This window comes from Amaricoccus sp. (genome assembly GCF_017993425.1).
Taxonomy (GTDB): Bacteria; Pseudomonadota; Alphaproteobacteria; order Rhodobacterales; family Rhodobacteraceae; genus Amaricoccus.
Map to the genome: position 1 here is coordinate 1 of NZ_JAGOMQ010000016.1, position 56,783 is coordinate 56,783.

General features: G+C 72.5%; 49 protein-coding genes (1 of these 49 running past the window's edge). 14 read left to right on the top strand and 35 right to left on the bottom strand.

Features of this window, described 5'->3' with window-relative positions; all coding sequences use genetic code 11:
- Positions 1 to 276: 276 nt before the first annotated feature.
- Positions 277 to 588, bottom strand: coding sequence for a SelT/SelW/SelH family protein (locus tag KBB57_RS09360; protein ID WP_290749077.1), 312 nt, complete (start codon positions 586 to 588; stop codon positions 277 to 279).
- Positions 575 to 4,183 carry a hydantoinase B/oxoprolinase family protein gene (locus KBB57_RS09365; protein ID WP_290749080.1) on the bottom strand — a complete coding sequence of 1,203 codons (3,609 nt, stop codon included), beginning with the start codon at positions 4,181 to 4,183 and terminating at the stop codon, positions 575 to 577. The genes KBB57_RS09360 and KBB57_RS09365 overlap by 14 nt, the downstream gene beginning before the upstream one ends.
- 147 nt (positions 4,184 to 4,330) lie before the next feature.
- On the opposite strand from KBB57_RS09365, the gene KBB57_RS09370 reads away from it, so the two are divergent.
- Both KBB57_RS09370 and KBB57_RS09375 read left to right on the top strand, forming a co-directional pair.
- A complete protein-coding gene (locus KBB57_RS09370) occupies positions 4,331 to 4,822 on the top strand; it encodes a GNAT family N-acetyltransferase (RefSeq protein ID WP_290749082.1) in 492 nt (163 codons plus the stop codon).
- Between the two features lie 128 nt (positions 4,823 to 4,950).
- On the top strand, positions 4,951 to 5,658 hold the full coding sequence (locus KBB57_RS09375; protein WP_290749084.1) for a molecular chaperone DjiA: 708 nt from the start codon (positions 4,951 to 4,953) through the stop codon (positions 5,656 to 5,658).
- Positions 5,659 to 5,817: 159 nt separating this feature from the next.
- On the opposite strand, the gene KBB57_RS09380 is transcribed toward KBB57_RS09375, so the two are convergent.
- Together KBB57_RS09380 and KBB57_RS09385 are read right to left on the bottom strand one after the other, a co-directional pair.
- Complete coding sequence (locus KBB57_RS09380; protein ID WP_290749087.1) at positions 5,818 to 7,038, bottom strand: mandelate racemase/muconate lactonizing enzyme family protein; 1,221 nt, start codon at positions 7,036 to 7,038, stop codon at positions 5,818 to 5,820.
- 279 nt (positions 7,039 to 7,317) lie between these two features.
- Entirely contained in the window at positions 7,318 to 8,877 is a 1,560-nt protein-coding gene (locus tag KBB57_RS09385; protein WP_290749090.1) for a DEAD/DEAH box helicase, read from the bottom strand.
- Between the two features lie 165 nt (positions 8,878 to 9,042).
- On the opposite strand from KBB57_RS09385, the gene efp reads away from it, so the two are divergent.
- Positions 9,043 to 9,606: an elongation factor P gene (gene efp, locus KBB57_RS09390; RefSeq protein WP_290749093.1), complete on the top strand. Its 564-nt coding sequence runs from the start codon at positions 9,043 to 9,045 to the stop codon at positions 9,604 to 9,606.
- A gap of 61 nt (positions 9,607 to 9,667) precedes the next feature.
- Here the strand turns inward: efp and KBB57_RS09395 are convergent, their stop codons facing one another.
- The 5 genes from KBB57_RS09395 to KBB57_RS09415 form a co-directional block, all read right to left on the bottom strand.
- Positions 9,668 to 12,250 carry a hypothetical protein gene (locus tag KBB57_RS09395; protein WP_290749096.1) on the bottom strand — a complete coding sequence of 861 codons (2,583 nt, stop codon included), beginning with the start codon at positions 12,248 to 12,250 and terminating at the stop codon, positions 9,668 to 9,670.
- A 236-nt stretch (positions 12,251 to 12,486) separates the two neighbouring features.
- Complete coding sequence (gene thpR, locus KBB57_RS09400; protein WP_290749098.1) at positions 12,487 to 13,047, bottom strand: RNA 2',3'-cyclic phosphodiesterase; 561 nt, start codon at positions 13,045 to 13,047, stop codon at positions 12,487 to 12,489.
- Between the two features lie 19 nt (positions 13,048 to 13,066).
- Positions 13,067 to 13,987, bottom strand: a complete 921-nt coding sequence (gene rbsK / locus KBB57_RS09405) for a ribokinase (protein WP_290749100.1) — start codon at positions 13,985 to 13,987, stop codon at positions 13,067 to 13,069.
- Positions 13,988 to 13,990: 3 nt separating this feature from the next.
- A complete protein-coding gene (locus tag KBB57_RS09410) occupies positions 13,991 to 14,440 on the bottom strand; it encodes an RbsD/FucU domain-containing protein (protein ID WP_290749103.1) in 450 nt (149 codons plus the stop codon).
- A gap of 66 nt (positions 14,441 to 14,506) precedes the next feature.
- A complete protein-coding gene (locus KBB57_RS09415; RefSeq protein WP_290749106.1) occupies positions 14,507 to 15,187 on the bottom strand; it encodes an SGNH/GDSL hydrolase family protein in 681 nt (226 codons plus the stop codon).
- Positions 15,188 to 15,401: 214 nt separating this feature from the next.
- Here KBB57_RS09415 and KBB57_RS09420 point away from each other — a divergent pair, with 214 nt between their 5' ends.
- Positions 15,402 to 16,037, top strand: a complete 636-nt coding sequence (locus KBB57_RS09420; RefSeq protein WP_290749109.1) for a DUF805 domain-containing protein — start codon at positions 15,402 to 15,404, stop codon at positions 16,035 to 16,037.
- Between the two features lie 145 nt (positions 16,038 to 16,182).
- On the opposite strand, the gene KBB57_RS09425 is transcribed toward KBB57_RS09420, so the two are convergent.
- The 7 genes from KBB57_RS09425 to KBB57_RS09455 all read right to left on the bottom strand — a co-directional run bounded on the left by KBB57_RS09425 (position 16,183) and on the right by KBB57_RS09455 (position 24,323).
- Entirely contained in the window at positions 16,183 to 16,989 is an 807-nt protein-coding gene (locus KBB57_RS09425; RefSeq protein ID WP_290749248.1) for an amino acid ABC transporter permease, read from the bottom strand.
- Entirely contained in the window at positions 16,990 to 17,772 is a 783-nt protein-coding gene (locus KBB57_RS09430; protein ID WP_290749112.1) for a transporter substrate-binding domain-containing protein, read from the bottom strand.
- Positions 17,773 to 18,024: 252 nt separating this feature from the next.
- Entirely contained in the window at positions 18,025 to 18,966 is a 942-nt protein-coding gene (locus tag KBB57_RS09435) for a hypothetical protein (protein WP_290749113.1), read from the bottom strand.
- Positions 18,967 to 19,089: 123 nt separating this feature from the next.
- Positions 19,090 to 20,088: a hypothetical protein gene (locus tag KBB57_RS09440; RefSeq protein ID WP_290749116.1), complete on the bottom strand. Its 999-nt coding sequence runs from the start codon at positions 20,086 to 20,088 to the stop codon at positions 19,090 to 19,092.
- 144 nt (positions 20,089 to 20,232) lie between these two features.
- A complete protein-coding gene (locus KBB57_RS09445; RefSeq protein ID WP_290749118.1) occupies positions 20,233 to 21,771 on the bottom strand; it encodes a peptidoglycan -binding protein in 1,539 nt (512 codons plus the stop codon).
- Positions 21,772 to 21,775: 4 nt separating this feature from the next.
- A complete protein-coding gene (locus KBB57_RS09450) occupies positions 21,776 to 23,014 on the bottom strand; it encodes a biopolymer transporter ExbB (protein WP_290749120.1) in 1,239 nt (412 codons plus the stop codon).
- 97 nt (positions 23,015 to 23,111) lie between these two features.
- The gene (locus tag KBB57_RS09455) at positions 23,112 to 24,323 is read right to left on the bottom strand and encodes an AI-2E family transporter (RefSeq protein ID WP_290749122.1); all 1,212 of its coding nucleotides are present in this window, start codon (positions 24,321 to 24,323) and stop codon (positions 23,112 to 23,114) included.
- Positions 24,324 to 24,521: 198 nt separating this feature from the next.
- On the opposite strand from KBB57_RS09455, the gene KBB57_RS09460 reads away from it, so the two are divergent.
- A complete protein-coding gene (locus tag KBB57_RS09460) occupies positions 24,522 to 24,968 on the top strand; it encodes a hypothetical protein (RefSeq protein ID WP_290749125.1) in 447 nt (148 codons plus the stop codon).
- A gap of 60 nt (positions 24,969 to 25,028) precedes the next feature.
- On the opposite strand, the gene KBB57_RS09465 is transcribed toward KBB57_RS09460, so the two are convergent.
- The 5 genes from KBB57_RS09465 to fliF all read right to left on the bottom strand — a co-directional run bounded on the left by KBB57_RS09465 (position 25,029) and on the right by fliF (position 29,534).
- On the bottom strand, positions 25,029 to 26,105 hold the full coding sequence (locus tag KBB57_RS09465; protein ID WP_290749127.1) for a FliG C-terminal domain-containing protein: 1,077 nt from the start codon (positions 26,103 to 26,105) through the stop codon (positions 25,029 to 25,031).
- Positions 26,102 to 26,812 carry a flagellar type III secretion system pore protein FliP gene (gene fliP, locus KBB57_RS09470; protein WP_290749250.1) on the bottom strand — a complete coding sequence of 237 codons (711 nt, stop codon included), beginning with the start codon at positions 26,810 to 26,812 and terminating at the stop codon, positions 26,102 to 26,104. Before fliP ends, KBB57_RS09465 begins: the two co-directional genes overlap by 4 nt.
- Before the next feature lie 223 nt (positions 26,813 to 27,035).
- Positions 27,036 to 27,353, bottom strand: coding sequence for a FliM/FliN family flagellar motor switch protein (locus tag KBB57_RS09475; RefSeq protein WP_290749129.1), 318 nt, complete (start codon positions 27,351 to 27,353; stop codon positions 27,036 to 27,038).
- Positions 27,346 to 27,939 carry a hypothetical protein gene (locus KBB57_RS09480; RefSeq protein WP_290749131.1) on the bottom strand — a complete coding sequence of 198 codons (594 nt, stop codon included), beginning with the start codon at positions 27,937 to 27,939 and terminating at the stop codon, positions 27,346 to 27,348. Before KBB57_RS09480 ends, KBB57_RS09475 begins: the two co-directional genes overlap by 8 nt.
- On the bottom strand, positions 27,936 to 29,534 hold the full coding sequence (gene fliF, locus KBB57_RS09485) for a flagellar basal-body MS-ring/collar protein FliF (RefSeq protein ID WP_290749134.1): 1,599 nt from the start codon (positions 29,532 to 29,534) through the stop codon (positions 27,936 to 27,938). Before fliF ends, KBB57_RS09480 begins: the two co-directional genes overlap by 4 nt.
- A gap of 195 nt (positions 29,535 to 29,729) precedes the next feature.
- On the opposite strand from fliF, the gene fliL reads away from it, so the two are divergent.
- From fliL to KBB57_RS09515, 6 genes are all read left to right on the top strand, one after another.
- Positions 29,730 to 30,254, top strand: a complete 525-nt coding sequence (gene fliL, locus KBB57_RS09490; protein ID WP_290749137.1) for a flagellar basal body-associated protein FliL — start codon at positions 29,730 to 29,732, stop codon at positions 30,252 to 30,254.
- A gap of 13 nt (positions 30,255 to 30,267) precedes the next feature.
- Positions 30,268 to 30,879, top strand: coding sequence for a hypothetical protein (locus KBB57_RS09495; protein WP_290749140.1), 612 nt, complete (start codon positions 30,268 to 30,270; stop codon positions 30,877 to 30,879).
- A gap of 1 nt (position 30,880) precedes the next feature.
- Positions 30,881 to 31,429 carry a hypothetical protein gene (locus KBB57_RS09500; protein ID WP_290749143.1) on the top strand — a complete coding sequence of 183 codons (549 nt, stop codon included), beginning with the start codon at positions 30,881 to 30,883 and terminating at the stop codon, positions 31,427 to 31,429.
- A 416-nt stretch (positions 31,430 to 31,845) separates the two neighbouring features.
- Positions 31,846 to 32,718, top strand: coding sequence for a flagellar motor stator protein MotA (gene motA / locus KBB57_RS09505; protein WP_290749145.1), 873 nt, complete (start codon positions 31,846 to 31,848; stop codon positions 32,716 to 32,718).
- Positions 32,719 to 32,810: 92 nt separating this feature from the next.
- The gene (locus tag KBB57_RS09510; RefSeq protein WP_290749147.1) at positions 32,811 to 35,126 is read left to right on the top strand and encodes a hypothetical protein; all 2,316 of its coding nucleotides are present in this window, start codon (positions 32,811 to 32,813) and stop codon (positions 35,124 to 35,126) included.
- A 315-nt stretch (positions 35,127 to 35,441) separates the two neighbouring features.
- Entirely contained in the window at positions 35,442 to 35,720 is a 279-nt protein-coding gene (locus KBB57_RS09515) for a hypothetical protein (RefSeq protein ID WP_290749149.1), read from the top strand.
- Between the two features lie 34 nt (positions 35,721 to 35,754).
- Here KBB57_RS09515 and KBB57_RS09520 read toward each other — a convergent pair whose 3' ends face one another.
- From KBB57_RS09520 to KBB57_RS09555, 8 genes are all read right to left on the bottom strand, one after another.
- Positions 35,755 to 36,849: a transglutaminase-like domain-containing protein gene (locus tag KBB57_RS09520; RefSeq protein ID WP_290749151.1), complete on the bottom strand. Its 1,095-nt coding sequence runs from the start codon at positions 36,847 to 36,849 to the stop codon at positions 35,755 to 35,757.
- A gap of 139 nt (positions 36,850 to 36,988) precedes the next feature.
- Positions 36,989 to 38,923 (bottom strand): selenocysteine-specific translation elongation factor, encoded by a 1,935-nt coding sequence (gene selB / locus KBB57_RS09525; protein ID WP_290749154.1) that lies wholly within the window; start codon positions 38,921 to 38,923, stop codon positions 36,989 to 36,991.
- The gene (gene selA / locus KBB57_RS09530; protein WP_290749158.1) at positions 38,920 to 40,254 is read right to left on the bottom strand and encodes an L-seryl-tRNA(Sec) selenium transferase; all 1,335 of its coding nucleotides are present in this window, start codon (positions 40,252 to 40,254) and stop codon (positions 38,920 to 38,922) included. The genes selB and selA overlap by 4 nt, the downstream gene beginning before the upstream one ends.
- Positions 40,255 to 40,711: 457 nt before the next feature.
- Complete coding sequence (gene fdhE / locus KBB57_RS09535; protein WP_290749162.1) at positions 40,712 to 41,614, bottom strand: formate dehydrogenase accessory protein FdhE; 903 nt, start codon at positions 41,612 to 41,614, stop codon at positions 40,712 to 40,714.
- A gap of 434 nt (positions 41,615 to 42,048) precedes the next feature.
- On the bottom strand, positions 42,049 to 42,732 hold the full coding sequence (locus KBB57_RS09540; protein WP_290749165.1) for a formate dehydrogenase subunit gamma: 684 nt from the start codon (positions 42,730 to 42,732) through the stop codon (positions 42,049 to 42,051).
- Positions 42,732 to 43,703 (bottom strand): formate dehydrogenase subunit beta, encoded by a 972-nt coding sequence (gene fdxH, locus KBB57_RS09545; RefSeq protein WP_290749167.1) that lies wholly within the window; start codon positions 43,701 to 43,703, stop codon positions 42,732 to 42,734. Before fdxH ends, KBB57_RS09540 begins: the two co-directional genes overlap by 1 nt.
- On the bottom strand, positions 43,700 to 46,798 hold the full coding sequence (gene fdnG / locus KBB57_RS09550; RefSeq protein ID WP_290749170.1) for a formate dehydrogenase-N subunit alpha: 3,099 nt from the start codon (positions 46,796 to 46,798) through the stop codon (positions 43,700 to 43,702). The genes fdxH and fdnG overlap by 4 nt, the downstream gene beginning before the upstream one ends.
- A gap of 170 nt (positions 46,799 to 46,968) precedes the next feature.
- Positions 46,969 to 47,391: a Rid family hydrolase gene (locus tag KBB57_RS09555; protein ID WP_290749173.1), complete on the bottom strand. Its 423-nt coding sequence runs from the start codon at positions 47,389 to 47,391 to the stop codon at positions 46,969 to 46,971.
- Positions 47,392 to 47,666: 275 nt separating this feature from the next.
- On the opposite strand from KBB57_RS09555, the gene KBB57_RS09560 reads away from it, so the two are divergent.
- Together KBB57_RS09560 and KBB57_RS09565 are read left to right on the top strand one after the other, a co-directional pair.
- On the top strand, positions 47,667 to 48,890 hold the full coding sequence (locus tag KBB57_RS09560) for an efflux RND transporter periplasmic adaptor subunit (protein ID WP_290749176.1): 1,224 nt from the start codon (positions 47,667 to 47,669) through the stop codon (positions 48,888 to 48,890).
- On the top strand, positions 48,887 to 52,003 hold the full coding sequence (locus KBB57_RS09565) for an efflux RND transporter permease subunit (protein ID WP_290749179.1): 3,117 nt from the start codon (positions 48,887 to 48,889) through the stop codon (positions 52,001 to 52,003). Before KBB57_RS09560 ends, KBB57_RS09565 begins: the two co-directional genes overlap by 4 nt.
- A 326-nt stretch (positions 52,004 to 52,329) precedes the next feature.
- On the opposite strand, the gene KBB57_RS09570 is transcribed toward KBB57_RS09565, so the two are convergent.
- The 4 genes from KBB57_RS09570 to KBB57_RS09585 form a co-directional block, all read right to left on the bottom strand.
- A complete protein-coding gene (locus KBB57_RS09570) occupies positions 52,330 to 52,506 on the bottom strand; it encodes a hypothetical protein (RefSeq protein WP_290749180.1) in 177 nt (58 codons plus the stop codon).
- Positions 52,507 to 52,790: 284 nt separating this feature from the next.
- Entirely contained in the window at positions 52,791 to 53,543 is a 753-nt protein-coding gene (locus tag KBB57_RS09575; RefSeq protein WP_290749182.1) for a sulfotransferase family protein, read from the bottom strand.
- Positions 53,540 to 53,977, bottom strand: a complete 438-nt coding sequence (locus tag KBB57_RS09580) for a very short patch repair endonuclease (RefSeq protein ID WP_367272671.1) — start codon at positions 53,975 to 53,977, stop codon at positions 53,540 to 53,542. Before KBB57_RS09580 ends, KBB57_RS09575 begins: the two co-directional genes overlap by 4 nt.
- Positions 53,974 to 54,243 (bottom strand): DUF2312 domain-containing protein, encoded by a 270-nt coding sequence (locus tag KBB57_RS09585; protein ID WP_290749185.1) that lies wholly within the window; start codon positions 54,241 to 54,243, stop codon positions 53,974 to 53,976. Before KBB57_RS09585 ends, KBB57_RS09580 begins: the two co-directional genes overlap by 4 nt.
- Before the next feature lie 103 nt (positions 54,244 to 54,346).
- On the opposite strand from KBB57_RS09585, the gene KBB57_RS09590 reads away from it, so the two are divergent.
- Complete coding sequence (locus KBB57_RS09590; protein WP_290749187.1) at positions 54,347 to 54,562, top strand: hypothetical protein; 216 nt, start codon at positions 54,347 to 54,349, stop codon at positions 54,560 to 54,562.
- Between the two features lie 83 nt (positions 54,563 to 54,645).
- On the opposite strand, the gene KBB57_RS09595 is transcribed toward KBB57_RS09590, so the two are convergent.
- Both KBB57_RS09595 and KBB57_RS09600 read right to left on the bottom strand, forming a co-directional pair.
- Entirely contained in the window at positions 54,646 to 55,857 is a 1,212-nt protein-coding gene (locus tag KBB57_RS09595; RefSeq protein ID WP_290749189.1) for an FAD-binding oxidoreductase, read from the bottom strand.
- 84 nt (positions 55,858 to 55,941) lie between these two features.
- On the bottom strand, positions 55,942 to 56,783 hold the 3' portion of the coding sequence (locus tag KBB57_RS09600) for an alpha/beta hydrolase (protein ID WP_290749192.1). 34 nt of this gene lie beyond the right edge of the window; only the last 842 of its 876 coding nucleotides appear in the window; its start codon lies off the right edge, out of view — the gene reads right to left on this strand; its stop codon occupies positions 55,942 to 55,944.

A 56,783-nucleotide genomic window follows, 5' to 3' on the forward strand; every position in this document is an offset into this window, starting at 1 on the left:
GGAAAAGCGGAGACAACAGCGCCACCTCTTCGGCGGTCAGCCAAAAGCGATCACTCATGGGACTGCTCCTTTTCCCAGAATGAATCACAAATACCCTGATCAGGGAATCCCCTTAATGGGTCCTGACCCTATTTGCGCGCGAACAAGCATGGTCGAGATGTCGCCCGTTCGCATCTGCCCGGGCTCGTCCAACAGCCTCGCGAGAGAGCAAGAATCGTGTAGGCGCGGCCTCCCCCGCGAAGAAATCACCGCCGGAATCGCGTCGGCCGAGGCAGCTCAGGGCGCGGGGTCCTTGCGTTCCATGTGCCCCAGCTCGCGCTCCGGGAAGGCCGCGTCGCGGACGCGGCGCTTCAGCTCGGCCGCGCCGGGGAAGCCGGCGTCGCGCTTGCGCTCCCAGACGAGCCGGCCGGCGACCTCGATCTCGAAGACGCCGCCCGTGCCCGGCTCGAGGAGCACGCCGCCGAGCTCCTCGGAGAAGGTGGAGAGCAGCTCCTGCGCCAGCCAGGCGGCGCGCAGCAGCCAGCCGCAGAGGCGGCAGTAGCGGATCGTCACCACCGGCTTCCCGGGCGGATTCTCAGGGCTCGCCATAGCCGCCGCCTCCCGGGGTCTCCAGCACCCAGACGTCGCCCGGGCCGACCTCGCGGCGGTCGGCGGCGCCCAGCGCCTCCTCCCGCCCGTCGGCGCGCAGGATGCGGGCGCGGCCGACCTCGCCGGGACCGCCGCCGGCGAGGCCGGGGGGCGGCACGGTGCGGTGGCCGGCGAGGATGGCGAGCGTCATCGGCTCGAGGAACCGGATGCGCCGCGTCACCCCGTCGCCGCCGCGGAAGCGGCCGGCGCCGCCGGAGCCGGGGCGGATGCGGAATTCGTCGAGCACCACCGGGTAGCGCCATTCCAGCACCTCCGGGTCGGTCAGGCGCGAGTTGGTCATGTGGGAATGGACGCCGCTCGTGCCCGGGTGGCCGGCGCCGTCGGAGAGGACGCCGGCGCCGGTTCCGCCGCAGACGGTCTCGTAGTACTGGCGGTTCTCGTCGCCCCAGGTGGTGTTGTTCATGGTGGACTGCGCCGCCGCCTGCACGCCGAGGGCGAGGAAGAGCGCCGAGGTCACCGCCTGGCTGGTCTCGACGTTGCCGGCGATCACCGCGGCGGGGTAGTCCGGCGACAGCATGGTGCCGCGCGGCAGCACCACGTCGAGCGGCTTCATCACGCCCTCGTTCATCGGGATGTCGGCGTCCACGAGGCAGCGGAACACGTAGAGCACCGCCGCCCGCGTCACCGGCTCGGGGGCGTTGTAGTTGGTGGCGAGCTGCGCCGTCGTGCCGGTGAAGTCGATGCGGGCGGTGCGCGCCGCCGTGTCGACGGTGACGCGGACGCGGATCTCGCGCTTCGTGCCGTCTACCGCGTCGTCCATCGGATAGACGACCTCGGCGTCGTGCAGCGCCTCGATGGCGCGGCGGACGCTCTCCTCGGCATTGTCCTGGACATGGGCCATGTAGGCCTCGACCACGCCGAGGCCGAAATGGTCGACCATGCGCCGGAGCTCGGCCGCGCCCTTGGCGCAGGCGGCGACCTGGGCGCGCAGGTCGGCGAGGTTGGTCTCCGGGGCGCGGGCCGGCCAGTCGCCGGAGAGGAGGAGGTCGCGCGTCTCCTCCGCGCGGAAGCGGCCGGCCTCGACCAGCTTCCAGTTGTCGATATAGGCGCCCTCGTCGTGGATGGTGCGGCTGTCGGGCGGCATCGAGCCGGGGGTGAGGCCGCCGACGTCGGTGTGGTGGCCGCGGGCCGCGGTGAAGAAGAGGACGCGGGCGCCCGTGTCGTCCCAGACGGGCGCGACGACGGTGATGTCGGGCAGGTGGGTGCCGCCGTTGTAGGGGGCGTTCAGCGCGAAGGCGTCGCCGGGGCGCATGTCGGGGTTCTGCGCGACGATCGCCTTCACGCTCGCGCCCATCGAGCCGAGGTGGACCGGCATGTGCGGGGCGTTGGCGATCAGGTTGCCGGCGGCGTCGAAGACGGCGCAGGAGAAGTCGAGCCGTTCCTTGATGGTGACGGAGGCGGCGGTGTTCTCGAGCACCGCGCCCATCTGCTCGGCGATCGACATGTAGAGGTTGTTGAAGACCTCGAGCAGCGCCGGGTCGGCGTCGGCGCCGATGGCGCGTTCGGCGCGGGGGGCGACGCGCTCGACCAGCACGTGGTCGCGGCCGGTGACGCGCGCCCGCCAGCCGGGCTCGACGAGGATCGAGGTGTGGTCCTCGACGATCACGGCCGGGCCGCTGACCCGGTCGCCGGGGGCGAGGGCGCCGCGGCGGACGAAGCGAGCGTCGGTCCAGCCGCCGTGGAGCCAGACCGGGGCGGTGAGCGCGACCTCGTAGGCGTCCTCGGGGCGCTCGGTCTCCGCGCGTTCGGGCTCGCTGAGGTCGGCGGCCTCGCCGACGGCCTCGACCTCGACGGCGTGGATGACGAGCGCGGCGCCCGGCTCGAAGCCGAAGCGGGCGCGGTGGGCCTCGGCGAAGGCGGCGCGCATCGCCGCCTCGGTCCCGAAGGGGACGGCGAGGGCGGCGTCGGTTCCCTTCACCTTCAGGTGGACGCGCTGGGTCAGGCGGATGGCGCGTTCCGGCACGCCCTGGGCCTCGACCTCGCCGAGGACGACGACGCCGAGCCCGTCGAGCCGCGCCGCGGCGGCGAGGCGGGAGGCGTCGTCGAGTCCGGCCTCGACCGCCTCGACCCGGGCGGCGCGGATATCGGCGAGGCCCATGCCGTAGGCGGAGAGCAGCGAGGCCATCGGGTGGACGAGGCAGGTCCGCATCCCCAGCGTGTCGGCGATGGCGCAGGCGTGCTGGGCGCCGGCGCCGCCGAAGACGGTCAGGCAATGCTCGGTGACGTCGTGGCCGCGCTGGACGCTGATCTTCTTGATGGCGTTGGCCATGTTCTCGACGGCGATGCGCAGGAAGCCCTCGGCGACCTCCTCGACCGGCTTGCCGACGGCGGCGGCGAGCGTCTCGAACTTCTCGCGCGTGGTGCGGAGGTCGAGGGCCATGTCGCCGTCGGGGCCGAAGATGGCGGGGAAGAACTCCGGGCGGAGGCGGCCGGTGGCGACGTTGGCGTCGGTCACCGCGAGCGGGCCGCCGCGGCCGTAGCAGGCGGGGCCGGGGTCGGCGCCGGCGCTCTCGGGGCCGACGCGCATCCGGGCGCCGTCGAAGGTGAGCAGGCTGCCGCCGCCGGCCGCGACGGTGTGGATCATCATCATCGGCGCCGTGATGCGGACGCCGGCGATCTCGGTGGAGAGCACGCGCTCGAGCTCGCCGGCGAAGTGGCAGACGTCCGTGGAGGTGCCGCCCATGTCGAAGCCGACGATGGCGTGCTGGCCGGCGATCTGGCTGGTGCGGACCGCGCCGACGACGCCGCCCGCCGGGCCGGAGAGCACGGCGTCCTTGCCCTGGAAGCGGCGCGCGTCGGTAAGGCCGCCGGAGGACTGCATGAACAGGAGCTTGCCGGTCATGTCGCCGTCGAAGGCGGCGGCCACCCGGTCGACGTAGCGGCGCAGGATCGGGGTCAGGTAGGCGTCGACCACGGTGGTGTCGCCGCGGCTGACCATCTTCATCAGCGGCGAGACCTCGTGGCTGACGGAGACCTGGGCGAAGCCGGCGGCGCGGGCGAGCGCGGCGGCGCGGGCCTCGTGGGCGCGGTGGCGGTAGCCGTGGACGAGGACGACGGCGCAGGCATCGAAGCCGGCCGCGCGGGCGGCGGCGAGCTCGGCCGCGAGATGCGGCTCATCGAGGGGGGTCTCGACCGTGCCGTCGGCGCGGACGCGCTCGCGGGCCTCGATGGTGCGGGAATGCAGCATGTCCGGGAGCACGATGTGGCGGTCGAAGAGGCGGGGGCGGTTCTGGTAGGCGAGGCGCAGCTGCTCGCCGAGGCCCTGCGTGGTGACGAGGACGACCGGGTCGCCCTTGCGCTCGAGAAGGGCGTTGGTGGCGACGGTGGTGCCCATCTTGACGCTGGCGACGCGGTCGGCGGGGATGGGCGCCTCCGGGCCGAGACCGAGGAAGTCGCGGATGCCCTGAAGCGCCGCGTCGCGGTAGCGGCCGGGGTTCTCGGAGAGGAGCTTCGTCCGGTGCAGAGCGCCCTCGGGGTCGCGCGCGACGATGTCGGTGAAGGTGCCGCCCCGGTCGATCCAGAAGTCCCAGGCCACGCCGCGCCTCTCCGTCGGTCCCGCGTGCCCAGTGACCACGCCCCGCGGGCCCGCGCAAGCCGGCCGGTCGCCGCGGGATCCCGCTTGCCCGCCACCTTGCGCGCGATACCTTCGCCGGAGCCCCCCGGAGCCCGGAGCCCGCCGCCCGTGCCGACCATCCGCGACGCCCGCCCCAAGGACGCCGACGCCATCGCGGCGATCTGGAACCCGGTGATCCTGTCGAGCGTCGCCACCTTCAACGAGGTGCCGCGCGGCGCCGACGAGGTCCGCGCCATGATGGCGGGGCGCGCCGCGGACGGCCATCCCTGGCTCGTCGCGGAGGCGGAGGGGAGGCTCGCCGGCTTCGCCACCTACGCGCAGTTCCGCAGCGGCGTCGGCTACGCCCACACGATGGAGCACACGATCATCCTCGCCGAGGGCGCCACAGGAAAGGGCCTCGGGCCGCGGCTTCTCGGCCGGCTGGTCGGGATCGCCCGGGCGAGCGGCGTGCATTCGCTGGTCGCCGCGGTCTCCGGCGAGAATCCGGCCGCCGTCGCCTTCCACGAGCGCGAGGGCTTCCGCATCGTCGGCCGCATCCCCGAGGCCGGCCGCAAGTTCGAGCGCTGGTTCGACCTCGTCCTGCTCCAGCGCCTGCTCTGATCCCGGGCGATCGCCCCCGACGAGCGCGGGGAGACGGCGGGGGGCTCGGGACGAGGCGACCGGGCGGATGACGCGCCGACGTCGTTTTCGCCGTTCTCCGCCGCCGCGCCGGTTGCTAGGCTCGGCGCATGTCGATCTGGAAACGCCTCGCCGATCTCGCCAGCGCCGTCGTCGCCCGCGGCGAGGGGCTGATCGCGCTCTTCGACCGCCGCGACGTGCGCCCGGAGAAGAGCGTCGCCTTCACCATCGCCATCGTCTGCCTCGGGGCCAAGATGGCCAAGGCCGACGGGCAGGTGAACGTCGCCGAGGTGCGCGCCTTCCGCCAGGTCTTCCAGATCGCGCCGGAGGACGAGGCCGCCGCCGCGCGCGTCTTCAACCTCGCCCGCCAGGACGTCGCCGGCTTCGACGCCTATGCCGGGCGCATCGCCCGGATGTTCCGCCGCCAGCCGCGGATGCTCGAGGACATCCTCGAGGGGCTCTTCTACGTCGCCGTCGCCGACGGCGGCTACCACGACGAGGAGCGCGCCTTCCTCGCCCGCGTCGCCGAGATCTTCGGCATCTCCGAGGCGGTCTTCGCCTGCGTCGAGGCGCGGCGCACCGGCGACGCCTCGCGCGACCCCTGGCAGGTGCTCGGCATCCCCCGCGACGCCGACCTCGCCGAGGCGCGCGCCCGCTGGCGCCGGCTGGTGCGGGAGAATCATCCCGACCGGCTGGTCGCCCGCGGCCTGCCGCGCGAGAGCGTCACCCTCGCCAACGCCCGCCTCGCCGCCATCAACGCCGCCTGGGAGGAGCTCTCCGCGCGCCTCGCCCGCGGCGCGCCGAGCCCGGCGGAATAGGCGCGCGCGAGCGCACGGCAGACCTGCGGCCGGGCGCGGGAGATGGCGGGCAGAGCAGGCGCGGGCCCCCGATCGAGCGCCGGCCCCCCGGCCGTCAAGGGCGAGCGGATCGGACGGAGAGCGTATTTCCGCGCGGATCAAATATTTCCGCGGGAACGCTCACCCGCCGCCGAACCGGGAGCCCCGGGGGTCGGCCTCCTCCGCGCTCATTTCCAGATGCAGCCGCTCGCCCGTCCAGGGATGCGCCGCCGCCACCGCCTCGTCGACCTCCACCCCGATCCCCGGCCGGTCGGGCAGCCGCACGTAGCCGTCGTCCCAGTCCCAGGCCCCGCCGACCAGCGCCGCATGGAAGCCGCCGCCGGTCAGGATCGTCTCCAGCAGCAGGAAGTTCGGGATCGAGGCCGCGAGCTGCGCCCCGGCCGCCCAAGCGACCGGCCCGGCATAGAGATGCGGCGCCACCTGGGCGTTGAACCCCTCCGCCATCGCCGCGATCTTGCGCGCCTCCAGAAGGCCCCCGACCCGCCCGAGGCTCGGCTGCAGGATCCCGGCGCCGCCCGCGCGCAGCAGCGCCGCGAACTCCTGCTTCGTGGTCAGCCGCTCGCCTGCCGCCACCGGCATCCGCACCGCCGCCGCCACCCGCCCCATCTCCAGCGGGTTGTCCGGCGGGACCGGCTCCTCGAACCACAGGGGGTCGTAGGCCTCGATCCTCCGCGCCAGCCGGATCGCGCCCGAGGTGGTGAACTGGCCATGCGTGCCGAAGAGCAGGTCCGCCCGGTCGCCGACCGCCGCCCGCACCGCCCGGCAGAACGCCTCGGAGCGGTCGAGCTCGGCCAGCGCCGGCTGCCGCCCGCCATGGATGGTATAGGGGCCTGCCGGATCGAACTTCACCGCGGTGAAGCCGTCGCGCTCCACCAGCGCCGCCGCGGCCTCGGCCGAGGCGTCCGGGTCGTTGTAGAACCCAGCCGGATCCTGCCCCTCGCCCGGATAGAGATAGGTGTAGGCCCGAAGCCGGTCGCGCAGCCGCCCGCCCCAGAGCGCATGGACCGACCGCTCCCGCGCCTTGCCGACGATGTCCCAGCAGGCGATCTCCAGCCCGGAGAAGGCCCCCATCACCGTCGGATCGGGGCGCTGGCTGAACCCGGCGGAATAGACCCGGCGGAACATCAGCTCGACGTTCTCGGGGCTCTCGCCCGCCATGTGCCGCGCGAAGACGTCGGCGATCACCGCCCGCATCGCCGCCGGCCCCACCGTCGCGGCGTAGACCTCGCCCCAGCCGACGATCCCGCAGGCGGTGGTCAGCTTGACGAGGATGAAGTAGCGCCCGCCGAACCCCGGCGGCGGGTTGCCGACGACGAGCACGTCGAGATCCGCGAGCCGCATCCGCTCCCCCACCCGGCCCCGCGCCGGCGGCCCCGAGCATATCCGCGCCCGCGCCCCGGCGCGAGCCTGAACCCCGGAACGACGCACGGCGCGGCGGCCACGCGCCGGCGGCCCAGCAAAGGGCGCCACCTCCGCCGGGCGAGCCTGAACCCCGGAACGACGGACGGCGCGGGAGGCTCCGCCCCCGCGCCGCCAAACGCCTCGCCACTGACAGGAACCCCGACCGGGGGCCTCAAGGAGCCGCGCCAGCCAGGTCGCCGGCGCGCGCCCGTGGCGCCGCTACCCGCCTCCCGGGCCGGAGCGGCGGATCGCCACCGCCGCGCCGCGCGCCGCCCGGGCCGCCGCGGCGGCGAAGCGTTCGGCCGCGCCGGCGGCGATCTCGAAGGCGGTCTCGTGCTCGCGCACCCGGATGCGCCCGACCGCGGCCCGGTCGACGCCGCCCAGCCGGCAGATCAGCCGCACCAGCCCGCCCGCCTCCACGCCCGCCGCCCGCCCGCGGTCGATGGCGAACCACACGCGCTCCGCCCCCGCCCCGCCGCCGCCGAGCGCCTCCGGCGCCGGCCGGGCACGCGCCCGCTCGCGCAGGAACGCCACCGCCACCCGCTCCGGGTCGTGCGCCGCGAGGAGCCGCGCCGCCGCGTCGCGCTCCGCCGCCGCCGCCGGCTCGACCAGCACTGCGTCGGCCATCAGCCGCGCCTCGTCGCGGGCGAGGATCGCCTCGGCGTCGGGAACCGCCACCCAGTCGAGCGCCACCCCCGCCCGCGCCGCCAGCATCGCCGCCCGCCGCCGCGACGACGGCGGCGCGAGCAGCAACGCGTGCCCGCCCCGCCCCGCCCGCCCCGTCCGCCCCGAGCGATGCGTCAGCGCCGCCGCGCTCGCCGGCAGGTCGGCATGGATGACCAGTTCCACCCCCGGCAGATCGAGCCCCCGCGCCGCCAGATCCGTCGCCACGCAGACCCGCGCCCGCCCCTCGCGCAAGGCCGCCACCGCCGCCGCCCGCTCGCGCGGCGCGAGGTCGCCCGACAGCGCCACCACCCGGAACCCGCGCTGCCCGAGCCAGCCGGCCAGCTCCGCCACCCCGTCGCGGCGGGCGCAGAACACCATCGCGCCGGCCGCCTCGTGGAAGCGCAGCAGGTTCGCCACCGCCGCCGCCCGGTCGGCCGCCGCCACCGCCGCCGCCTCGAACCGGATCTCGCCCCCCGCCGCGACCTCGCCCGCGTCGATCCGCGCCGCCTCGCGCTGGTACTGCGCGGCCAGCGCCTCGATCCGCGGCCCCAGCGTCGCCGAGAACATCAGCGTCCGCCGCTCCGGCCCCGCCGCCGCCATCAGGAAGTCGAGGTCCTCGCGGAAGCCCATCTGCAGCATGTCGTCCGCCTCGTCGAGCACCACGCAGGCGAGGCCGCCGAGCTCCAGCGCCCGCCGCCCGGCATGGTCGCGCAGACGCCCCGGCGAGCCGACCACCACCTCGCAGCCGGCGGCGAGCCGCGCCCGCTCGGCGCGCAGGTCGGTCCCGCCCACGCAGCACGCCACCCGCGCCCCCGCCTCGCCGTAGAGCCAGGCGAGCTCCCCCGCCACCTGCTGGGCGAGCTCGCGCGTCGGCGTCACCACCAGCGCCCGCGGCGCCCCGCCGAGGATCGCCCGGCCCGCGCCGTCGAGCAGGCTCCCGGCCAGCGCCAGCCCGAAGGCGACGGTCTTGCCGGAGCCCGTCGGCGCCGAGACGAGCATGTCCCGCCCGGGCGGCGCCGCCTCCAGCACGGCGCGCTGCACCGGCGTGAGGGTCTGGTATCCGCGGCGCGCCAACGCGCGGCCGAGCGCGTCCGGGACGCGATCACTGATCATGCCTGCTCTTTCCGGAAAAACGATCCGAAGCCCCCCGGGCCGCGCAAAATGCCGCGGCCGCTTCGCCCGGATCTTCGGCGGGCAACTTGCCAGCGCCTGACCAAGCACCTATAGCGGCGACAAATTTCGGAAAACTGAACGCACAGGACTGAACGGACGCGCGCCATGCCCAAGATCAACGGCAACGAAATCCGCCCGGGCTACATCCTCGACCACGACGGCGGCCTCTGGGTCGCGGTCAAGGTCTCGCACGTGAAGCCCGGCAAGGGCGGCGCCTTCGCGCAGGTCGAGCTCAAGAACATCCGCGACGGCCGCAAGCTCAACGAGCGCTTCCGCTCGGCGGACAAGGTCGAGCGCGTCCGCCTCGACCAGAAGGACCAGCAGTTCCTCTATGAGAGCGACGGCCTCCTGCACTTCATGGACGCCGAGACCTTCGAGCAGGTGACGATCCCCGCCGACATCTTCGGCGACCGCCGCCCGTTCCTGCAGGACGGCATGACGATCCAGGTCGAGTACTACGAGGACGAGGCGCTGAACGCCATGCTCCCCGACAAGGTGACCTGCACCGTGGTCGAGACCGAGCCCGCCGTGAAGGGCCAGACCGCCGCCAACTCGTTCAAGCCGGCGATCCTCGACAACGGCGTCCGCGTGATGATCCCGCCCTTCGTCGGCGAGGGCGAGGCGATCGTCGTCTCCACAGAGACGATGGAGTACGTCGAGCGGGCGTGACCGGGGGTGCCGCTCCTGGCAACCTCGCAGGCCCGGCTGCGCGCCACCGGCGACGCGATGCTCAGCGGCACTGGTAGACCTCTGGCACAGGATCTCGAGCCTCAAGCCGACCGAGGCCAATCACTTCGGTGCGGCAAAGGCTGATGAATGTGAGTTTCGGAAGCGCCTCAACTCCTTCGAGCGATCCTCGCCACGCATACATGTCGTCAAGGTTCAGTCTCGCCAGTTTGGGCAGCGCCGGCATTTCCGCAAGCGACGTAATCCCTGTGTTGCTGAGATCGAGGCTCGCCAACGCCGGCAGCGCCGGCATGCCCGCAAGCGACGTGATCCCCGTGCCGTTGAGATTGAGGCTTGCCAACGCCGGCAGCGCCGGCATGCCCGCAAGCGACGTGATCCCCGTGCCGCTGAGATCGAGGCTTGCCAACGCCGGCAGCGCCGGCATGTCCGCGAGCGACGTGATCCCCGTGCCGCTGAGATCGAGGCTTGCCAACGCCGGCAGCGCCGGCATGTCCGCAAGCGACGTGATCCCCGTGCCGTTGAGATTGAGGCTTGCCAACGCCGGCAGCGTCGGCATGTCCGCAAGCGACGTGATCCCCGTACCGTAGAGATCGAGGCTTGCCAACGCCGGCAGCGCCGGCATGTCCGCGAGCGACGTGATCCCCGTGCCGCTGAGATCAAGGCTTGCCAACGCCGGCAGCGCCGGCATGTCCGCGAGCGACGTGATCCCCGTGCCGCTGAGATAGAGGCTTGCCAACGCCGGCAGCGCCGGCATGTCCGCAAGCGACGTGATCCCCGTGCCGTTGAGATTGAGGCTTGCCAACGCCGGCAGCGTCGGCATGTCCGCAAGCGACGTGATCCCCGTGTTGCGGAGATTGAGGCTTCTTAGCGCCGGCAGCCGAGAGACGCCGGACCAGATCTCCTCCTGCGTCGGAAATCGACAAGGATTCCGTCTCCAGCCGACAAACTGGATCTCCTCCACATGAGGGAGCTGGGCCGTCGCCCGGAACACCCGATCCCAATCGGGCCGGGCCTCAGAGCAATCCAATAGCCGGTCACCGTCGAACTGCACCTCCAGAGTGTTGCCGTAGCGATGGATCGAGCCCGCGGCCGCCTCGATGACGCCCCGCGCGTGCTCTATCGACCGCGCCTGCCACCAGGGCAGCCCGAGCAGGACGATGCCGAGCCACCCGGCGACCGCCAGCGGCCCGATCGCCGGCTTGATCCTCGACCAAAGCGTCGGCCTCACGCGCGCGACGGCCCGGCCCAGCAGCGCGGCGAGGAAGTCGTGCGCCAACTCCCACGTGCGCTCTTGGCCGTCGAGCGCCCGAACCAGCCCCTTTTCGGCGAGCCCGTACAGGATCGCCTGCACCTGGTATTCGGGCAGCCCGGTCAGCTCGACGATCTCCCGCTCGCGGCGTGGCTCCTTGGTGCCGGCGTCGCTCACCAGCGTGTCGAGCACCCGCCGCCGGGCCGCGGCCACCGACGGCTCGCCCTCCCGAATGCAGCTGTCGAGATACCCTTGGATCAGCGTGTCGGGGTCGCGGGTCAACCGATCGCTCATCCGCTCCAGGAACAGGCCGACCATGTTCAGGGTGATCTGCCGGTAGAGGCCCGGGACGCCCTCGATCCGGTCGAGGCCGCCGAACATGCCCTCCCGCGCCTCCTCCGCCGGCAGCCGCCCGCCGGACTTGAGAAACTGCTCGGCCTCGCGACGATTGTAGCGGCCGAGCCGGAAAGCGTTGGCCCCGACGACCGGCGCAGGGAGCCGCAGCTTGAAGATCTCGGTCTCGTAGTCCGACCGATAGACCAGCAGCAGCTTGACCCCGGTCAGCGGCCGACGCGCCAGATCCTCGACGAGCTCCAGGAACGGGTCGGCCTTCTCCGGGTCGGCAAGGATCAGCACCTCCTCGAACTGGTCGAGGATCACCAGCAGCGGTCCTTTGCCCGCCTTGCGGCGCCGGTCGCCGAGCGTAGCCAGCAAATCGCGGATCGGCACGCCGGGGTCGGGCGGCCGGGGAAAAAGATCGCTCCGCGCGCGCAGCTCCTGCGACAGCCGGTCGGTCGCGTCGCCGTAGGCGCGTGTCTGGACGATCGCCCACCCCGCTCCGGTCAAGCTCGGGACCAACGACGCGGCGATCACCGACGACTTTCCGACGCCGCTGTCGCCGGACAGGTAGAGCACTGAGCCGGGCGTGTCCCGAACCCACGCCAGCACCTCCTGCTCCTGCCTGTCGAGGCGATTGTAGATGTCGCGGTCGCCTGGTCCGTAGGGCGTCAGCCGGAACGCCGACTTCGGCGGCTCGGGCACCGGCTCGAACGCCAGCGCCGCCGCGCGCCGCTCTGCGCGCGCCTGCCGCAGGGCGGGCCGCGCGCTGAACCAAAAGACCAGACCGAAGACTGTCGCGGGCACGGCGGCGAGCAGCAGCACGCTCCAGACAGGTCCCACGCTTGCGGCCAGACTTCCGTATAGCTGCCTGAGCGGTTCGGCAAGTTTGGTGACGAGCAGGGTCAGGCCGCCGATGATGAAGATCAGCAGGCCGACGAACACCGCGGCCTGTCCCATCACCGAGCCAAAGGGGCTCTGCCGGAACCTGGCCCGATCCTCGTCCCCCGGAGCGAAGTCCTTCAGTTGAAATTCCGCCAAGCACCCCTCGCTTCGCGCGCATCACAATCCTTCGACTACCCTAGCCCAAAGCGTCCCCCCGCGCGAGCACGTCGCCGCCTCTACGGCTCGCCGAATTCGGAACCGGCGGCCCTAACCGTTCGTGAAAAAGTGGCAAGCCGGATTCCAGCCCGATTCCAGCCGCGTTCCAGCCTCAAAAAATCCTGCCGTTCCAAGCCGCTGCGCTGACCGGACGCAAAAGCCTCGAATCCGCCCCCCTACCGCGGCTCCTCCGGCCACAGCGGATAGACCGCCATCGTCTCGTAGGCCGCCCCCGCCCGCCCCAGCCGCGAGCGGGTCAGCTCGAACGCCGACACCTGAAACGGCCCCGCCGCGAACCGCGCCCCCCGCGCCACGAAGGCGCGCAGCCGCTCCAGCTCCTCCGGCGTCGGCGCGCCGTGCAGCCGGGCGAGCGTCACGTGCGGCCGCCAACGCTCGCGGTCGAGCGGCACCCCCGCCCGCCGCGCCGCCTGCGTCACCTTGTCGCGCAGCCGGGTCAGCGCCTCGTCCGGCGTCGCCTCGGCCACCACCACCCGACTCCGCCCCTGCTCGAAAAGTCCGAGCCCGGCGAAGCGGATACGCAGCACCGTGCTGCGGATCGCCGACAGCGCGTAGTGGACGTCCTCGATCTCCGTCTCCGGCCGCTCGCCGAGGAAGGCGAGTGTCAGGTGCAGGCTCTCCGCCTCGACGAGCCGCCCTGCCGGCATCCCGGCCTGCGCCGCGACGAGCGCCGCCACTGCCTCCTCCGGCGGCGCGATCGAGACGAAGGCCCGTATCACCTCGGCGTCACCCCCGGCCTCACCGCGCCAGCAGCGCCTCGACCTCGGCGCGCGTCGGCATCGACGGCGCCGTCCCCGGCCGCGTCACCGAGATCCCCGCCACCGCGCAGCCGAAGCGCACCGCCTCGACCGGGTCCGCGCCCCGCGCCAGCTCCGCGGCGAACCCGCCGTTGAAGGCGTCGCCGGCGCCGGTCGTCTCCACCACCGGCCCCGCGCTCAGCGACGGCGCCACCACCGACCGCTCGCGGTCGTGGTAGAGCGCGCCCCGCGCGCCCAGCGTCACCACCACGGCGCCGACCCCGCGCGCCAGCAGCGCGTCCGCCGCCCGCCGCGCCGCGTCGTCGGAGGCGACCGCGATCCCGGTCAGCTCCTCGATCTCGGTCTCGTTCGGCGTCAGCACGTCGCAGAGCCCGAGCAGGTCGTCCCCAAGCGCCTGCGCCGGGGCCGGGTTCAGGATCGTCCGCACCCCCGCCTTGCGCGCGACGAGAAGCGCCCGCGCCGCCGCCGGCAGCGGCTGCTCGAGCTGGGTCACGAAGACGCTCGCCCGCCGGATCAGGTCCGCCTGCGCGTCGATGTCCGCGGGCCCGATCCGCCCCCCGGCCCCCGGCGCGATGATGATCGCGTTGTCGCCCGTCTCCGCCGAGACGAAGATGAACGCGGCGCCCGTATAGCTCTCCGCATCCCGGATCGCCGCCGGCGTCACCCCGGCCTCGGCCCAGGTCGCCAAGGCCATCTCCGCGAAGGCGTCGTTCCCCAGCCGGGTGATCAGGTGCGTCTCCGCCCCGAGCCGCGCCGCCGCCACCGCCTGGTTCGAGGCCTTGCCGCCCGGCCCGAGCACGAAGCGCTCGCCGAGGATCGTCTCGCCCATCCGCGGCATCCGCGCCGCCCGGTACGAGGTGTCGGCCACGAACACCCCGAGGATCACCACCGGCTTGGCCATGTCTCAGTCCTCCGGCGCAACCACGCCCTTGCGGAAGGCGAAGCAGCCGTAGAAGCGCCGCTCCCCCGTCTGGATCACCGCATAGGCCGCCTTCGCCCGCTCGTAGAACGCATAGCGCTCCACCCCGACCAGCGGCCAGGCCCGCCCCTCCGCGGCGTCGACCTCGGCCTGCACCTCCGCCGCCACCGGCAGCAAAGTCGCGGGCTCGCCCACCACCTCCATCCGCGCCGCGGCGTCGTCGACGAAGGTGTCGAGCGGGTAGACCGACAGCACCGCCCGCGCCACCCGCGCCGCCGGCGCGTCGATCCGCAGGAGCCGGCCCAGCGTCGTCCGCCGCGCCAGCGCGTCGGCCGGGAAGTTGGTGTCGGCGAGGATCAGGTCATCGCCGTGGCCCATGGCCCGCAGCGCCCCCAGCACCTCCGCGTTCAGGATCGGGTCGATCCCCTTCAGCATGTCCGCCTCCCCCTGGAGCATCGCCCGACCGGGCGGAATCGCCCGGCGATCGGAACCTTGCGCATCTCAAGACCCCGGAGCGGACGGCCCGGCGCCGCCCCGGAGCGTCATCGCCCCGAGCGCCGCCGCGACGGCCCGCCCGAGCTTGCCGTGCTCGGCGGCGTCGAAATGCACCCCGTCGAGCGGACTCGAGGCGATCACCTCCCCCGCATCGAGGAACGCCGCCCCGTGCCGCCGCGCCACCGAAGCGTAGTATCCCGCGAGCCGCCCCGACTTCGCCGCCCCGCCCTCGAAGATCTCCGCGAGGCACCCCGCCTCCAGCACCGGCGGCGGCGCGACCAGCAGCACCGCCGGCGCCGCCTCCTCGGGCCCGCAGAAGCTCTGCCGCACCGCGAGCACCAACCGCTCCACCGAGGCCGCGATCTCCACCGCCGGAACGTGGAACCGCGCCTTGAGGTCGTTGGTCCCGAGCATCAGCACGACCACGTCGACCGGCCGATGGCTCTCTAGGATCGCCGGCAGCACCGCGATCCCGCTCTTGTGGACGCCCGAGACCGGGTCGGGATGCACCGTGGTCCGTCCCGGCAGCCCCTCCTCGACGACGCGCCACCCCGCGCCCAACTCCGCCGCCAGCACCCCCGGCCACCGCTCCCCCGGCGCGAGCCGCCCGAGATCCGTCAACCGCGCCATCGGCGCGGTGCCATGCGTGTTGCTGTCGCCGTAGCAGAGAACCACCCGCTCGCCCATGCCGCCTCCCCGCCCGGCGAAGTCCGCAGACCCGCCCTTCCTCGTCTTGGTAGCGTGCGGCCAAGCCGGCTAGCAACCCCAGCCCCGACCTTCGCCACGGTTGACCAAAATGCGGCGAGATGGAATGCTTCTTCAAGAATGATAGGCAGAATGCCTCCCGCCACGCCCCTATTGGTCGCGGCAGCGGAGAGGGGCCTGCGTCAATGGGTTTGCTATGAGCGACGTCGAGCAGTGGTATTACGTCGACGCGGGTCAACGTCTGGGACCCGTTTCCATCGACGAAATCCGCCGGCTGGTTCGCGACTCGAGGCTTTCGGTTGACGCGCTTGTCTGGAGGAGCGGTCTCCAGGACTGGATTCCCCTCCACCAGAGCCCGGCCGCCGATGCGGCATCCTCGCTTCCTCCACCGCTGCCTGCGGCGGCAAGGTGGGGCGGCTCGGAGAAGGCTGCCGAGATGGCCGGCGGCTTCCCACCCACGAGTGGAGGCGAGGCGCGCCCGATGGGCTTCGCCGAAGCCATCAGCAGCGGCTTCTCACAATACGCAACCTTTGCCGGTCGAGCATCCCGTTCTGAGTTCTGGTATTTTACGCTGTTCACATGGCTGATTTCTATAATTTCAAGTATAATTGATGCTAGTATAGGTAGCTCTCCGGAATCCATCGGCGTTGTTGGCCTTATGATTTCCTTGGTAATTTTTCTCCCGGGTCTCGCCGTGTCTGCCAGGAGGCTTCACGATATCGACAGAACGGGTTGGTGGTTGCTGATGATGATCCTTCCGATCATAGGATGGATCGTGTTGTTGGTATTCTATTGCACCAAGCCGACGCCCGGGAGAAATCGGTTTGGCTAATTTTGTCTCATGGCTTCATATTTTGAAGTCGGTGAAGACTTTCGCGACGACGGGGCAATCCTCGGCCGTCGGCCGGGCCTTGTAAACGATGCTTGCATCTTGAGGAACAGTTCCGGTGACCATACGCCGTGGTCGGTCCGGCCCCCTACCGCCGCCCGTCCTTCGCCCGCAGCCGCCGCTCCAGCGCCCTGAGCGTGAGCGACAGGCCGATCGTCATCACGAGGTAGAAGAACGCCACCACGTTGTAGGTCTCGAAGAACCGGAACGAGCCGGAGGCGTAGATCTTGCCCAGTTGGGTCACGTCCGCCACCCCCAGCACCGAGACCAGCGAGCTGTCCTTCACCAGCGCCACGAAGTCGTTGCCGAGCGGCGGCAGCACGGTGCGGAAGGCCTGCGGGAACACCACCAGCCGGAAGCGCAGCCAGCCGGTCAGCCCCAGCGACTTCGCCGCCTCCACTTGCCCCGGGTCCACCGACTGGATCCCCGCCCGGAACACCTCCGCGAGGAAGGCCGAATAGCCGATGGCGAGCGCCGCCACCGCCCGCCACAGGAGCGGCAGGTCCCGCGTCTGCAGAGGCCCGAGCCCCAGCGGCCCGGCGACGGCGTTCCACCCGGCCACCAGCGCCGGCGCCGCGACGAAAGCCACGTAGAGCAGGAGCACGATGATCGGCACCCCGCGCACGATCTCGACGTAGAAGCGCGCCGCCTGCCGCAAGACCCGCGACCCCGACAGCAGCGCCACCGCCAGCAGGAGCCCGAAGGCAGAGGCGGCGGCGAAGGCCACGAGCGTCACCATCACGGTGATCCCGACGCCCTTCCACAGCGTCGCCGCGATCGCCGCATAGACCGGGTCGCGGGCGATCGCCGCCGCCAGCCACAGCCCGATCGCCGCGGCGACGGCCAGCCACCACGGGAACTCGCGGGCCGGCCCCCCGGGAGGAACCGCGGCCAGCTACCGGCCCATCTGGTAGTCGACGAACCACTTCTGGCTGAGGGCGTCGAGCGTGCCGTCCGCCTTCATCCCGGCGATCGCCGCGTTGACCGGCGCGACGAGGTCCGAGCCCTTGGGGAAGATGAAGCCGAAATCCTCGGCCCCGAGCGGCTCGCCGATGATCTTGAGCTTGCCCTCGTTGGCCTTGACGTAGCCCTGCGCCGCCACCCCGTCGGTCAGCACGAGGTCGACGTCGCCGGCGAGGAGCGCCTGCAGCCCCGCTCCGAAGGTCTCGAAGAAGCTGATCCGCGGGTTGGCCTCGTTGCCGTCGAGGAGGTCGTAGACCGCGACGTAGAACGGCGTCGTCCCCGGCTGCGCCGCGACGCGCCCCTCCTCGAAATGCATGAAGCTGCCGGCGTCGCTGAACCGCGTCTCGTCGGCGCGGGCGAGCATGAACATCTCCGAGCGCAGGTAGGGGTCGGAGAAGTCGACCTGCGTCGCCCGGTCGTCGCGGATGGTGATCCCGGTCATGCCGATGTCGAACTGCCCGGCGGAGACCGCCGGGATCATCGCGTCCCAGGAGCTGTTCTCGTATCTCACCTCGAAGTTCAGCCGCCTGGCGATCTCGGCCATGGCGTCGTATTCCCAGCCGATCGCCTCGCTGGTCCCCGGGGCCACGAACTGCAACGGGGGATAGGCGTTCTCGGTCACCACCACGACCTCCCGCCCCCCGAGATCGGGCAGGTCGGCCAGCGCCGGCAGCGGCAGGAGCGCGAGGACGGCGACGAGGGCGAGGGCGCGCATGAGACGAACCTTCCGGCTGGGATGACGCCGGGAGAATGCGGCACCCCGGCCCGCCGGGCAAGACCGTGTCGGTCCCGCGCCCTCGGCGCCTTCAAGCGACCATGAGGCCGTCGCGCCGACATCAACACCAAGAAGCGAAAGCAATACGGCGGCGCGATGCTTCGAGCACTTGCTGCCTACGCTTGGTCTTACAGGCAAGGCGACCGAGCCGCCCAGATGTCAGCCGCCGTCCCTGACGACCTCCACGCTCCGTCAGGGCCGGGCCGAACTCGCACGGGACGCGGTATTGCAAGGCTCATCCGCCATGGGAACTTTCTTCGGCGCTTCGAAGTCTGACGCCTCGATGAGTTGTCGCGCCATGTTCGTAATGCGATGCTGATCTGATGCGCCGCCATGTTCAAAATTAAACCTGATGTTTACGGTACGTGGGTTGCACCGACTGATCGGATTTATCTTTCCCATTACTCTCCGCGGAAACTGGAGTATTTCTCCGCTCTCATAAACTCTCTCCACGACCAGCCCGTCCTTACCCTTCTTGAGTTTCTGTCGGCCGAAATCAAGGCTTCCAGTTACGATGGTAGGATTGAAGCCGTAAATCCGCCTGATCACCGCGTTCTGATAGGCTGCATGCTGCGCAAGGCCCCCTCCGAGAGAATGTCCGACAGCCGCTATACGCGGCTTTCGTTCACCACATTCGCTATTTACTAAATCGACTAGATCGTTTGCTATGTATCTAACCTGATCGTATTGATCTATGATGCCCAAGTGCCGCGAGAGCCAATGGAAATTCGAGAGCCAATTCTCGACGTTTCCCTTGGTGCCCCGAAACGAGAGGACGGCCTCTTCGCAGAGCGGCTGCCTTTTGATCCAGACCTGCACGGCCAACCCGTCCAATGGATCGCAGAGATTGTTCGCGCACCGAAGGTTGAACCTCTCCGACAAGTTTTCCCAACCCTCCCAAGCACCTATCAGCTTCCACTCGCTCAGTATGCTGCTGGCGACGATCATCTCATCGCAAGGACGCTTCCTCCCGCAGTAATCGGAGATGATCCTCTGATCCAGATCGGCGCCCTTGAAATAGTAATGGTCGAACTTTGCCTGTTCAGCTAGGAGCGCATAGGGCAGCAACCGAGCTGCGACAGGTCCCACCGGCCCCTCATCAATTTCCTCATCTGCTAGAAACCCTGTCCGCATGCGGAATTCGTCGTCAACCTGCTTCGTTAGAAGCCATCGCCGGGATTGTTGCGTACAAGACCCAAGCAAGCATACAATCAATAGAATTGAAACGAAACGGGACATCCGCAAACTCCATCAAGATTATCCAGTTCCTGTTATGAAATTGAGAGCAGGGGGCGAAAGAAGCGGACCAGCCGCGACGATTATCGCTAGAATCGCTTGAAGCGGCTGCGAGTCGAGTCCCTCTCGCTTTAGCCATTCCACATACTCTTGATTCGTCCCGGTTTCGCCGGATCCAACGCGATGAATGTCGTTCATGATCCCCGCAGCGGCGGCGCCTCCGGTCAGAAGGATAGTCGCCGTAAACATGCTGCCCCAGTAAATCCCCACGGAATCGGCCAACGACAGCAGTCCAGCAGCATCGTCCTTCGTATGGAAGATGCTCGACCAGGTATAAAATCCACGCGTAGCCCCCACCGAAAAGCTCAGCAGGACTGAGGCCATGATCAGGCTCGCCATGAACCATCTCCGCCTTCGCCGCAAACCGCACGGCCGAAGGTCCGAAGGCCCGGAGACCGCCAACACGAGGAACAGGCAGAAAAGCACGCTCGCAGCACCCAAACCGGCCGCCCAATTTGCCGATACGATCGCCTGAGCACCTTCAAGCGCCCCCTTGCTCAATGGCGACCCAGCCGCGGCCACCCGGTCGAGGGGGCAATCCTCGAGCCCGCGCCTGCCGCAGTCCGCGACGAGATGTCGAAAATCGCCCGACCACTGGACAGACCACCAACCGAGGAACCCTGCGACCCCGGCCACGCTGATCACAAGGATTGGGCCGTAAAACCACGTGCGGAATACGTATGTAGAGAAATAGAATGATGACACGACGATGACCACAAATGACGCTATCGACAATCCTGCGCTTGCTACCGAGAATCGCAGCCGAGCAGCGATGTCTCCTACGAAGATTTTATTGTCATTCGCCATGTCAACGAGGGAAAGCTTGCGCGGCATGACGGATCTGTAATCGTCTCCCAGATCGAAAAAACTAAACACAATAATGACAACGATCGGAGCGAGGAAGGTCAGCCCTCCAAACTTCCAGTCAGCTGTTCTCAAACGAGCGAAAAAAATCTTCACCGCGCCCTCCAAGGTCGCAGACGACTGAATTTAGGTGAAAATCTGAGTCGCAACAAGCGCTTGGCGCATGACGAGCAGGTAAATCGCATTCGCCTGCGATGACCGCGACGGCGTCTCGTGTCGCCTCCGGGGCGTCGCGCCGGTCTACCGCTCCGTGAACTTCAGCTCGATCCGGCGGTTCCGCGCCAGCCCCTCGGGGCTGTCGCCCGGGTCGACGGGCTGGTACTCGCCGAAGCCCGTCGCCGCCAGTCGCTCCGCCGGCACGCCCTGCGCCGCAATCATGTAGCGCACCACCGACAGCGCCCGCGCCTGGGACAGCTCCCAGTTGTCGCGGAACGGGCTTCCGGACCCCAGCGGGGTCTTGTCGGTGTGGCCGTCCACCCGCAGCACCCAGTCGATGTCGGGCGGGATCTCGCTCGCGATCTCGCGGATCACCCCGGCCACCCGCGCCACCTGCGCCTGGCCCTCCGGGCCGAGCGTCGCCGAGCCGGGCGCGAACAGCACCTCCGAGGGGAAGACGAAACGGTCGCCCACCACCTGCACCCCCTCGCGGGCGCCGAGGATCTCCTGCATCCGCCCGAAGAACTCCGAGCGGTAGCGGCGCAGGTCCTTCGCCTCCGCCTCCAGCCGCGCGCGCTCGCGCGCCTCCAGCGCGGCGCGGGCCTGCTCCTCCGAGGCCACCCGCGCCAGCGCGGCGTTGAGGTTCGAGCCCAGCGTCTCGATCTGCACCTTGGCGTCGGCGTCGCGGTCCGCGGCGCTGTCGAGGAGCCCCTGCAACCCGTCGAGCTGCCGGCGCAGCTCGGCCGTCTGCTGGTTCAGCACCGCCACCTGCCGCTGCGCCTCGCCCGAGACCTCCTGCTGCTCCGACAGAAGCGCCCGCGCCTGCGCCAGCTCGCCCGCCCGCCGCTCGGCGTCCGTCAGCGCCGCCGCCTCCGACCCGGCCAGCCGGTCGCGCGCCGCCTCGGCCGCGGCGAGGAGCGTCAGCGTCTCCCCGGCGCGCTTGCGCTCGGCCTCGAGCGACAGCGTCATGGCGGTCAGCTCGGCCTGCGAGCCCTCCAGGCGCTTGCGCAGCTCCTCGGCCGCCGCGGCCTCGGCGAGCCGCGCCGCCTCGGCCTCGTCGAGCCTCGTCCCCTGCGCCGCCAGCTCGCCCGCGCGCGTGGCCGCCTCGCCGCGGAGCGACGCGACCAGCGCCTCCAGCGCCTCGCGGCGGGCGGCGGCGAGGCGGGCGGCCTCCTTTTCCGCGTCGACCTCGGTCCGCGCCTGCGCGAGCGACAGCTCCAGCGCCTGGCTGGCCGACAGCCGCTCGGCGCTCTCCGCCTGCGCCGCCTCCAGCGAGCCGGAAAGATCGGTGTTGCGCGCGATCAGGCTCGCCACCTGCGCCTCGAAATCCGCGAGCCGCTCGGCCTGCGCGTCGCGCTCGCCGGTCAGCGTCGAGATCAGCGCCGCCCGGGTGTCCGCCTCGGACCGCGCGAGGCCGAGCGCGTCGGCGAGGTTCGCCACCTGCACCGAGAGCTCGTCCAGCTCCCTGTCCTTGCCGGTGATGGTGTCGCGCAGCACGAACTGCACGATCATGAAGATGGAGAGCACGAAGAACAGCACCAGAACCAGCGCCGTCATCACGTCGACGAAGCCCGGCCAGATCAGAAGCTGGAACCGGTTGCCCCGCCGCGACGCCAGCGCCATCGCCCTACCCCCGCCGCCCGGCCAGCGCCCGCAGTGCCTCGGCGATGCCGGCGATGTCCTGGCGGATCTCCGTCACCAGATCCTGCCGCCCGCCGGCCATGTCCTCGAGGATGCGCAGCACCTGCGTGTCGATCGAGCGCAGCCGCGCCCGCGTCTCGGCGTCGAGCCGGCCGGTCTCCTCGTCGCGCGCGGCGAGGAGCTGCGCCGTCGCCTCCTGCGCCAGCACCATGCGCTCGACCAGCGCCCGGTCCTCGGCCCGCGCGCCCAGCGCCTGCCCGGTCGCCTCCTGCGCGGCGACCAGCCGGTCGAGGAGCGCCCGCTCCTCCGCCCGCCGCTCCGGCGAGGCGATCAGCCGCACCAGCTCATCGATCCGCGCCTCGGTGGCGGCGGCCCGCGCGGCGCCGGCCTCGACAACCTCGCGCAAGGAGTCGACCTGGATCGCGCTCTGCTCGATCACCCCCAGCAGCGCCCCGGCGGTCAGCGGCTCGTCGGCGTCCACCCCGGCGACCCCGAGCTTGGTGATCGAGGAAAGCCATTCCTCCAGCTCGCGGTAGAAGCGGTTCTGCGCATGACTGACGAAGAGCTCCAGCAGCCCCACCACCAGCGACCCGGCGAGGCCGAGCAGCGACGAGCCGAAGGCCGTCCCCATGCCGCCGAGCTGGCCCTCGAGCCCGCGCATCAGGCTGTCGAAGCCGGCGGCGGCGCTCTCGCCCTCCTGCGGGGCCATCGAGCGGATGGTGTCGACGACCGCCGGCACCACCGTGGCGAGGCCGTAGAACGTGCCGAGGAGGCCGAGGAAGATCAGGAGCCCGATCAGGTAGCGCGTCAGATCCCGCTGCTCCTCGATGCGCACCGAGACGCTCTCGAGGATCGACCGCGTCGAGGTCGAGCTGAGCGCCCGCCGCGCCCGCCGCTCGCGCAGGAGGGTGGCGAGCGGCGTCAGCAGCCGCGGCGGCGAGGCCATGTCGTGGCCGGGCCGCTCCAGCGCGAAGCCCTCGATCCAGCTCACCGAGGCGATCAGCGACAGCACCTGCCAGAAGCAGGCCGCCACGCCGACGAAGAAGACGAGGACGATGAAGGCCTTGAGATAGGGCGAGGCGGCGAAGATCCCCGCGAGCTGCGGATAGAGCAGGATCGCGCAGGCGGCGGTCAGCCCCAGCACGATCAGCATCATCACCACCTGCCGGACCGGCTGGGAGAACTGCGGCTCCGCCCGGACCTCGCTCGTCGCCGCGTGCGCCATCGCTCCGGGCGTCCTCCCTCTGCTCGCCTGCGGCGGACCTTAGCTCCGCGAGCCGATCATTCCAACCGGCTTTCGGGGCTCGCGAATCCGCCGCCGCTCAGCGGGCCGGAGCGGCCCCCGACGGCAGGACGACGACCGCGACCTCGTCGCCGAGCTCGGCCACCACCGCGTCGACGAGCTCGCCCTCCCCGGCGGGCGTGACGCCGATCACCTCGGCCGCGTCGATCGGCTCGACCGGCTCCTGGTTCATCCTCGCCTCGCGGACCGCCGCCTGCTCCTCGCGGAAGAGCGCCCAGCACGACATGAAGAGCGCGGCGACGAGCGGCCCGAGCACGAAGCCGTTGATCCCGAAGACCGAGAGGCCGCCGAGCGTCGAGACCAGCACGACGTAGTCCGGCAACCGCGATTCCTTGCCGACCAGCGGCGGCCGCAGCAGGTTGTCGACGAGGCCGATCACCCCGATGCCGATCGCCACCATGATCCCGCCGCGCAGGTAGTCGCCGGTCATCATCAGGTAGCCGGCGACCGGCGCCCAAACCAGCGCCGCGCCGACCGCCGGCAGCATCGACAGGAACATCATCAGCACGCCCCAGAGCAGCGCGCCCTGGATGCCGAGCGCCCAGAAGGCGACGCCGCCGATGCCGCCCTGGATGATCGCGATGATGATGTTGCCCTTGACCGTGGCCCGAACCACCGCCGCGAACTTCTTCAGCAGCGCCTCGTTGTATTCCGGGCTCAGCGGCAGCGATTCCCGGATGGTCGCGCCGATGCGCTTGCCGTCGCGGAAGAGGAAGAACAGCACGTAGAGCATCACGCCGATCGCGGCGATGAAGCGCACGGTATTCTGCCCGACGCTCAGCGCCTGCGCGGCGAGGAACTGGCTGATCGTCGACACCGTCTCGACCAGCCGCTCGCGGAGGCGGTCGAAGTCGACGATGCCGATGCGGTCCACCCAGTTCTGCGCCCAGGTCGGCAGGTGGTCGACGACGTCGGCGAGGCTGGAGGGGACGGGAATGTTCCCGTCCTGGATGCGCGCGACGAAGGCCGCGCCCTCGCTGACCACCGAGCCGACCACGATGATCATGGGGATGACCGCGAGCACGATGCAGACGATCACGCTGATCGCCGCCGCGATGTTGCTCCCGGCTCCGAAGCGGCGCTCCAGCCGGCGCTGCAGCGGGCGGAACACGATGGCGAGGATCACCGCCCACAGCACCGCGCCGTAGAACGGGATCAGGATCCAGGCGAAAGCCAGCGAGACGAGCCCCAGCAGCAGCAGGAACGACTGGCGTTGCAGCGTCGTGTACATGGGGGCGTCGCTCCGGCCGGACCGCGTCCGGGCTGAAGCCCGATCGCCGGACGAGAAGCTAGTCCTCCCGCCCGGCCGCGACAAGCCGCCGCCCGAAGCGTCGTCGGGGCGTCGCATCCGGACGCGCCGACCCGCCGCCGATCAGGCAACATGGCGGCCGATTTGACGCATGACTTTGCCGCTGCCGGAGATTGCCCGATGACCGTGAAACCCGATCCCGACCTTTACCGGCCCGATCTCGTCGCCACCTACGAGGCCGGCAAGGGCCGGCGCTACGGCCTCCTCTTCTCGGCCAACGGCGGCGCCTACGCGATCGCCGTCTATCTCGCCGGCTTCAAGCACGGCTTCGGCGGCGTCTCCTTCGACGCGCTCGGCCTGATCGTGCTCGCCGCCTTCATGATCGTCTTCAACCGCACGATGTGGGTCGACATCTTCGCCTTCGGCATGCGGATGCGGGACCTCGACCGGGAGATGAGGAACGTCCCCTGCGACGAGAAGTGGCTGCTCTTCGGAGCCAAGGGAAAGGCCGTGCTCGCCACGTTTTGCGTCGGGCTCATGCTCGCCTGGGCCTGCGTCCTCGTCGGCGGCGTCCTCGCGGCGACGCTCGGGATCGACCCCCAAGCCGCCGCGCCGGCCGCGCAATAACGTTGCCGACTTTTCTACTTTTTTATCTCAACAGCTTGACCCATGTCCCACCGTGGGACATCAGGCCGCCCCCGGATCGCGCTCGACGAACCGGATCTGGCCCTCGCGGACGAGGATCTGGATCGCCTTGGTGATCTCTATCTGCGCCGCCTCGCCCTCCTTGCGGCCGGGCTCCGGCAGGCCGGCGAGGTCCTCGACGTAGCGCTCCGACAGCCGCCGCGGCACGTTCTCCAGCACGAAGGCGACGCTGGCGCTGCCCTGCGCCTGCCCGAGCTTCAGCGCCATCAGCAGCGTCTCCTCCGGGATGTCGCGCAGCACCGCCGCCATGTCGCGCGGGTTGAGCCGCGCAGGGATGTCCTCGAAGGTGAACATCGTCCGCTGCACGTCCTGCGCCAGCCCCGGCTCGGCCGCCTCGAGATAGCCGAGGAAGCCGTCGCGCGCCTCCGACGAGATGTTGTTCATCAGCCCGGCGATCAGGTCCGCCGGCCGCCGCTTCGACAGGTTCCGCTGCAGCACCGACAGGAAGTCGCGCTCGATCGCGCCCTGGATCGCCGCCGCCACCGCCGGGTCGAGGCTCGGCACCCGGCTCAGCCGCAGCACGATCGCCTGCGCAAATCCCCGGTCGAGCCGCTCCAGCACGCTCGCCGCCGTCTCGGGGCGCAGCTCCGACAGGATCACCGCCGCGGTCTGCGGATGCTCGGCCTGCACGAAGCTCGCCAGCGCCGCGACCGGCGTGTCGTTCAGCCGGTCCCAGACGCTGCGCGGCGTCCCCTGCCCGCCGTCGAGCAGCCGCGACACCTCGCCCTCGTCGAGCACCGCCCCGAGGAGCTTGCGCGCCGCCTTGTCGCCCCCCGCCACGTCCGGCCCCGAGGTCAGCGCCTCGAGGAACTCCACGATCACCGCGTCGAGCACCTCCTGCCGCACCTTGCCGAGCCCGGCCAGCGTGCGGGCGAAGCGCATCAGGTCGGGCTCCGCCAGCCCGCGCAGCACCGAGGCCCCGGCGTCCGGGCCGATCGCGGTCAGGATGATCGCCGCCTTCTCGATCGGGCTCGGCATCTGGTCCGGCCGCAGCGCGGGCGCCGGCGGCCGCGCCTTGTCGCCGCCGCGGCGGGCAGGCAGCAGCGCGCCGTCGCTCATTGCCCGTAGCTCCGCACCAAGGCTCCGGCGAGCAGGCTCCAGCCGTCGGCGATCACGAAGAACGCGAGCTTGAACGGCAGCGACACGATCGCCGGCGGCACCATCATCATGCCCATCGACATCAGCACCGCCGCCACCACCAGGTCGATGACGAGGAACGGCAGGAAGATCAGGAACCCGACCTCGAAGCCGCGCTTGATCTCGCCGAGCAGGAACGCCGGCACCAGCAGGTTGAGCGGCGCCCCCCCGTCCGCCGCCGGCGCGGCCGCCCGCGGCGCCGCCTCGCGCAGCATCTCGACCGTGGCGGGATCGACCCGTGCCGCCATGAAGGCCCGGAACGGCGCGATCGTCGGCGCGAAGGCCGCCTCGGGGGCGATCTGCCCGTCGATCATCGGCCGCACCCCCGCCTCCCACGCCTCGCGGAACACCGGCTCCATGACGAACCAGGTCAGGAACATCGCGAGGCTGACGATCAGCATGTTCGGCGGCGCCTGCTGCACCCCGATCGCCTGGCGCAGGATGGAGAGCACGGTGACCATGAACGGAAAGCAGGTCACCATGATGGCGATCCCCGGCGCGAGGCTGAGGAGCGTCAGCAGCAGGAAGAGCTGCACCGTCCGCAGCGACAGCGCCTCGCCGTCGCCGAGGCTGATCGAGACGTCCTGCGCGAGGACGGGCAGCGCGACGAGCGACAGCCCCGCCGCCAGCGCGAGGCCGAGGGCCGGGCGCCGGGGCAGCAGCGCGGCGCAGCCTCCCACGGTCAGGAGGCCAAAAGCAGGCGCAGGCGCCCCGGGACGCTGCCTAACACGCGTGATAGCTTGGTTATGCCATTGAAATAAATAATCTTTCGAGATCCGCGAATTTTCGGGCGCGTGAGAGAATCGCCGCCCCGGAGGGGGCGACGACGGATCCGCGGCTCGCCGAGAACGATCAGAGCTCATTCGAGAAGTCGGCCACCTCGGTCAGCCGCACCCCGAGCCGGCCGGACTCGTCGCCAAGCTCCTGCAGCTCGCCGCGCGCGATCAGGCGGTCGCCGATATAGAGCTCGACCGGATCGTCGATCGTGGAGTCGAGCGTCAGCACCGAGTCCCGCCGCAGCTCGACCAGCTCGCTCACCAGCGGCCGCGCCTTGCCGACCGAGATGGTCACCTCGATCGGCACGCCGAGGAACGCGCCGACGCGCGCGCTTGGCCGCGCCGGGGCGTCCGGGGCGCCGGCCTCGGGACGGGGATCCGCGGCGTCATCCATAGCGGCGCTCCTCTATCTCCGCGTCTTCCGGCTCGAGATGCGCCGCCACGCAGGCGCGCAGCTCCTCGGCGCAGGCGTCGAGGTCGATCCGGTCGTAGCCCTGGTCCCAGTAGAGCGCCGCCTCGCGCGGCAGCATCTCCGGCGCCGGCTCCACGGTGGCCGCGAGGCCCCGCTCGGCGAGGATGCCGCGGATCACCGGCACGAGCTCCGGCGCGCAGCGCAGGACGGGCCGCGCCTCCGGGGCCGCGGCCAGCGCCTGCTCGACCCGGGCCGCCGCCTCGGCGGCGAGGCCGGCCTCGGCGAGCGCCGGGGTCAGCGCCGCGACGATCGCCCCGGCGAAGGGCGCGAGGCTCACCGCCACGTGCCGCCGCGCCGCCTCGTTGGTCAGCCGCCCGTCGCACAGCGCCTCGATGAGCTCGCTGGTCAGCCGCGACTGCTCGGCGAGATGCGCCTCGGTCGCGGCGGCCTGGCCCGCGAGGAAGCCGGCGCGCCAGGCCTCCTCGCGAGCCTCCGCCAGCGCCCGCTCCTCGGGAGCGGGCCCCCGGACGCCGGCGGGTTCGAAGATCTGCAGGCGGAAAGCGTTCATGGCTGCGGGGCCTCCTTCCGGGTTTCGGGAGATTCGATCCAGGCGCGCAGCACCGCCGCGCTCTCCTCGCCGCGGCTGGCGATCACGTCGCGCAGGCGGTCGATCTTGGTCAGCGTCGCCGGCGGCAGGTCGAGGAGGTCGCCGCCGTGCGGGCCGGCGATCGCCTCGGGCCCGCCGAGCGCGCGCAGCGTCTCGGCCGGCAGTTCGCGCGGGCCCGTCAGCTCGGCCAGCGCCGCCGCCGGGCTGCGCCCCGCCATCATCGGGCGCAGCACGAAGAGGATCAGCGCCAGCACGATCGCGGCGAGGACGCCCATCTGCACGAGGCCGGTCCCGTTCGCCGCCAGCCAGCCGTCGCCCGCGCTCTCGACCAGCGAGCCCTGGTCGGGCGAGGCGGTGAACTGGAGCGTCTGGATCGTCACCGTGTCGCCCCGCTCGGCGTCGAAGCCGACGGCCGACTGCACGAGCATCCGCAGCACGTCGAGCTCCTCCGGCGAGCGCGGCGACCATTCCGCCTTGCCGTCCGCCCCCGTCGTCGTCACGCCGTCGACCATGACGGCGACCGAGAGGCGCCGGATCTGCCCCGGCAGCACCACCCGCTCGCGCGTGGTCTCCGAGACCTCGAAGTTCTGCCGCTCGCGGTTCTGCGACGCGTTGCGGCTGCTCTGGTCGCCCGAGCCCGCGACGTCGCCGTCCGGCAGGTTCGAGGCGACCGTCACGCCCGAGGCGCCGCCCTGCGAATTCTCCTGGCTGGTCTCGACGTCGCTCGAGATCGCGACCCGGCCATCCGGGTCGAGCACCCGCTCGCGGATCGTCTCGCTGTCCATGGCGGCGTCGACGTTCACCTCGACGATCGCCCGCCCCGGCCCCACCCGGGCCTCGAGCAGACGCTGGACGTTGGCGCGCAACGTCTCCGACCGGTCGTCCGGGTTCGCCATCCCCGGCGGGAACGGCCCGCTCTCCGCGCCGGCGAGGACGACGCCCGCGGCGCTGTCCATCACCGCCACCGCGTCGAGCGCGAGCCCCGCCACCGCCGAGGACACCAGATAGCGGATCGCCCGCGCCTGCCCCTGGTCGAGCGCGCCGCGGGCCATGGTGACGGTCACCGAGGCCGAGCCCGTCGGCGTCCGCGCGAAGGGCGTGCTGACGGGGTTCGCCAGATGCACCCGCGCCGCCCGGACGTTCGGCGCGGCGGCGATGGTGCGGGCGAGCTCGCCCTCCTTGGCGCGCCAGTAGGCGGCGTCGAACATCTGGCTGGTCGTGCCGAACCCCGAGAGGGTGTCGAGAAGCTCGTAGCCCGCCGGCCCGGTCGCCGGCAGCCCTTGCGTCGCCAGCGCCAGCCGCACCTCGTCGCGCCGCGTCCCGTCGACGAAGATGGCGGTGTCGCGCACCTCGTAGGGCACGTCGAGCGCCTCGACCGCGGCCACGACCTCGCCGGCCGCCGCCGCGTCGAGCCCGGAATAGAGGAGCGCCATCGACGGCGCGCTCGCCACCCGGGCGATTCCGTAGATGGCGGCGAGGACGGCGAGCACGCTCAGCGCCGCGATGAGCCTCTGGCGCGGCTCGAGTCCTTCCCAGAGGGTCTTGAGGTTCTGCACGCGGGGCGGCCTTCGCATTCTGCCCGGCGGGAGGGGCCGCCGGTGGACGGGCGGATAATCGGAGCGGCTTGCTTAAGAATTGGTTTCCGCGGCGTCGGCGCGACGGAGCCTAAGACCCGGCGCCAGCGATTAAGATTCGATTAGGGGTAGGAAGAGTAAACGACGCCCGAAGAGCTGCGCAGAAGAGTTTCCGAGATGAGCAACGCCGCCCCTGCCGCCGAAGCCCCGGAGGGCCGCCCGAAGAAGGGCAAGGGCCTCCTCGTCGGCCTCGTCGCCGCGCTCGCCCTCGGCGGCGGCGGCTTCTACGCGGTCTGGAGCGGCCTCGTCGACCCGGCCGCCCTCCTCTCAGGGGGCGGCGGCCATGGCGGCGGGGGCGGGCACGGCGGCGGGCATGGCGAGGCGGCGGCGGCGGGCGACGGCTCGGTCGCCTTCGTGGCGATGGAGCCGATCATGATCTCGCTGCCGCCGGGCGCCTCGGCGCGCCACCTGCGCTTCGCCGGCCAGCTCGAGGTCGATCCGGCCGAGGCGGGCGAGGTCGCGATGGTGATGCCGCGGCTCGTGGACGCGCTCAACACCTACCTCCGCGCCGTCGAGGTCCGCGACCTCGAGAACCCGGCCGCGCTGCAGCGGCTCCGGGCGCAGATGCTGCGGCGGGTGCAGGTCGTCGCCGGCGAGGGGAAGGTCCGCGACCTCCTCGTCGCCGAGTTCGTGCTCAACTGAGCGGGAGGCGGAGATGGAGGTCATGACCGACGGCCTGCTGATCGCCGGCACGATGTTCGCCGGGCTCTATTGCTGGGTGCTCGCCGGGCGGGTGCGGGCGCTGAAGTCGCTCGACGGCGGCCTCGGCGGCGCCATCGTCACCCTGACGCGGCAGATCGAGCTCGCCCGCGCCACGCTCGAGGAGGCGAAGGCCGGCTCGCGCGAGACGCGCGCCGACCTCGTGCAGCTCACCGCCCGCGCCGACGCCGCGGCGGCGCAGCTGCGCCTGCTCCTCGCCGCGGTCGAGAAGGCCGGCCCCCCGGCGCGCGCCCCCGAGCCGGAGCCCGTCGCCGCGGCCGAGCCCGAGGCCACGCCCCTCGCCGCGCGCCGCCGCGAGGTCCCCGGCCCGCGGCTGGTGTCGCCGCCGCCGCCCGAGTCGGAGGCCGAGGGGGATGCGGCCCCGGACTTGACCCGCGAACTTGTGCGTGAGGCGGCGCCCGACCTGAGCGATCCCGTGCCGAAGCCGCGGCGGATGCTGGCGCTCGACGGGATGCTGCGCCGGCGCGCGCCCGCCGAGCCGACGACGCGCAGCGAGGCGGATCTCATCGCCGCGCTGAGCGCGCTCGCCGCGGGCGGGGAGCGCTGACATGGCCGGCGGCCGCGCGATCGGCGGCGTCGGCCTGATCGCGCTCTGCTTCCTCGGCTCGGCGGCGCTGCGGCTCGCGGAGAGCGGCGCGGCGATCGCCGAGGAGGTCGGCGGCGCCCTCGGCGACGGCGACGCGGAGACCGCGGAGGCGGACGAGCTTCTCGCCACGATCCGCGCCCGCGAGGCGGCGCTGACCGAGGAGGAGGCCCGCCTCGCCGACCGCAAGCAGACCCTGAACGTCGCCGAGGCCAAGCTCGCCGAGCAGCTCGCCGCCTTCGAGACGGCGCAGAAGAAGCTCCAGGACACCCTCGCTTTGGCCGACAAGGCGGCCGAGCGCGACATCGACCGCATGACCGCGGTCTACGAGGCGATGAAGCCGGCCGACGCCGCGAAGATCTTCGGCACGATGGACGTGAGCTTCGCCTCCGGCCTCCTCGTCGGCCTCGACCCCAAGGCCGCCGCCGCCATCCTGAGCGGCATGGCCCCCGAGCAGGCCTACGCCATCACCCTGACCATCGCCAGCCGCAACTCCCGCGTGCCGAAGGAGTGACGCGTGTTCACGCGTGAAAATTGGCTAAGTCATTGATTCTTCGTGCGCTGAGATCCCGGGCCTTCCGGCTGCCCGACAGGGCACGCCGCGCGGGACGAGGGCGACACGGGAGCCGTCCGGGGGCGAGACCCCGCCGCCGATCCTTCCTCGCCGTCCCCGTCGCGTAGCCTGCCGACTGGCGACCATGCCCACGCCCGGCTCCATGCGCCGGCGGCCGAGGCCCGCGGCCGGGGCGAGGACGGGCGGGCGGCTCGGGAGGAGGCGATCCTCGCGCGGCCGTTCGCGCTCGATCAGGACCGCGCCGGAGAGCGACGGGTCGGTGATCGGCGCGGCGCGTTTGAACCTTTCTTAAGCCTCCTTCGGCAAGAGGAGCCGACTGCCCGCCCCGGGCGCCACGACCACATCGCGAGCACCCCATGATCGGCATCGTCGGCATCGTCATCGTCTTCATCATGGTCTTCGGCGGCTACGTGATCGCCGGCGGCAAGATCGGGATCATCCTCCACTCGCTGCCCTACGAGATGATGATGATCGCCGGCGCGGCGATCGGGGCCTTCGTGATCTCCAACGACAAGCACGGCATCACCCACACGCTCAAGGCCGTGGGCAAGGTGTTCAAGGGGCCGCACTGGAGGCCGCAGGACTACCAGGACCTGCTCTGCCTGATGTTCCAGCTGATCCGCATCGCCCGGCAGAACCCGGTCGAGCTCGACGCCCATATCGAGGACCCCGGCGCCTCGTCGATCTTCGGCGCCTATCCCCGCATCCTCGCCGACGGCGAGGCGGTGGCGCTGATCTGCGACACGCTGCGCTCGGCCTCGATGAACTACGACGACCCCCACCAGGTCGAGGAGGTGCTCGGCAAGCGCATCGAGGCGAACTACCAGGAGTCGCTTCATGCGGCCCATACCCTGCAATCCATTGCAGACGGCCTGCCGGCGCTCGGCATCGTCGCCGCCGTGCTCGGCGTCATCAAGACGATGGCCGCCATCGACCAGCCGCCCGAGATCCTCGGCAAGATGATCGGCGGCGCGCTCGTCGGCACCTTCCTCGGGGTGTTCCTCGCCTACGGCTTCGTCGGCCCCTTCGCCAGCCGGGTGAAGGGGGTGATCGACGAGGACCAGCATTTCTACAACCTGATCCGCGAGGTGATGGTCGCGGCGCTCCACCAGCACGCCCCGAACATCTGCGTCGAGGTCGGCCGCCAGAACGCCCCCGCCGGCGTGCGCCCCTCCTACAACGCGCTCGAGGAGGCGCTCCGGGCCTCGAAGGCGAGCCTCGCGGCATGAGGCGCCGCCGTCTCGTCTCGCCACCCCTCGCCGGGGCCGCGTCCCTCCCGCGGCCCGCCCTTCTCGTCCGGGCGGCGCCGGTCGCCGGGGTCATGCCACGCGCCGCGCCCTTCTCCGCGCCCGCGCTCCCCGCCCGGGCCGCGCCCCTCGCCGGGCGGGGATCCCTCGCCGCCGCGCTCGCGGGGGCCACTCTCCTCGCCGCCCCGGCCGTCGCGCAGGAGGGGGGCGCGATCCGCACCGGCGAGCATCCGGGCTTCACCCGCATCGTCATGACCATCGAGCCGACCACCGAATGGTCGCTCGAGACCGCGCCCGGCGAGGCGACCATCCTCTTCCCCGGCCGGCGGCTCGCCTTCGGCGTCGAGGGGGTCTGGGAGCGCATCCCGCGCGACCGGGTCGACGCCATCGAGACCTCGGTCGCCCCCGAGGGCACGCGGGTCGTCGTCGGCCTCGCCTGCGACTGCCGCGTCTCCGCCTCCTTCGTCGGCGCGCGCCACCTCGCGCTCGACATCGGCGACCGCGGCGCCGTGCCGCCCGCGCCCCCCGTCGCGCCCGCCGGGACGGCCGAGGCGCGCGAGCGCCGCGAGGCCGAGGCCGTCGCCTCCGCCGAGGCGGCGCTGATCGCCAACCTCTCCCGCGCCGCCGAGCAGGGCGTCGTGGTGATGTCGCCCGCGGAGGCGCCGCCGGCGCCGCAGCCCGCCGCGGCGCAGCCCCACGCGCAGGCTCCCGCGCCGGAACCCACCGCCCGCCCGGAGCCGCGCCCCGCCGGCGCCCCGCCGGCGGCTCTCGCGGCGCTCGCCCTCCTCGACCAGGTCGAGGCGATCAGCGTCTACGACCGCGACGGCGCGGCCCTCGCCGCCGCCCTGAGCCAGCCCGCGCCCGCCCCGGCCTGCCTGCCGGACGCGGCGCTCGACATCGCCGCCTGGGGCGGCACGACGCCGCTGCCGGAGCAGAGCCAGCCCCTCCTCCGCCATCTGGTCGGCGAGTTCGACAAGGCCGACCCGGAGACGCTCGACGCGCTGGCCCGCCTCTACCTCCGCCTCGGGCTCGGGGCCGAGGCGGAGAGCCTGCTTGCCGGCTTCGGCGTGCCGCTGCCCGACGGGCCGCTCCTCGTCGCCATGGCGCGGACCTTCGAGGGCCGCCCGGTCGATCCCGAGGGTCCGCTCGCGGTCGCGGAGATCTGTCCCGGCCGCCACGGCCTCTGGCTGGCGCTCGCCGGCGCCGGCCCCGCCTGGCGCGGCGAGGCGCAGTTCGCCTCCGTTCAGGAGGCCTTCGCCGACCTGCCGGTCGACCTCCGCGCCATTCTCGGCCCGCCGCTCGCGCTGCGGCTGCTCGACGCCGGCCGCCCGGCGGCGGCGCGCGAGATCGAGACGACCACGATCCGCGCCGGCGCGACGCCGAGCGACGCGCTGGCGCTGGTCGACGCCCGGCTGCTGGCGGCCGAGGGCAAGCCCGAGGCGGCGGCCTCGGCGCTGCGGGCGATCGCAGAGAGCGGCTCGCCGGCGGCGATGGACGCGCTGGTCGCGCTGACCCGGCTGGCGATCGCCGAGGGATACGTGCTGCCCGACCGGCTGGTCCTCGACCTGCGCGCGGCGGCGGCGGTGCAGCGGGGCGACCCGCGGGAGGTCGAGCTGCGCGCCGTCCTCGTCGAGGGGCTCGCCGCCCGCGGCGACCTCCAGGCGGCGATGGCCGAGGTGGCGCGGGCGCGCGCCGACCTCCCCGCGTCGCGCAGGCGCTTCGCGCGTCTCGGGGTCGCCGCCGTGGCGGGCGCCGCGCCGGACCGGGTCGGGACCGCCGCCTACGCCGAGGCGGCGCTGGCGGCGCGGCCGCTCTTCCTGCGCGGCCCGGGCGGCGACGAGCCGCGGCGGGCGACCGCGGAGAGCCTGATCGCCGTCGGCCTGCCGAACGCGGCGCTGGAGCTGCTGCGGCCGGCGCTGCTCCGCGGCGACCCGGACAGCCGCCGCCTCGCGGCCCGCGCCGAGCTGGCCCTCGGCCGCCCGGACGCGGCCCTCGCCGCGCTGGTCGGCCTCTCCGGCCCGGTCACGGCCGGGATCCGCGCGGCCGCGCTGGCCCGGCGCGGCGCCCCGGCCGAGGCGGTCGCGGCGCTCGACGCGGCCGGCGACGCCGACGCCGCGGCAGGCTACGCCTGGGCCTCCGGCGACTGGGCGCGGGCCGCCGCCACCGGCGACGCCGACCGCGCCGCGATGGCGGCCTACATGGCCGCGCGCGCCGGCGCCGCCGCGGCCGCCCCCGACGCCGCCACCCCGGAAGCCGCCGCCTTCGTCGCCCCCCTCCCCCGCCTCGACCGCCCGAGCCTCGGCGCCGCGCGCAGCCTGATCGAGCGCGGCCCCGCCATCGGCGCCTTCGTCGGCGGCCTGATCGCCACCGATCCGCCCGCCGCCGACTGACGCCCGGGCTCCTCCGACCCGGCCGAGGCCAAAGCCGCGCGCTTGCGCGCGCGACCGGCGACCTGCCGGCTGGCTCCGACGCACTGGCGGATCGTGTCCGACACTGCCGTTTCGGCGCGTCGGCGCACGCCTTGCGTCAACCGCCCGTTAAAAAGTGGCAAGCCGGCTTCCAGCCGCATTCCAGCCAGACTTTTGCAAGCCGTTCCAGAGGGATACCTCGCTCCCAAACGGGAACCAGAAAAACCCCGCCGCAAGCTCCCGGGGAACCGCCTCGGGCCGGCGTCGTTCTCCCCCGAGCAGGAGAGGGAACCCGACATGCGAACGGCTCTGGCAATCCTCGTCCTCGCCCTCGGCGGAACCGGGGCGGCGGCGCAGCAGGCGGAATGCGAGGGCGGCGTCGCCGCCGCGGCCACTGCGCCGACCCCCGGCGACGCGACCGCCCCGGGCAACGCCGCGACCGGCTGGAGCGGCGGCCTCGGCGGCTCGCAGACCGGCACCAGCCCGCACGGCGCGGTCGCGGAATCGAAGACCTGGCAGCCCCCGACCGCCCGCGGCCTCGACCTCGCCGGCGAGCCGGAACCTGCCGCCTGCTAGGAGCCGCGCCGCCTGGGCCACTGACTTTTCTGCATCACACGGCCGTCTCCTGCGCCGTGATGGCATAGGCGACGGTGTCCGCGGCGAGGCAGTCGCGCAGCACGCCCGCGACCTCGACCTGCGGATACATCAGGAACGCCAGCCGGTGCTCCGAGCCCGGCAGGGTCAGGTCGTGGGCGTCGTTGTAGGCCATCCAGTTGCCCTCCCACGCCCCGAACAGCGCCGCCCGCGCCGCCGCCACCTTCTCCGAGCCGAGCGGGTTCTCGCCCGGCGGCTCCTCCAGCACCACCTTGCGCACGTCCGCCGGATCGGCCGGCGTCCAGCCATGCGCGTCGAGCCAGACCTCGGCGCGACAGTGCTGCGCCTTCGTCACCACCTCCGATCCGGCCCCGAGGCTCTTGTAGCCGAACGCCGAAGGCGCGACCCTGAGCCCGTAGAGATCGCGCGCCGGCAACCCGCTCGCCCGCGCCAACGCGACGAAAAGCGCGTTCAAATCCGCGCACTTGCCGCTCAGATCTCCCATGGCGAGCATCGAGGCCACGTCGCCCAGCCCGCAGCCGCGCACCTCCGCCTTGCGCCGGCTGTTCTCCACCACCCACTCGTAGATCGCCCGCGCCTTCGCCACCTCGTCCGTCGCCCCGGCGGTGATGCGCTGGGCGGTCTCCCGCACGATCCCGTCGGTCGGCAGGAGCTCGGTTGCGGCCAGGAACAGGCGGCGGTCCGCCTCCGACAGCGCCCGAGGCGCCGGGCCGTCCAGCACCTGGCCCCGGTCGCGCGAGCGGAAGCGGCTCGTCACCTCCAGCCGCGGCGCCGGCTCGCCGGGCGCGAAGGTCGCGTGCAGGATGCGCGCCCCGTAGACCGGATCGACCACAACCTCGGCCGTCGCGGCGTTGCCGTCCCAGTCGTCGCCCTCCGGCGCGCTCCAGTCCGGCTCGTCGACCGAGGGCAGCGGCACCCAGGCCTGCGCCGCCCCGGCCCCCGGGTCGATGACGTCGATCTTCGTCGTCACCGCGAAGCTCCGCCACGGCCCCGGCCGCGGGTCGAAGCCCGCCGCCGCGCGGCCGGTCCGCGGCGCAAGGAGCATCGCCCCGCAAGCGGCCGAAGCCGCAAGGAAATCGCGTCGTCTCATGGAAGTCCTCCCCTGAGGCCCGGCGATCGCCGAAGCGCCGCGCGACGGCGCGGCAGGCGGGCGGGAGACGGGCGGCCCCGGAACCCGGGAGCGGCGGCGCGAGCCATGGCGGACAGCCTGCGCGGCCGCGCGCCGCCTGTCAACGACCCCCGCCGCCGCCGTCCCCAGCAGGCGGCCCGCCGAAGAGGTCCAGCCGCGGCGGGTTGACGCGCCGCAGGTCGCCGCGGCGGATGGTGACGCCGTTGCGGTCGAGGAAGTCGAGGATCTGGATGGCCACCTTGCGGCCGTTGTCCATGCGGTCGCGGAACTGCGCCGCGGTGAACCAGCCCCGCTCGGCGCCCGCGCCGACGTCGGCGGCGATCGCCACCATCTCGGCGGTGGTGGCGCGCAGGAAGAAATGGTCGTGGGCGATCTGGTCGACCCGGCCCATCCGGCCGCAGAGCTTCAGCACCCGGCGGATCTCGCGCTCGTCGACGCCGGTCGCGCCGGCGATGTCGCGCACCCGCGGCGGCCGGAAGCGGACCGCGCCGCCGAGGCCGGGCGCGATCGCCTCCCAGAGCGCCGCGTCCTCGGCGGAGAGCCGCGCCTCGTGGCCGGGCAGCCGCACGAAGGCCCCGTCGAGCGCGATCCGGCCCGCTTCCGCCTCCGCGTGCAGGAAGGCGAGGAACGGCCCGCGCGACAGCCGCGGCCGCAGCGCGAGGCGGAGCCGCTCGCGCCCGAGGCCCTGAAGCTCGGGATTCTCCTCGTGAAACGCCGCCAGCGCCTCCGCGGTCTGCGCCCGCAAGGCGCCGTGCTCGGCCCGCCCCACCGCGAGCCCGGCGAGCGCCACGGGGTCGCACGCCGCCAGCGCCGCCTCGGCTTCGGCCGGCGCCAGCGCCCGGTCGCGCACGAAGGCGGCGATCTCGACGGGCGCGAGCGCCAGCAGCGCGGCGAGCGCCCGGGCCGGGTCCGGCTCGGCGGCGGCGGCGAGGAGCGCCAGCCGCTCCGGGGCGCGGCGATGGCGCGCCGGCGGCCGCAGGTCGAGCAGGCGCCCGCCGCCGAGGGTGCGCCGCGCCGAGACGTCGCGCAGGATGAAGCGGTCGTGGACCGCGACCGCGACCGGCCGCTCGAGCACGAGCTGCACCGGCCCGCTCGCCCCGGGCTCGATCGGCCCGCCGAGCGGCACGACCCGCACGCCGACCTCGACCGCGCCGACATGGAGATGCGCGGGCGTCGGCGCCGCGAGCGGGCGCGCCTCCGGGAGGAGCCGCAGCACCGCGTCGACGCGGTCGGTCGGCGCGTGGAGCGCGGGGTCGACCACGACGTCGCCGCGCGAGATCGCGTCCTTGCCGACGCCCTCGCCCGCGAGGTTCAGCGCGCAGCGCTGGCCGGCGAGGCCCCGCTCGACCGGGCGGTTCTGGGCATGGACCGAGCGGACCCGCGCGGCGAGGCCGGAGGGCGACAGCGTCACCGCGTCGCCCGGCGCGACGGTCCCGGAGAGCAGCGTCCCGGTCACCACGGCCCCCGCGCCCGCCAGCGTGAAGGCGCGGTCGACCGGCAGCCGCAGCCGCCCGGCAAGGCCGCGCGCGGCGGTGGCGACCTCCGCGGCGGCGAGGAGCGCCCGCAGCGCGCCCACGCCCTCGCCGGTCACGACGGAGACCGGCAGGACCGGCGCCCCGGCGAGCCCGGTGGGCGCGAGGAGGTCCCGGATCTGCGCCTCGACCGCGGCGCGGCGCGCGGGGTCGGCGAGGTCGGCCTTGGTCAGCGCCACGGCCCCGCGATCGAGGCCGAGGAGGTCGAGGATGGCGAGGTGCTCGCGGGTCTGCGGCATCGGCCCGTCGGCGGCGGCGACGACCAGCAGCACGAAGTCGATGCCGCCGGCCCCGGCGAGCATGGTGTGGATCAGCCGCTCGTGGCCGGGCACGTCGACGAAGCCCGTCGGCCGGCCGGCCCCGAGGTCGGCATAGGCGAAGCCGAGCTCGATGGTGATGCCGCGGCGCTTCTCCTCCTCCAGCCGGTCGGCGTCGACGCCGGTCAGCGCCTTCACCAGCGCGGTCTTGCCGTGGTCGATGTGGCCGGCGGTCCCGACGATCATGGGCCGGGGAGCGCCGCGAGGAAGGCGGCCTCGTCGGCGGGCTCGAGGCAGCGCAGGTCGAGGACGACCGCGCCGTCGCGCAGGCGCCCGAGCACGGGCCGGGCGCCGGCGCGCAGGCGGGCGGCGAGCGCCTCGGGGTCCGGCGCCGCGATCCGCAGGCCGGCCGAGGGGAGCGTGTCGACCGGCGCGGCGCCCGAGCCGACCTGGCTCGCGCAGGCGCAGGGGGCGACGGGGAGGCCGAGGCGCTGCGCCGCCGCGGGGGCGAGCCGGGCGGCCTGGGCGGCGATCTCCGCCGCCGGGCGGGCGAGATGGCGCAGCGTCGGCAGGCGCCCGGCGAGGCGGTCGGGGTCGAGGTAGAGGCGCAGCGTCGCCTCCAGCGCGGCGAGACGGACCTTGTCGATGCGCAGCGCGCGCTTCAGCGGGTGGCGGTTGATGTCGTCGATCAGGTCGGCCCGGCCGACGATGAACCCGGCCTGCGGGCCGCCGAGGAGCTTGTCGCCGGAGAAGGTGACGAGGTCGGCGTGGCGGACCGCCTCGCGCACCGTCGGCTCGCCGGGCAGGCCGAAGGCGCGCAGGTCGATGAGGGTGCCGGAGCCGAGGTCGTTGAGGAGCGGGATGCCCGCCTCCTGCGCGAGCTCGTAAAGGTCGGGCGCGGCGGCCTCGGCGGTGAAGCCCTCGATGCGGTAGTTCGAGGGGTGGACCTTGAGGATCAGCGCCGTCTCCGGGCCGATGGCGCGGCGGTAGTCGCGGAGGTGGGTGCGGTTGGTGGTGCCGACCTCGTGCAGGCGGACGCCGGCGGCCTCCATGATGTCGGGCATCCGGAAGGCGCCGCCGATCTCGATCAACTCGCCGCGCGAGACGATGGCGTCCCGCCCCGCAGCGGTGGCGGCGAGCGCGATCAGCACGGCGGCGGCGTTGTTGTTGACGACGGTGGCGTCCTCGGCCCCGGTCAGCGCGCGCAGGAGGTCGCGCAGGTGGGCGTCGCGCTCGCCGCGGCGCCCGGTGGCGAGGTCGAGCTCCAGCGCGGCGGGGGCGCGCATCGCCTGCGCCGCCGCCTCGACCGCGGCCTCGGCGAGGAGGGCCCGGCCGAGGTTGGTGTGGAGGACGACGCCCGTCAGGTTGAGGACCGGCCGCAGCCCCCGCGGAGCGTCGAGGCGGGCGGCGACGGCGGCGGCGAGATCGGCGGGCGCGGGCGCGCCGGCGCGGGTCGCGGCGAGGATCGCCCGCACCGCCTCGGTGACGCGGGCGCGGCCATGCGCCTCGATGAGCGGAGCGGCGGCGTCGGAGCGCAGGAAGCGGTCGACGGAGGGCAGCGCGCGGCGGTCGGTCATCGGCGCGGGCCCCGGGGAGCGCGGTCCGCGCGGGCGGATCGCGCGGGCCGAAGCGAGGTGTTCACGCGTGAATATTCACCAAGCCATTGAAATATATAGAGCCGGTTTGGCGGACTCACGGCGGTCCACACTGCACGACAGGAGCCGGTCGCCGCCCGAGGCTGCGGCGCTCGCCCCGACCGAAGCGGGCTCTGCCCGCGAGGCTGCGGCGCGACGAGCGAAAGCACGGCTTTCGCCGCGCCGACGGCCGGAGCGCATTGGCGCGGAGGCCGTGGGGGGTCCAGATTTCCACGCACCGCGCAATCCGGCCGTGATCGCCCCGGCGAGCGCGGCAACGCGCTCGCCCCCCGCAGGGGCGATCGCGGACGGATTCGCCACGGGTCAAATCCGTCTGGCTTCACCGTCCCGCACCCTCCCGACCGATATTTCTCTCCACTGTCGTGTAGTGTGACGGCGCTCAGAAGCCGACGAGGAACGGGTCGAACCCGGCCCGGCGGTATTCCGTCTCGCGCATCCGCGCGTCGAGGCCGAGCGAGGCGACGTCGTCGGCGAGGGGGTCGAGCGCGGCGTCCTTGTTCTGGTAGAGGATCTTCACCCAGGAGCCGCATTCGTCGCAGACCTCGGCCTTGATGACCGACTCGTCGGAGAAGGACCGGAAGCCGATGCCCTTGGTGGAGCCGCAGGCGAGGCACTTCACCCGCACCTCGTTCCAGAGCGTGGCGCAGGTGGCGCAGACGGCGTAGCGGGCCCCCTCGATGCGCAGCGTCCCGAGGACGAGCGAGGTCGCCGGCAGGCCGCCGCAGCAGGGGCAGACGCCGACCCGGACCGGGACGAGCCGCCCGGCGTCGAGCGCGGCGGCGCGGCGGGCGGCCAGCGTCTGCACGGCGGCCGCGGCCCAGAGATGCACGGCGGCGTCCTCGACGGGCACGTCATGGGCGAGCACGGCGCCGAAGAGCCAGGCGCGGGTCCCGTCGTCGGCGGCGCGCACCGCCTCGAGCGCGAGGCGGGCGGGATCGGGCATGGCGATCGCCGCCGCCGCGTCGAGCAGCGCGTCGAGCGTGGCGGAAAGCTCCGGGTCCGTGGCGAGCGCCGTGCGGTCGAGCGGCGGCATCCCGCTCTCCCGCGCCCGCGCCGTCTGGGCCTCCGGCGGCGGCGCGGCCGGCGCGGCGGCGAGATCCGCCTGCACCCGGGCGAGCGCCGCGAGGAAGCGCAGATAGGGCGCGAGCCGGCTCTCCTTCGCCAGATGCTCCAGCCGCTCGGCGCGGCGCGCGAAGACGCGGCCCGGGTCGGGCAGGATCGCGAAGGGCGGCACGGGGATCGCCCCGAGCTTGGAAGGGTCGGGGCGAAGGTCGGTCGTCATCGTCTCCTCCGGGCCGGACCGGCCACGGGTGGCGGGGCCCCTACTCTGCCGGCCCGACGCGGTCGAGTCGAGCCATTCCGGCCAGGAGTGGGGTCGGCCTTATCCGCCTGTCTGACCGATGGGGATCGGCGGCCCAAGGCGTCGACAAAGCGAGGACCGAGGCGATCTTGCTGCGTGTCGCCTGGCGAACGCTCGCCTGATTGCGAGAAACTGAATTGCGCGCAAATATATTTCGAAATATTTTGAATATGAACGGTGAAATTCATTGCATCGTTATCAGCGCCGCATTTCGCGGCGCCGTGCGACTCACTTTGCAGTTCCGCCCTCCCCGCCCCGGCCGCTCCGCGTCGAGCCGGGTGACATGCGCATGTCGCCCGGCGGGCGCTGTCGGGGGACTGACCGTGCCGCCGGGAAACGTATGGCGTCTCCGCCCGCTACTCTGCCGGCCCGGCGCGGTCGAGTCGGGCCAGTTCCCGCAGCCACTTGCGGTGGTGCCGCCAGGCCCAGCCGCCCGACACCGTGCCGCGCGTCATCGCGCTGATCGTGCCGCGGGTCCAGATCGCCGCGTAGACGTGGACGATCCAGGTGCAGATGATCAGCACCGCGGCGATCGCGTGGACCATGGTCGCCACCCGCCGGACCGGGATCGAGACCAGCCCGTCGAAGTAGCGCTCCCACATCATCACGCCGGTGACGATCAGCACGACGATCAGGAACGTCATCGCCCAGAACACGATCTTCTGCCCGGCGTTGTACTTGCCGAGCTCGGGCAGCGCCTCCTCGTTGCCGGCCAGCACGTCCTTGCCGCGGGCGAGCCAGACCCCGTCCTCGCGCCTCGGCAGGTTCAGCCGCACCATCCGGCAGAACAGCACGAAGAAGCTCGCGAAGAGCACCACCCCGATCCAGGGATGGATCACCCGCGCCGTCTGCCCGCCGCCGAAGAGCCCGGTCAGGAAGAAGAGCGACGGGTGGAAGAACCCGAGCCCCGAGATCAGCAGGAGGACCAGGCAGGCGGCGGTCAGCCAGTGGTTCCCGCGCGTCCACGGCCCGTAGCGCCGCACCGCGACCGGCTCGATCGTCTCGATCCGGTCGCCGGACTGGGAATAGACCCGCTCCATCAGACCCGGTCCTCCCGCTCCACCAGCCGCTCGGCCTCGTCGCGGTCATGCTCGGTGACCTCGTTCGGCCGGGCGAAGAAGCCGTGGAGCGTCGCGCCCACGGCGAGGAGCCCCATCGCGGCGAGGCCCACGGTCTTGGTGACGCCCTTCCACGCCTCGACCACCGGCGAGATCCGCGGATCGGCCGGCAGGCCGGCGTAGATCTCCGGCCGGTCGGCATGGTGCAGGACGTACATGACATGCGTCCCCCCCACCCCGGGGGGATCGTAGAGCCCGGCGTTCTCGAAGCCCCGCGACCTCAGGTCCTCGATGCGCTCCCCGGCATGGGCGATCATCTCCTCCTTCGGCCCGAAGGTGATGCACTGCGTCGGGCAGGCCTTGGCGCAGGCCGGCCCGTCGCCCACGGCCACGCGGTCGGAGCAGAGCGTGCACTTGTAGGCGACGTGGGTGGTCTTGGAGACCCGCGGGATGTCGAACGGGCAGCCGGAGACGCAATAGCCGCAGCCGATGCAGTTCTCGTGGATGAAGTCGACGATCCCGTTCGAGTACTGCACGATCGCGCCGGGGGACGGGCAGGCCTTGAGGCAGCCCGGATCGGCGCAATGCATGCAGCCGTCCTTGCGGATCAGCCATTCGAGGTTGCCGGTCTCGTCGTTCTCCCACTCGGTGAACCGCATCAGCGTGAACATCTCGGGCGAGAGGTCCGGCGGGTTCTGGTAGGAGCCGGTGTTGAAGCCGACCTCCGGGTGGGTGTCGTTCCACTCGATGCAGGCCGACTGGCAGGCCTTGCAGCCGATGCATTTCGAGACGTCGATCAGCTTCGCCACCTCGGTGAGCTGGCGCGTCGGCGCGGGCAGGTCCCGCGCCAGCGTCGCGGACCGGCGGACGACGTCCCCCGGCCCGAGATTGGATTCCAGCGCCTCGACCGAGGGGTTGGTGACGGCGCTGAGCGGCTCCGGCGCGAGGGTCATGACGTCAGCCCTCCGTTCGGCGCGGTCGACTTCTCGATGTTGACGAGGAACGCCTTGAACTCCGGCGTCTCGACGTTGGCGTCGCCGACGAACGGCGTCAGCGAGTTCGGGCCGAAGCCCTTGCGCGCCACCCCGGTGAAGCCCCAGTGCAGCGGGATGCCGACGACATGCACGGTCTTGCCGTCGCAGGTCAGCGGCTTCAGCCGCTTGGTCACCACCGCCTTGGCCTTGACGCTGCCGCGCTTCGACCAGACGCGCACCCAGTCGCCGCCCGCGACGCCCTTCTCGGCCGCGAGCTGCTCCGAGATCTCCACGAAGAACTCCGGCTGGAGCACCGCGTTCACCCGGTTGTGCTTGGTCCAGTAGTGGAAGTGCTCGGTCAGCCGGTAGGAGGTCCCGACATAGGGGAAGTCGGGATCGCCCGCCGCGGCGAAGGTCGGCACGTCGCTCTTGAACACCCGCGCCACCGGGTTGCCGACCATCTCCGGGTTGAGGACGTTGGCGACCGGCGTCTCGAAGGGCTCCATGTGGGTCGGGAACGGCCCGTCGCGCATCATGCCCCGGGAGAACAGGCGCGAGACCCCCTCCGGGTTCATGATGAACGGCATGACGTCGCGCGGCTTGGCCGTCAGCGCGATGTCGGGCACGTCGTAGCCGGCCCATTTCTCGCCGGTCCACTCGATGAGCTTGCGCGAGGGATCCCAGGGCTTGCCGTCGAGGTCGCAGGAGGCGCGGTTGTAGAGGATGCGCCGGTTGAGCGGCCAGGCCCAGGTCCAGTTGAGATAGGCGCCGGTCGCATCGGGATCGTTGTTGTCCCGCCGCGCCATGTTGTTGCCGTTCTCGTTCCAGCAGCCGGAATAGATCCAGCAGCCGGAGGTGGTGGTGCCGTCGTCGCGCAGCTGGCTGAAGTTCAGCACCTGCTTGCCCTGCTCCACCAGGACCTTGGTCGGGTCGGTCGTGTCCATGACCGGCGCGAGCGCGCGGCCGTTCAGCTCGCGCGCCAGCTCCTCCGGCGTGGGCTCTCCCTCGTCGGCGTAGTCCCAGGTCAGGTTCAGCACCGGCTCGGGGAAGACGCCGCCTTCCTGGCGGTAGAGCTCGCGCACCCGCAGGAAGATCTGCGCCATGATCCAGATGTCGTGCCTGGCCTCGCCCGGGGGCGAGCCGGCGGCCCAGAACCATTGCAGCCAGCGGCCGGAGTTGGTGATCGAGCCCTCGTCCTCGGCGAAGCAGGTGGTCGGGAGCTGGATCACCTCGGTCTGGATCGCGGCGGTGTCCACGTCGTTGAAGTCGCCGTGGTTCTCCCAGAACCGCGCCGTCTCGGTCTCGAGCGGGTCCATGGTGACGAGGAGCTTCAGCCTGGCGAGCCCGGCCGTGATCTTGCCCCGGTTGGGGAAGGCGAGGATCGGGTTGAACCCCTGGCAGAAGTAGAGGTTGACCTTGCCCTCGTTCATCAGCTCGAACATCCGCAGGATGTCGTAGTTGGGCACGTCGAGCTTGGTCAGCCAGTCGTAGTTCCAGTCGTTCTCGGCGGTCGCCGTGTCGCCCCACATCGACTTCATGTAGGAGACGAAGAACTTCCTGTAGTTCTGCCAGTAGCTCGTCTGGCCCGGCCGCAGCGGCTTGAAGGCCCGCGTCGACATGTAGGTCTCGAAGTCGACCTCCTTCTCCGTCGGCATGTTGAGATAGCCGGGGAGCAGGTTCGACATCAGGCCGACGTCGGTCAGGCCCTGGATGTTGGAATGCCCGCGCAGCGCGTTCATCCCGCCGCCCCGGACCCCGATGTTGCCGAGGATGAGCTGGAGCATCGCCATGCCGCGGATGTTCTGCGCGCCCTTGGCGTGCTGGGTCCAGCCGAGCGCGTACATCGACGTCATGGTCTTGGTCGGCGTCGAGCACTCGCCGATCATCTCGGCGATGTGCAGGAACTTGTCCTTGGGCGTGCCGCAGATCCGCTCCACCATCTCCGGCGTGTAGATATCGACATGCGCCTTGAGCAGGTTCCAGACGCAGCGCGGATGCGCGAGCGTCGGGTCGGTCAGCGCGAAGCCGTCCTCGCCGATCTGGTAGTCCCAGGACTTGCGGTCATAGTCCCGCTTCTCCGGGTCGTAGCCGGTGAAGAGCCCGTCCGACCAGCCGAACTCGTCCTTCACCAGCAGGGAGGCGTTGGTGTAGTTGCGGACGTAGTCCCACTGGACCTTGTCGTTCTCGATGCACCAGCGGATCATCCCCATCAGCCAGGCGATGTCGCTGCCCGGACGGATCGGGGCGTAGTAGTCCGCCACGGAGGCCGTGCGGGTGAAGCGCGGATCGACGACGATCAGCCTGGCGCCGCGATGCGCCTTGGCCTCGGTCACCCACTTGAAGCCGCACGGATGCGCCTCGGCGGCGTTCCCCCCCATCACGATGACGAGGTCGGTGTTCTTGATGTCGGTCCAGGAGTTCGTCATCGCTCCACGGCCAAAGCTCGGGCCCAAACTGGACACCGTGGGGCCGTGTCAGACGCGCGCCTGGTTGTCGAAACCTGCGATGCCGAGCGCCTTCACGACCTTGGTGGTCGTCCAGGCGGTCTCGTTCGTCGTTGCGGAAGCGGCGAGGAAGCCGGTCGTGGTCCAGCGGTTGACCGGAACGCCCGCCTCGTTGTGCGTCACGAGGTTCGCGTCGCGGTCGTCCTTCAGCGCGCGGGCGATCTTGTCGAGCGCCTCGTCCCAGGTGATCGGCTCGAAGGCCGTCGCGCCGGGGGCGCGCCGCATCGGCTGGCTCAGCCGGGTCTGCGAATGGACGAACTCCTTCAGCGCCGCGCCCTTCGGGCAGAGCGTGCCGCGGTTGGTCGGGTGGTCGACGTCGCCCTCGATATGGACGATCTCGGCGGTCTCGCCCTTCCGGAGGTCGCCCCTGGAATAGATGATCAGCCCGCAGGCGACCGAGCAGTAGGTGCAGATGTTGCGGGTCTCGGTGGTGTTCGTCAGCTTGAAGGCCCGGACATGGGCCGTCTCCGCGGCCTCCGCATCCCCGAAGCCCATCGCGCCGAGCGATGTCGCCGCCACGCCCCCGCCCGTCAGCTTCAGGAAGCCGCGGCGCGAGAGATCAACGTTCATCGTCGCCTCCCCTTGCCTCTCTCGAAAGATGGGTGCCCACAGGTTTGTCCCAGTCGCCCCGGAGGTCAAGCGCGCAATTGCGGACGGGCAGCGTCCCGGTCTGAATTTGACCGCCGTTGCGCCGAAGCGGGCCTGCGCGGTCCCGACGGCGAAGCAGGGCGCGGCCGCCGCTACTCTCTGAAGGCCGTCACCCGGATTTCGACGCGCATCCTGGGATCGCCCAGCACCGCCACGCCCAGACAGGTCCAGATCGGTCTGTGGCTCGGCATTCGGAGGCGGAACTGCCGCGCCATTTCCGCAGTAGCCCCGAGAATAGTCCCATCCGGTTCGGGCGTATGGTAAGAGTTCACGTGCGCGACATTCGACCAACTGAGCCCTACGGCGTCGAGCATGTAGGTTACGTTCTCGAAAGCCTGGTTGATCTCTGCCTCAATCGGAACGCCGTCAGCAGGGAAATCGAGATCGACGGGATTCCAGCCGCCTTGACCTGACAGCTCCACCCGACCATCAACTTCCATCACCATCGAGTAGCTGTAGTCATTGGCGTTCTTTTCGCCCCAGGGTCCGGGAGCGTGCAGCTTGAACCTCGGCACCTTCGCCTCCCCTTGTCACCGCCGAGGTCAAGGCTACGCAGAGGCGATCCCAAGTTCAAACCGAAGACACGTCCTGCGGGCGGGGCGCGTAGACCGGCGCTCCGGCCGAGGCGGCGCGAGACGGGAGCCATTTCGCCGGGCGCAGCGGCGACGGAACCCGCCCCGCCGCGCGTTTCCTTTTTGGGGGCGACGGCGACGTGATCGCGGATCGGTTCCCTTTTCGTGCCCGCAGGCTAAACTCGGGCGCGCGGCCCCGCGGCCGGAACGGAGACGGAATGCACCTCGGCAAGCAGCTCGCGCTCGCGCTGGCCATCGTCGCGGCCGCCGTCGTCGGCTGGGCCTGGTGGATGCCGGAGGCCGTGCCCCTCCTCGCCCGCCTCGGCCTGCCCACCCGCGCCGCCGCCCCCGCCCCCGAGGGCGGCGCCGGCGGCTTCGGCCGGGGCGCCGCCGGCGGGCCCGTCCTCGTCGCCGGCGCGCCGGTCGGCGAGGGCCGCGCCAACGCCCGCGTCTCGGCGATCGGCGACGGCCAGGCGCTGCGCTCCGTCGCGGTGAAGCCCCTCGATTCCGGCCGGCTCGTCGCCATCGAGGTCGCGGCCGGCGCCGTCGTCGCCCCCGGCGACCCCGTCGCCCGGCTCGACAGCGACCTCGAGGAGATCGCGCTCGAGCGCGCCAGCCTCCTCGCCGAGGACGCCGAGGCGACCTACGCGCGCGTCGCCCGCCTCCGCGGCAACGGCGCGGCCACCGACGTGCAGGAGCGCGAGGCCCGGCTGGCGCTGGAGCGCGCCCGCCTCGAGCAGCGCGACGCCGCCGTCGCCCTCGACCGCCGCGCCATCCTCGCCCCCATCGCCGGCATCGTCGGGCTGCTGCCGCTCCAGGTCGGCGCCCAGGTCGACACCGGCGACGAGATCGCCACCATCGAGGACCGCTCCAGCCTCCTCGTCGAGTTCCGCGTCCCCGAGCGCGTCGTCGGCCTCCTCGACATCGGCGCCGAGGTGACCGCCACCCCCCTCGCCCGCCCCGACCTGATCCTGACCGGCCGGGTCACCGCGCTCGACAACCGCATCGACCCGACGAGCCGCACCCTCCGCGTGCAGGCCGCGCTGCCGAACGAGGACGACCGCCTGCGCTCCGGCATGGCGTTCTCGATCGACATCCGCCTCGACGGCGACCCCTTCCCCGAGGTCGACGCCCTCGCCGTGCAATGGGACGGCGACGGCGCCTATGTCTGGGTCGGCCGCGACGCCCGCGCCGTCCGCATCCCCGTCCGCGTCGTCCAGCGCGGCGGCGAGACCGCCCTCGTCGCCGGCGCCCTCGCCCCGGGCGAGCGCGTCGTCACCGACGGCGTCCAGCGCCTGCGCGAGGGGGCGGCGCTGCGCTTCGTCGGCGACCCCGAGCCGCCCCGCCCGGTCGACCCCAAGCCGCCCGGCCCGGGCGAGGCCAAGCCGCCCCGCCCGGGCGAGGCCGAGGCGGCCGCCGCCCCCGCGGCCTCCGGCGGATGAGCGGCGCCCGCGATCCCGCGCCCCCGCAGGCGGGCGGCGGCGTCGCGCTCTTCGTGCGGCGGCCGATCCTCGCCTTCGTGCTCTCGGCGCTGATCGTCATCGCCGGCCTCGCCAGCCTCCTCGGCGTCGAGATCCGCGAGCTGCCGGACGTCGACCGCCCGGTGCTGACCGTCACCACCCAGTTCGACGGCGCCTCGCCCGAGACCATCGACCGCGAGGTCACCGCGCCCGTCGAGGGCGCCATGGGCCGCGTCCAGGGCGTGAGGTCCATCTCCTCCACCTCGCGCTTCGGCCGCAGCCGCGTCACCGCCGAGTTCGGCGACGACGTCGACCTCGACGTCGCGGCCACCGACGCCCGCGACGCCGTGGCCCGCATCCGCAACACGCTGCCCGACGAGGCCGAGGACCCGCGCATCGTCAAGGCCGACGACAACGCCGACGCGGTGATGCGCATCGGCGTCACCTCGCCCCGCCGCAGCGTCGCCGAGCTGACCGAGATGGTGGAGAACGACATCGAGGACCGGCTGATCGCCGTCCCCGGCGTCGCCGACGTGCAGGTGAACGGCGCCCGCGAGCTGCAATTCCGCGTCGACATCGACCAGCGCCAGATGGCGAGCCGCGGCCTCACCCTCGCCGAGCTGCGCGCGGCGCTGGCGAACGCCGCCTTCGACTCGCCCGCCGGCGAGATCTCCAGCCGCGACCAGAGCATCGTGGTGCGCGCCGTCGCCGCCGTGGCGACGCCCGAGGAGTTCGAGGCGATCGTCGTCCGCGACGGCGTCACCATCGGCGACGTCGCCAGCGTCACCCTCGGCCCCGACCCCGGCGCCTCGATCCTGCGCGCCAACGGCGAGACCGGGATCGGCCTCGGCATCGTGCGGCAGGCGCAGTCGAACACCCTCGACATCTCCGCCGGCGTCCGCGCCGCGGTGGACGAGCTGAACCGCATCCTGCCCGAGGACGTCAGCGTCTTCGTCACCTCCGACGAGGCGACCTTCATCACCGGGGCGATCCGCGAGGTGGCCCTCGCCCTCGCCTTCGCCGTGGCGATCGTGATCGCGGTGATCTACCTCTTCCTGCGCGACTGGCGCGCCACGCTGATCCCCGCCGTCTCGATCCCGGTGGCGCTGATCGGGACCTTCGCGGCGATCTACCTCGTCGGCTTCTCGGTCAACATCCTCACCCTCCTCGCCCTCGTCCTCGCCACCGGCCTCGTCGTCGACGACGCCATCGTCGTCATCGAGAACATCGTCCGCCGCCGCGCCGGGGGCATGGGCCCGCGCGCCGCCGCGGTGATCGGCACGCGGCAGGTGTTCTTCGCCGTCGTCGCCACCACCGCGACGCTCGCGGCGGTCTTCGTGCCGATCTCGTTCCTGCCCGGGCAGGCGGGCGGGCTCTTCCGCGAGTTCGGCTTCACGCTCGCCATCTCCGTCGTGCTCTCCGCGCTGGTGGCGCTGACGCTCTGCCCGGTCATGGCGGCGCGCTTCCTGCGCGAGGCCGACATCGCGCCGCGCGGCGGCCCGGTCGCCGCGCTCGGCCGGGCGCTGGCCGCGTTCTACCGGCGCACGCTGCACTGGGCGCTCGGCGCGCCGCTGGTGGTGATCGCCGTCTGCGCGCTCCTCGCCGCCACCGCCTGGCTCGCCTTCGGGTCGGTGAAGCGCGAGCTGACCCCGCCCGAGGACCGCGCCGTGGCGCTCGCCTCGGTCACCGCGCCGCAGGGCGTCTCGCTCGACTACACCACCGCCCGCATGGCCGAGATCGAGGACCGCATCGCGCCGCTGCGCGCCTCCGGCGAGGTCACCAACGTCTTCCTGATCGCCGGCGTCGCCGACCAGCCGAACCGCGGCTTCATCGTGCTGACGCTCGCCGACTGGGCCGACCGCGCCCGCAGCCAGGCCGAGATCGTCGCCGACGTGAACGCCGCGATGCGCCAGGTCGTCGGCATCCAGGCCTTCGCCATCCAGCCGAACTCGCTCGGCATCCGCGGGGCGGGGCGCGGCCTGCAATTCGCCGTCCTCGGCTCGAGCTACCCCGCCATCGCCGCCGAGGCCGAGAAGCTCGCCGAGCGGATGCGGCAGGAGGCGTCCGTCTTCGACGAGGTCTCGATCAGCTACGAGCCGAACCAGCCGCAGCTCTTCGTCGAGGTCGACCGCCGCCGCGCCTCCGACCTCGGGATCGAGATCGACGGGCTGGGGCAGGCGCTGCAGGGAATGCTCGACGGCGCCAAGGTCGCCACCGCCTTCATCGACGACGCGAGCTACGACGTGCGCATGGTCTCGACCTCGACGCCGGTCAACGACCCCTCCGACCTCGAGAACATCTTCGTGCGCACCGCCGGGGGCGCCATGGCGCCGATCTCCACCATCGTCTCGCTCGAGGAGCGCGCCGTGCCGCCGGAGCTCGGCCGCGAGCAGCAGAGCCGCGCCGTCTCGGTGACCGCGACGCTGCATCCGGGCGTCGCGCTCGGCGACGCGCTCGGCATCGCCGAGGGGCTGGCGGCCGAGGTGCTGCCCGCGGGGACGCGCATCGTGCCGCTCGCCGAGGCGGCGACGCTCGCGGAGACCAACTCCGCCCTCCTCGTGACCTTCGGCGTGGCGATCCTCGTGGTGTTCCTGGTGCTCGCGGCGCAGTTCGAGAGCTTCGTCAGCGCCGTCATCGTCATGGCGACGGTGCCGCTCGGCCTCGCCTGCGCGGTGTTCGCGCTGCTGATGACCGGGACGAGCCTCAACCTCTACAGCCAGATCGGCATCGTGCTCCTCGCCGGGGTGATGGCGAAGAACGGCATCCTGATCGTCGAGTTCGCCGACCAGTTGCGCGACGACGGCCGCTCCGTGCGCGAGGCGATCGAGCAGGGCACGCTGATCCGCCTCCGCCCGGTGATGATGACGATGGCGGCGACGGTGCTCGGCGGCGTGCCGCTGATCTTCGCCCACGGGGCGGGGGCGGAGGCGCGCGAGGCGCTCGGCTGGATGATCGTCGGCGGCCTCGGCATCGCCACGCTGGCGACGCTCTACGTCACGCCGGTCGCCTACCTGCTCCTCGCCGGCCTCGCCCGGCCCCGCGCCGCCGAGACCCGCCGCCTCGCCGACGAGCTCGCCGCGGCGGCGGGGCCGTAGTCGGGCAGCGTCGCGGAAGGAAAACGCCCGGCCGGAAGCAGGTCGCGCCGGTGACGCCAGACGGATTTGACCCGTGGCAAATCCGTCCGCGATCGCCCCTCGGGGGGCGAGCGCGATTCCGCGCTCGCCGGGGCGCTCACGGACGGATTGCGCGCAACGGGGAAATCTGAACCCCTGACGGCCTCCGCGCCACCGCGCTCCAGCCGTCGGCGCGGCGAAAGCCGTGCTTTCGCTTGTCGCGCCGTGGCCTCGCGGGCAAGCCCGCTTCGGTCGGCCGGCTACCGGGGACCGAACGTGCGTCCGAGGCTGTTCCCCGGCCTCACCAGTCAGGCCGCGCTGCGCTGCGCGACCTCGGCCGGGAAGACCACCGGCTCGATGGCGCGGGCGAGCCGCTCGGCCAGGGCCTCGATCTCGCTGGCGGGAAGCTGGGCAAGGAGGCGGTGCTCGCCGAGCTCCTCCTCCAGCACGGCGCGCAGCCGCGCCGGGGCGTCGTGATGGGTCATGTCTGCTCTCTCCGTTTTTCGGTTTCGCGCGCTTCCGCGCGCCCACCTTCGCATATGCAACATATCACGCTGCATCGCACAATGAAACCGCCCCGGCCCCGCAGGCGCCACAAGGTGAACGTCGTCCGCGCCGCCTCCTTCGGCGTCGGCGGCGTGGCCATCGGCGAGACTGCCCGCTCGCGACACGCCGAGGCCGCCTCGCACGGGGTTACAGAATCATGACTCTCGTTTATTATCAGTCACATGCCCCCTTCGCACATGTGCGAAGTTCGCGGGCGGCGGCGTCACCCCCCGAGCCGCGGATACCCGAAGGCGGCGAAATCGGCCGCATAGACCGCCTCGACGATCCGCCGGGTCTCGGCGTCGTAATGCTCCGCGATCCGCGCCGTCGCGCCGGTGGGCGGCGGCCCCGCCCGCTCGACGGCGCCGCCGGGCGCGCCGATCGCCGCGAGGATGCGCGCGAGGTCGGCGTCCAGCGTCTCCACCCGCCCGACGATGTCGAGCCGGTCGGCGAGGCCGGTGATCCGGGTCTGCCGCATCCAGTGGGCGTTCTCCGCCTCGCCCCCCGCCGCGAGATAGCGGCAGAAGCCGCGGAAGCTCACCCGTCCCCCGTCGAACCCGGCCACCCGCTCGCCGAAGCGGTCGAGATGCTTGTCGCCCTCGCGGAACTTGTTGAGGTAAGCCGAGAGCGTCCGCGCATAGGGGTCGCGCACCACGGTGAAGATCAGATACCCCCGCAAGGCCGGCAGGTCGCGCAGCCGCAGGTCGCCCAGATGCGTCACCCGGGTCTTGGCGGCGGCGAGGTCGTCGAGGCTCACCCCGGGCTCGGGAAACCGCTCCGCCAGCGCCCGGAACACCGTGCTGTTCGCCGCCTTCGGCACCCGGAGATACACATAGCGCCCGGCCCGCGACACCATGCTGCGGTCGTCGAGGATCGGCAGCGGCTGCCCCCAGAGCCGCGGCCGCAGCACGTAGTAGGGCCGGCGCAGGAACCGCCCCAGCGCCCGCACCCGCCGGGCTGGGGCCTCGCCGCTCACCCCGCCCGCCCCGGCGGTCCGAGGAACGCCGCGAGCCCCGCCGCCAGCCCGGCGCGGTCCCGCAGCCCGCATTCCCACACCACGAGGCTCCGCCACCCGCCCGCCGCCAGCGCCGCCGCCGCCGCCGCGTCGCGCGCCCGGTTCCGCTCGATCTTCGCCGCCCAGTATTCCGCGTTCCGCCGCGGCGCCCGCGCCCCCCGGGCGCAGTCGTGGCCGTGCCAGAAGCAGCCATGCACGAAGACCGCCGCCCGCCGCCCGGGAAACACCAGGTCCGGCGTCCCCGGCAGGTCGGCCCGGTGCAGGCGGAACCGGTAGCCCATGGCGTGGAGCAGCCGCCGCACCGCCATCTCCGGCCCCGTGTCGCGCCCCCGCACCGCGCGCATCGTCCGGCTGCGCGCCGCGTCCGGGGCCGCGATGGGGGGCAGCGCGCTCACATGCCGAGCGCTTCGCGGTAGAGCTGGAGGATCGCCTCCTCCTCGCTCACGTCCTGCGGCTCGCGCTTGCGGAGCGCGATCAGCTTCTTCAGCACCTTGACGTCGTAGCCGCGCCCCCGCGCCTCGGCGAGGACCTCCTTGGCCTGCTCGGCGATGGCCTTCTTCTCGGCCTCCAGCCGCTCGATGCGCTCGACGAGCTGGCGCAGCTCGGCGGCGGTGACCTTGTACTGGACGGTCGCGCCCTCGTCCTCGACGATGTCTTCCATGGAATCCTGTCCCCGGGGGAGTTCGGCCGGGGTTCTACCGGCCGGCCCCGGCCCGGGCAAGCGCGGGTTGCGCCCGCGCCGCGCCCGGCCTATGGGGCGGCCCATGACCGCGCTCGTCGTCCTCGGGATCGTCGTCGTCGCCGCCGGCCTCGCCGGCCTCGGCCACTGCATCCGCACCGGCTACGCCATCCGCCGCGACAAGCCCGCCCCCGAGGTCGCCCGCGCCCGCCTGCAACGCCTGGTCGCCGTCAACCTCGCCTCCGTCGCCGCCGCCGCCCTCGGCCTGATGATGGTGGTGATGGGCCTCACCCTCGGCTGACCCTCGCGTTCGCGGGGCGACTGCCCTGTCCCCGGCCGGGAATCGAGCCCCGGCGCGCGCCGGCCTCGGGCCGAGGGGGCGGCTCAGTCGGGGAAGGCGAAGAGCCCGGCGTCGCGGTCCTCGCGCCCGGTCGCCCAGGCCACGGCGAGCTCCGCGGCGAGGCGCGAGAAGGTCACCCCGTTGCCGCCGTAGCCCATCACCGCGAAGAGCCGCGGCGAAGCGGGCACCGGCCCGATCCGCGGCAGCCCGGTCGTCGTCGTCCCGAAGGCCCCGGCCCAGGCGAATTCCGGCGTCGCGTCGATCCCGGGCAGGAGCCGCGACAGCTTCGCCGAGATCCGCGCCACCTTGTCGGGGATCGCCGCGTCGCGCCGCGCCTCGTCCTCGAAGGGCTCGTCCTCGCCGCCGCAGATCACCCGCCCGTCCGGCGTGGCGCGCAGGTAGAGATAAGGCTCGGACGCCTCCCACATGAACGCCTCCCCGGGCCAGAGCCGGCGCCGCTGCCGCCGCGTCGCCATCGCCCAGGTCGAGATCACCTCGTGCCCCTTGCCCGGCGCCGGCCCGGCCAGCTCGTAGCCGGTGGCGAGCACGACATGGCCGACCGAGATCACCGGCCCGCCCGCGGTCGCCACGGCGACGCCGCTCCGCCCCGCCTCGAAGGCGACGGCCTCGGCCGGCGCATAGGCCCGCGCGCCCCGGGCCAGCGCGGCGAGGAGGAGGCGCGCCGTCAGCTTGCGCGGGTCGAGGGCGAGGTTGCCGCGGCTGACGATCGCCCCCTCGCGCTCGATCCCCCAGGCCTCGCGCAGGGGGGCGGCGGTCAGGTAGTCGGCATGGAGCCCGATCGCGCGGCGCGCCTCCGCCTCGGCGCGGAGCGCGGCGCCGGTCAGCAGGTTGCCGGCGAGGTAGAGCGAGGCGCGCTCGGCGAGGTCGCAGGCGATCCCCAGCGTCTCGATCCGCGCCTTCAGGGCCGCCACGGCGAGGCGCGAGCGCGCCCAGGCCCGCGCCGCCACCTCGGCGCCCAGCATCCCGCCGAGCCCGGTCAGCGGCGTGTCGATCTCGAACTGCACCAAGGCCGTCGTCGCGGGCGTCGAGCCGCGGAGCGGCCCGCGCCGGTCGATCATGATGACGGACAGCCGCTCGGCGGTCAGCGCCTCCGCGGCCATCGCCCCGGAGATGCCCATGCCGACGACGAGCACGTCCGCCGCCACGTCCCGCGTCAGCCGCGCCGTCAGCACGCGCGGCGCGCGGTAGGCCATCCAGACCGGCCGCCCCGTCCTCAGGTCAAGCTGTCGCTCCATCGCGCGGAGGCTAGCGCGCGCGCCGACGCCGGCAAGGCGCCGGGCCCCGCCGGCGATCCCGCCGCCGCTGCAACGCCACCGGCGCTAGACCGGCACCCCGCCGAGGAAGCCGCCGAAGTAGCCGGCATAGAGCTCCGGCTGCTCGAGGTTCATCGAGTGCCCCACCCCGGGCGCGGTCAGCAGGCGGCAGTTCGGCATCTCCGCCGCCATGCGCCGGACGTCCGCCGCCGGGATCCAGCCGTCGAGCTCGCCCCAGAGCACGAGGTGCTCGTGGGTGAGCTCGCCCATCCGCTTCGCCACCTCGCCGCTCTCGTACTCGAGGTTGAGGTGGTGCGGCGTGCCGAACCAGATCCCCTCGGCGACCGCGAAGGTCTGGTCGACGATCCGCTCGAAGAAGGCCTGGAGCTCGCCCACCCCCTCGCGGAACCGCGGCGTGGCCCCGGGGACCAGCGTCTCGGCGAGGAACAGCGAGGCCGCCGCCGTGGCCATGCCGGCGCGCGTCACCTCGCGGCTCGCCTGCATGGCGCGGAACACCGCGATGCCGGCCGCGTCGAACTTCAGCCCCAGCGGCGTGACCGGGTCGAGCGCGAGGCAGCGCCCGAAGCGGTCCGGCTCGGCCAGCATCATCCGCGCGGCGATGATCCCGCCGGTGGAATGGGTGGCCAGATGGCAGCGTTCGATCCCGAGCCCGTCCAGCGCCGCCAGCATGTCGGCGGCGTGCTGGGCCATGGTGTAGTTGGCGAACTCCGGCTCTGACGCCGGCTTGTCGCTGTCGCCGCAGCCGCGCCAGTCCACGCCCACCACCCGCAGCCCCTCGGGGAACCAGCGGGCGGCGCGCTCGATCCAGTCCTTGCTGGCGAGGTTGCCGTGAATGAAGAGCACGGGGATGGGGCCGTCGCCCCATTCCCGCCAGGCGAGGCGCAGGC

Bases quoted from the DNA above. Each gene is read 5' to 3' on its own strand.
- KBB57_RS09360 (WP_290749077.1), bottom strand. From the start codon at position 588: ATGGCGAGCCCTGAGAATCCGCCCGGGAAGCCGGTGGTGACGATCCGC.
- KBB57_RS09375 (WP_290749084.1), top strand. From the start codon at position 4,951: ATGTCGATCTGGAAACGCCTCGCCGATCTCGCCAGCGCCGTCGTCGCC.
- KBB57_RS09380 (WP_290749087.1), bottom strand. From the start codon at position 7,038: ATGCGGCTCGCGGATCTCGACGTGCTCGTCGTCGGCAACCCGCCGCCG.
- KBB57_RS09385 (WP_290749090.1), bottom strand. From the start codon at position 8,877: ATGATCAGTGATCGCGTCCCGGACGCGCTCGGCCGCGCGTTGGCGCGC.
- efp (WP_290749093.1), top strand. From the start codon at position 9,043: ATGCCCAAGATCAACGGCAACGAAATCCGCCCGGGCTACATCCTCGAC.
- rbsK (WP_290749100.1), bottom strand. From the start codon at position 13,987: ATGGCCAAGCCGGTGGTGATCCTCGGGGTGTTCGTGGCCGACACCTCG.
- KBB57_RS09410 (WP_290749103.1), bottom strand. From the start codon at position 14,440: ATGCTGAAGGGGATCGACCCGATCCTGAACGCGGAGGTGCTGGGGGCG.
- KBB57_RS09415 (WP_290749106.1), bottom strand. From the start codon at position 15,187: ATGGGCGAGCGGGTGGTTCTCTGCTACGGCGACAGCAACACGCATGGC.
- KBB57_RS09420 (WP_290749109.1), top strand. From the start codon at position 15,402: ATGAGCGACGTCGAGCAGTGGTATTACGTCGACGCGGGTCAACGTCTG.
- KBB57_RS09430 (WP_290749112.1), bottom strand. From the start codon at position 17,772: ATGCGCGCCCTCGCCCTCGTCGCCGTCCTCGCGCTCCTGCCGCTGCCG.
- KBB57_RS09435 (WP_290749113.1), bottom strand. From the start codon at position 18,966: ATGCGGACAGGGTTTCTAGCAGATGAGGAAATTGATGAGGGGCCGGTG.
- KBB57_RS09445 (WP_290749118.1), bottom strand. From the start codon at position 21,771: ATGGCGCTGGCGTCGCGGCGGGGCAACCGGTTCCAGCTTCTGATCTGG.
- KBB57_RS09450 (WP_290749120.1), bottom strand. From the start codon at position 23,014: ATGGCGCACGCGGCGACGAGCGAGGTCCGGGCGGAGCCGCAGTTCTCC.
- KBB57_RS09455 (WP_290749122.1), bottom strand. From the start codon at position 24,323: ATGTACACGACGCTGCAACGCCAGTCGTTCCTGCTGCTGCTGGGGCTC.
- KBB57_RS09460 (WP_290749125.1), top strand. From the start codon at position 24,522: ATGACCGTGAAACCCGATCCCGACCTTTACCGGCCCGATCTCGTCGCC.
- KBB57_RS09465 (WP_290749127.1), bottom strand. From the start codon at position 26,105: ATGAGCGACGGCGCGCTGCTGCCTGCCCGCCGCGGCGGCGACAAGGCG.
- KBB57_RS09475 (WP_290749129.1), bottom strand. From the start codon at position 27,353: ATGGATGACGCCGCGGATCCCCGTCCCGAGGCCGGCGCCCCGGACGCC.
- KBB57_RS09480 (WP_290749131.1), bottom strand. From the start codon at position 27,939: ATGAACGCTTTCCGCCTGCAGATCTTCGAACCCGCCGGCGTCCGGGGG.
- fliL (WP_290749137.1), top strand. From the start codon at position 29,730: ATGAGCAACGCCGCCCCTGCCGCCGAAGCCCCGGAGGGCCGCCCGAAG.
- KBB57_RS09495 (WP_290749140.1), top strand. From the start codon at position 30,268: ATGGAGGTCATGACCGACGGCCTGCTGATCGCCGGCACGATGTTCGCC.
- KBB57_RS09500 (WP_290749143.1), top strand. From the start codon at position 30,881: ATGGCCGGCGGCCGCGCGATCGGCGGCGTCGGCCTGATCGCGCTCTGC.
- motA (WP_290749145.1), top strand. From the start codon at position 31,846: ATGATCGGCATCGTCGGCATCGTCATCGTCTTCATCATGGTCTTCGGC.
- KBB57_RS09510 (WP_290749147.1), top strand. From the start codon at position 32,811: ATGCCACGCGCCGCGCCCTTCTCCGCGCCCGCGCTCCCCGCCCGGGCC.
- KBB57_RS09515 (WP_290749149.1), top strand. From the start codon at position 35,442: ATGCGAACGGCTCTGGCAATCCTCGTCCTCGCCCTCGGCGGAACCGGG.
- KBB57_RS09520 (WP_290749151.1), bottom strand. From the start codon at position 36,849: ATGAGACGACGCGATTTCCTTGCGGCTTCGGCCGCTTGCGGGGCGATG.
- selB (WP_290749154.1), bottom strand. From the start codon at position 38,923: ATGATCGTCGGGACCGCCGGCCACATCGACCACGGCAAGACCGCGCTG.
- selA (WP_290749158.1), bottom strand. From the start codon at position 40,254: ATGACCGACCGCCGCGCGCTGCCCTCCGTCGACCGCTTCCTGCGCTCC.
- fdhE (WP_290749162.1), bottom strand. From the start codon at position 41,614: ATGACGACCGACCTTCGCCCCGACCCTTCCAAGCTCGGGGCGATCCCC.
- KBB57_RS09540 (WP_290749165.1), bottom strand. From the start codon at position 42,732: ATGGAGCGGGTCTATTCCCAGTCCGGCGACCGGATCGAGACGATCGAG.
- fdxH (WP_290749167.1), bottom strand. From the start codon at position 43,703: ATGACCCTCGCGCCGGAGCCGCTCAGCGCCGTCACCAACCCCTCGGTC.
- KBB57_RS09560 (WP_290749176.1), top strand. From the start codon at position 47,667: ATGCACCTCGGCAAGCAGCTCGCGCTCGCGCTGGCCATCGTCGCGGCC.
- KBB57_RS09565 (WP_290749179.1), top strand. From the start codon at position 48,887: ATGAGCGGCGCCCGCGATCCCGCGCCCCCGCAGGCGGGCGGCGGCGTC.
- KBB57_RS09570 (WP_290749180.1), bottom strand. From the start codon at position 52,506: ATGACCCATCACGACGCCCCGGCGCGGCTGCGCGCCGTGCTGGAGGAG.
- KBB57_RS09585 (WP_290749185.1), bottom strand. From the start codon at position 54,243: ATGGAAGACATCGTCGAGGACGAGGGCGCGACCGTCCAGTACAAGGTC.
- KBB57_RS09590 (WP_290749187.1), top strand. From the start codon at position 54,347: ATGACCGCGCTCGTCGTCCTCGGGATCGTCGTCGTCGCCGCCGGCCTC.
- KBB57_RS09595 (WP_290749189.1), bottom strand. From the start codon at position 55,857: ATGGAGCGACAGCTTGACCTGAGGACGGGGCGGCCGGTCTGGATGGCC.